The sequence below is a fragment of the Geodermatophilus sp. SYSU D00710 genome (assembly GCF_054050195.1).
In genome coordinates this window covers 1-47,020 of record NZ_JBJGYX010000034.1, presented here as the reverse complement: position 1 = coordinate 47,020, position 47,020 = coordinate 1, and the positions used below count along the sequence as shown (strand labels likewise).

Sequence of the window (47,020 nt, the reverse complement as noted above, 5' to 3'; positions counted from 1 at the left end):
GCCCCCGGCCCACGCCCCCCCGGCCCGCGACCCGCCGCGCGCCGGGGGGCGCGGCGGCCCCCCCCGCGGCCGCCCCCCCCCCCCCGCGGCGTGTCCGGAGGGAGGGTGGTCGCGCGGGGTGACCAGCCGTGCGCGGAGGGGACGTGGCGTCGGCCTGTCGCGCTCCGGTCGGCACCTCCGATTGTGACCATCCGGTCACGTCCTTAGCGTTTCGGCGTCCGGCCGGTCGTCTCGTCCCCGACCGGGGGCCCCTGCCGGATGCCGCCGAGTCGCGCCCACCCCCCGTGGGTGCGAGCCGGGGACCCACCTGCACCACCGGGGTGAGTCCCGCTCCCGGCCCTCCGGGAGCGGGTAGGGCACTCCCAGCCCGAACCCGTCAGCTCACCTGGTAGGCGGCCACGGGAGGACGGAGTACATCCGCGCCCTGGGGCCCCGAGCCCCCGCGCGCCCAGGTCCGGGACCGTCGCGCTCCCGCCTGCCCAGCCACTGCACGCAGCAGCCGTCGCACGCCCGCAGCCGGGCCTCCTGGTCCGGCCGGTGCCGCGCGCCCGGCTGCCGACCCCTGCCCTCACGGGCCTCGCGGCCCACCTCGTTGCCATCCACGCGGCGCCGTCCGGTGACGGCGTCCGGCGACCACGCCCTCCAGGAGGACGACCCGATGCACGCACCCACCGACCTCGAGCACACCGCTGCCCAGGACACCCCCGTCACCGCACCGCGCCGCCGCCGCGTCCTGCACCTGCTGACCGCCACAGGGGCGATGACCCTCGCCCTCACCTTCGGCGGGCAGGCGGTGGCCCAGGCCGACGACCACTGGGACTCCGGTGACCGCAACTCCAGTTCCCAGTGGGGCGGCTGGGACGGTGACCGCGACGGCGGCTGGGACCGCGACGGCGAGGCGGCGCCCGCCGCTCCCGCGGCGGCACCGGCTCCCGCGCCGGCCTCCGCACCCGCCCCGGCACCGGCTCCCGCGCCGGCCGCGGCACCCGCCGCCTCGGGCGAGGCGGCCTACAAGGACTACGCCCTGGCCCAGCTCGGCGGGAACGCCACCCAGTTCGGCTGCCTCGAGCAGCTCTGGGAGCGGGAGAGCGGCTGGAACCCGGACGCGCAGAACCCCAGCAGCACCGCCTACGGCATCGCCCAGTTCCTCGACTCCACCTGGGCGGGCACCGGCATCGCGAAGACGTCGGACCCGTACCGGCAGATCGACGCCGGGCTGGTCTACATCGAGAACCGGTACGGCAGCCCCTGCGCCGCCTGGAGCCACTTCCAGGCGAACAACTGGTACTGACCGACTGACCCGGGAGCCCCCTCCGGCCCGTCCGGAGGGGGCTCCCGGGGGGTCGCCGCGCGGCGTCTCAGCTGGCGCGCAGCGTGGGGTAGTCGGTGTAGCCCTCGGCACCCGACGCGTAGAACAGGTGCGACCGGATCTCGTTCTCCGGGTGCTCCCCGGCCCAGCGCTCGACCAGGTCGGGGTTGGCGATCACCGCCCGGCCCACGGCGACGACGTCGGCGTGCGCGGCCTCGATGAGCGCCACCGCCTCCTCGCGGGTGGTGACGGCGCCGAAGCCGCTGTTGGCCATCAGCGGCGCGCCGGAGCGGCGGCGCAGCTCCTGGACCAGGTCGCCGGCGGGCTCCCGGTGCAGCACCGAGAGGTAGGCCAGTCCCAGCGGACGCAGCCGGTCGAGCAGCGCGCCGTAGGTGGCGAGGACGTCGCCGCGGTCGGTCTCGAGGGCGTCCTGGATGTTGTGCTCGGGCGAGATGCGCAGCCCCACGCGGCCTGCGCCGATCGCCTCGGCGACCGCGGTGACGACCTCGACGACCAGGCGCGCGCGGTTCTCCGGGGAGCCGCCGTACTCGTCGTCGCGGACGTTGGACGACGGCGCCAGGAACTCGTGCAGCAGGTAGCCGTTGGCGCCGTGGATCTCCACGCCGTCCAGCCCGGCCTCCACGGCGCGCTCGGCGGCCCGCCGGAAGTCGCGGACGACGTCCCGGACCTCCTCGGTGGTCAGCGCGTGCGGCACCGGGTAGGGCTGCTTGCCCTTCTCCGTGTGGCCGGCGCCGTCGATGGCGATGGCGCTGGGGGCCACCACGCGGCGGCCGCCGTTGACGTCGGGGTGGGTGACCCGCCCGCCGTGCATGACCTGCAGGACGATCCGGCCGCCGCGGGCGTGCACCGCCTCGGCGACGCGGCGCCAGCCGGCCACCTGCTCGTCGGTGACGATGCCGGGCTGGCCGACGAAGGCCTGCGACTCGTGGTTCGGGTAGGTGCCCTCGGTGACGACCAGGCCGACGCCGGCGCGCTGCGCGTAGTGCTCGACGACGAGGTCGCCGGGCACGCCCGAGGAGCCGGACCGCATACGGGTCAGGGGCGCCATGGCCACGCGGTTGGCGAGGTCGAGGTCGCCGAGTTTCACGGTTGAGAAGAGGTCCACGCCGGTTCCGACACCCGCACGGCCCGCGCCATTCCGGGGTGCGGGCGGCGTCACAGGCGGCACGATGACGCCGTGTCCTCCCTGACCGACGCCGTCGCGGGTTGGTCCCCGGGCCCGCTGACCGGCACCGCGGTGGTCGCGCCCGGGCCCGCGGCCGCCTTCGCCGCGCTGCTCGACCAGCCCGCCCCGCCGCTGGCCGACGGCGACCCGTTGCCCCCGGGCTGGCACTGGTTCACCTTCCTCGACCGGCCGACCACCGCCGACCTCGGCGACGACGGCCACCCCCGCGCCGGGCACTTCCTCCCGCCGCTGCCGCACCGGCGCCGCATGATCGCGGGCGGGCGGCTCCAGGTCACCGCTCCGCTGCGGGTGGGGTCGGCGGTGGACCGGACGTCGTCGCTGGCCCGCTGCGAGGTCAAGACCGGCCGGAGCGGGGAGATGCTGCTGGTCACCGTGCGCAGCGAGTACCGGGAGGACGGCGCGCTGCTGGTCACCGAGGAGCAGGAGGTCGTCTACCGGTCGCAGGAGGCGGGCTCGTCCCCGGCCCCGGCGGGCGCCGGCTCCCCTGCCGACGTCGGCGACCACGTGGTCGAGGTGCTGCCCGACCCGCCGCTGCTGTTCCGGTTCAGCGCACTCACCTACAACGCGCACCGCATCCACTACGACCAGCCCTACGTGACGGAGGTGGAGGGTCACCCGGGTCTGGTCGTGCACGGGCCGCTGCTGGCGCTGCTGCTGCTGGAGGTCCCGCGCCGACACCTGCCGGACCGGTCCGTCACGTCGTTCACCCACCGCCTGGTCCGCCCGGCGTACGCGGGTCCGCCGGTGCGGGCGGGCGGGCGGCTCGACGGCGACCGGTTCGCGCTGTCCGCGGGGACGGTGGGCGCGCCCGCGTCGGTCACCGGGACCGCGGTGCTCGCCGAGGGCCCGCGGTGCTGAGCCCCGAGGAGCGCGACGTCGTCGCCACCGTGCGGGCCTTCGTCGACCGGGAGGTCCGCCCGGTCGTCCGCGAGCTCGAGCACGCCGACGAGTACCCCGCGGCACTGATCGAGCGGATGAAGGACCTCGGCGTCTTCGGTCTCGCCGTCCCCGAGCCGTGGGGCGAGGCCCCGGTGTCGATGCCCTGCTACGCGCTGGTCACCGCCGAGCTGGCCCGCGGGTGGATGTCGCTGGCTGGCGCGATGGGCGGGCACACCGTCGTCGCGAAGCTGCTGGCGGCCTTCGGCACCCGGGAGCAGCAGGACCGCTGGCTGCCGCGCATGGCGACCGGCGAGGTCCGGGCGACGATGGCGCTCACCGAGCCCGGCGGCGGGTCGGACCTGCAGGCGATGACCACGGTGGCGCGACGCGACGGCGAGGGGTACGTCGTCGACGGCGCCAAGACCTGGATCAGCAACGCGCGCCGCTCGCAGCTGATCGCACTGCTGTGCAAGACCGACCCGGCGGCGCGGCCGCGGCACCGCGGGGTGTCGGTGCTGCTGGTGGAGCACGGACCGGGTCTGACGGTGTCGCGCGACCTGCCCAAGCTCGGCTACAAGGGCGTGGAGAGCTGCGAGCTGGTGTTCGACGGGTACCGCGCGCCGGCCGCCGCCGTCCTGGGCGGGGTCGAGGGCCGCGGCTTCGCGCAGATGATGACCGGCCTGGAGACCGGGCGGATCCAGGTGGCGGCGCGGGCGGTGGGCGTGGGCACGGCGGCCTTCGACGACGCGCTGCGCTACGCCCAGCAGCGGGAGAGCTTCGGCAGGCCGATCTGGCAGCACCAGTCGGTGGGCAACCTGCTCGCGGACATGGCCACCTCGCTGACCGCCGCCCGCCAGCTCCTGCTCCACGCGGCCGAGCGCCACGAGTCGGGGCAGCGGTCGGACATGGAGGCCGGGATGGCCAAGCTGTTCGCCTCCGAGACGGCGATGAAGATCGCGCTGGACGCCATCCGGGTGCACGGCGGGCACGGCTACTCGACCGAGTTCGACGTCGAGCGCTACTTCCGCGACGCCCCGCTGATGATCGTCGGCGAGGGCACCAACGAGATCCAGCGCGACGTCATCGCCCGCCAGCTGGTGGCCCGCGGCGGACTCGAGTGAGCCCGGCGGCGTTCCCGCGGAACGCCGCACGCCGTCGACCGGCATTTCGACTGGACGAGTACCGTCCTGCCGCGGCGACGTGCGGCGCAGCGCGGGTGCCTGAATGGCACGTCGATCAGTCACACCCGGCACCGACTGAGACGCCGCGTGTGCGGTGAGATCACCAGCGCGAAGACCTCGGTAGCTCACCCGCCAGCTCCGTGCCGATCGGGTGAACGCGCGCCAGTTCCAGGGCGCGCTGCCTCACGGTCGGTCGCGTGACCAGGGGGACGACTGAGGACGGCAGCCTCTACTCGATGGAGAACTGCCTCCGCTGTGACAAGCCGGGACCGCACTTCCTTCGGGACCAACGCCGTGACGACGTGTTCCAGTGCGACCAGTGCTTCGCCATGTTCACGGACAGCTCACCAGCGCCGTCGACCTGGCTTCCGGACGGGCAGCCGTAGGGGAGGCGGTCCGCGCGGACCCGCGACCCTGGTCCTGCTCTGCGACGCCGACCACGGCCTGGCCCACGACCTCGACCTGGTCATGACGCGGCGTGCAGGTGGGTTGGTCGCCGTCACACCCGACGGCCGCCGGGTGTGGGGCCGGGGAGACGTCGCCTTCGCCGCCGGCGTGGAGGGAGCCGACGGCGGCGGCGACGGGACCGCGCCGACCGGTTCGGCGCTCGTGACCCGGCTCGTCCCGCACACCGGGAGTCCGACCTGCCCGGCTCGCTGGCCGTGGGTGGCGAGCGCATGGACCTCGGCTACGTCGTCGGCGTGCTGCTGGGCAACCGCAACCGCAACCGCGACCTCGAGCGCCGGCTGGCCGCCGAGCGGGCCGGTCGGCTCGACCCGGCGGCCTGATCCCGCCGTGCTGCGGCCGGGCATCCCGCCGGAGCGGTGGCCGGGCGTTCCCGCGGGAACGGGCGGACCCTCCCGGCCGCGGTGGGCCGGGAGGGTCCGGGGAGGCGGACGGTCAGGCGACCGCGCGCCGGCGGGTGAGGACGGTGCCGGCGACCAGGCTGACGACCACCCAGCCGGTCAGGACCAGCACCTGGGTGCGGCCGCCGTGCCCGAGGGCCAGGCCCAGCACGGCGTCGGCCGGGTCGAGCTTCCCGGCGAGGCCCGGCTGGGCCATCCGCAGGACCGGCATGACGCCCAGGACGGTCAGGTAGAGCCCGGTCAGCGCTGCAGGCGAGTTCGCCACGGCCGCGCCGACACCCGCGCCGACGACCGCGAAGGCCGCACCGGCCGCGACCACGACCCCGAACGCCTGCGGGACGCCGTCCCACGTCAGGTCCCCGACGGGCGCCACCGCCAGGACGCCGGCGGTCGCCGCGGTCGCGACGGCGGCCAGCGCGGCACCGAGGAGGGCCACGGCGACCGTCTTCGCGGCCACCACCCGCCCGCGCTGCGGCACCACCAGGAAGGTCGTCTGCACCGTCCGGTGGGTCCACTCGCCGGCGGTCGACAGCACCCCGAGCGCGAGCAGGACCAGCACGGTGACCAGACCGAGCGCGCCGACCGGCCCGGTGGCCGAGCCGAGGTCGTCGTCGCTGGTCGCGGCCATGACGGCCGCCGCGCCGGGTGCGAGCAGTGCCGACACCAGCGCGAGCGTCCGCCCCGACCGGGTGGACAGGGACTTGCGGATCTCCAGGCCGACCAGCGTGGCCGGCGACGCACCCCGCTCGCGGACGGCGGGACGCGCGGTGGACGAGGGTGCGGGGGTGAGGGTGGTCATGGCGAGCTCCGGGAGGAGGGACGGGGTGGGTCAGGAGGCGGAGGTGAGCTGGAAGAACAGGTCCTCGATGCCGCGCTGGACCGGGCGCAGGTCGGTCAGCACGTGGCCTCCGGCCGCCGCGACCGCCCCGACCGCGCCGGGCTCGGCGCCGGGGACGACCAGGACGCCGTCGGCGCCGTGTTGCACGTGGAACCCGGCGTCCTCCAGCGCGCGGGCGAGCGCGGCCGGGTCGGCGGCGCGGACGGTGGTGCCCTCGCCGCCGAGCAGCTCGGTCACCGGGCCGTCGGCGACCAGCCGGCCGGCGCCGATCACCAGCAGCCGGTCGACGGTGTGCTCGACCTCGCCGAGCAGGTGGCTGGACAGCAGCACCGTGCCGCCGCGCGCGGCGTGCCCGCGCAGCAGGTCGCGCATCCAGCGGATGCCCTCGGGGTCCAGGCCGTTGGCCGGCTCGTCGAACACGAGCACCGGCGGGTCGGCCAGCAGTGCCCCGGCGATGCCCAGCCGCTGCCGCATGCCGAGGGAGTAGCCGCCGATCCGCCGCCGCGCGGCTGCGGAGAGCCCGACCAGCTCCAGCACCTCGTCGACCCGCGGCCGCGGCACCCCGATCGCCGTGGCGAGCAGTTGCAGGTGCACCCGCCCGGTGCGGCCCGGGTGCACGGCCGAGGCGTCGAGCAGCGTCCCGACGACGGCGCCCGGGTTGGGCAGCTCGGGATAGGGCCGGCCGTCGACGAGCGCGGTCCCCGAGGTCGCCGGCACCAGGCCGGTCACCATCCGCATCGTCGTGGTCTTGCCGGCGCCGTTGGGACCGAGGAAGCCGGTCACCGTGCCGGGCTCGAGTGCGAAGGACACGTCGTCGACGACGGTCCGGGAGCCGTACTGCTTGGTCAGCCCGCTGACCTCGATCATGGGGACCTCCTCGGTCGCCGACCGGTCCGTCCGGTCACGACGACGAGAGTGGCCGCGGCCGGGGGCGCGCCGCGTCGGCCGCGGGGCTCGACCTGCGGCACCGGGAGTCGTACGCCCTGTCGCCCGATCGGAGACGTCGGACGTCGACCGTCGGGCGACCCGCGGGCACGGTGCGGCGTCCTACGCTCCGCGGCATGGGGCTGCGCGCTCGCCTGTGGCCGGGACTCGGGCCGCGCAGCATCGCGCTCGAGGTGGCCCTGGCACTGCTCGGCACGGTCGCCGTCGGCCTGTCGGCGGCGACCCCGGGCAGCGGTCCCCTGGCCGTCGTCGTCCCGGGGACCGTCCTCCTCGTCGTCACCCTCGCGCTGCTGCGCCGCCGCGCGCCGCTGGTCCCGTTCGGCATCGGCGCCGTCCTGTCGGCCCCCTCCCCCGCGGTCACCGTCGCGAGCCTGCTGACCGCCTACGCCGTGGGCCGGTACGAGCCGCGCTGGCCGGTGCGCTCGGCGGCGGCGGTCGTGGGGGTCGTCGCGGTCGCCCAGCCGTGGACGCTGACCTCGGTGGAGCAGTGGGTCGGCGCCATCGGCGGCGCCACGCTCGTCGTCCTGCTCCCCGGGGCGCTCGGCGCCTGGGCGCGCACGCGCGCCGAGCTGGTCGACGCGCTGACCGGCCGGGCCGAACGGGCCGAGGCCGAGCGGGAGCTGCTGGCCCGCGAGGCCGTCCTCACCGAGCGGACCCGGATCGCCCGGGAGATGCACGACGCGGTCGGCCACCGGGTGAGCCTCATGGTGCTGCAGGCGGGGGCCATCGAGGTGGCCGCCGGGGACCGGGACCGCGTGCAGCAGCTGGCCGGCCAGGTGCAGGAGGCCGGACGGCACGCTCTGGAGGAGCTGCGGCAGATGGTCGGGGTGCTGCGTGCCGGGGACGTCGACGAGGCGGCGCCGCTGGGCCCCCAGCCGGGGCCGGCCGACCTGCCCCGGCTGGTCCAGGCGGCCCGGGAGGCGGGGATGACGGTGCGCTGGAGCGGACCCGCGGAGGGGACCGCGCCGGTCGACCCCGTCGTCGGGCGGGCGGCGTACCGCATCGTGCAGGAGGCGCTGACCAACGCCGGCCGGCACGCCCCCGACGCACCGGTCGAGGTCACCGTCGAGCGGTGCCCGGGTGAGCTGCGCGTCCGGGTGGTCAACGGCCGCCCGTCGCACGTCCCGGATGCCGTCCCCGGCGGGGGCTTCGGCCTGGTCGGGCTGGCCGAGCGGGTGCGCACGCTCGGCGGCCGGCTGCGCGCCGAGCCGCGTCTGGACGGCGGCTTCGACGTCGAGGCGGTGCTGCCGGCATGAGCGGCTCCGCCGGGCAGCCGCGGATCCGGGTGGTCCTGGTCGACGACGAGGAGCTGGTCCGGTTCGGCCTGCGCACCGTCCTCGAGGCCGCCGGTGACATCGAGGTCGTCGGCGAGGCCGCGGACGGTGCCGCGGGGGTCGCCGCGGCCCGGGACCTGCGCCCCGACGTCGTCCTCACCGACATCCGGATGCCCCGCATGGACGGGCTGGCCGCCACCCGGGAGATCCTCGCGCTCCCCGACCCGCCGCAGGTCGCGGTGCTGACCACCTTCCACCTCGACGAGTACGTCTACGCGGCGCTGGCCGCCGGCGCGGCGGGCTTCCTCCTCAAGGACACCCCACCGCGGGAGATCGCCGCGGCGGTGCGGGCCGTGGCCGACGGGACGGCGACCCTGTCCCCCGCGGTCACCGCGACGCTCATCGAGTCCTACGTCGACCGGCGGGCCGCGCCGCGGCGCGCGCAGGCGCTGCGGCGGGTCGCGGCGCTGTCCGACCGCGAGCGCGAGGTGCTGGCCCTGCTCGGCAGCGGCGGGTCCAACGCCGAGCTCGCCGGGCGGCTGTTCGTCAGCGAGGCGACCGTGAAGACCTACGTCTCCCGGCTGCTGACCAAGCTGGACCTGGCCAACCGGACGCAGGCGGCGATCCTCGCCCACGAGGCCGGCCTGCTCGAGGGCTGATCCGGCTCACCGCGGCGTCAGCAGCCGCCGGGTCTGCCGCGCCCGGGCGACCAGCGAGCCGTCCTCGGCGCGCAGCTCGGCGTCGTCCACGGCCACGTCGTCGTCGACCCAGGTGGTCACCTGGTCGACCAGGACCCAGGCGCCCGGGGCCGGCGGCGGGCCGGCGAGGTGCGCGGTGAGCTCGACGGTCGGGACGGCGAGCGGCGTGGTGCGGACGGCGAACAGCGACGGCGGCAGTGCGTCGATCAGCACGCCGAGCTGGACCAGCGGCTCGAGGTCGCCGTCGATGCGCGCCCACGCGGTCAGCCGCGGCTCGTCGCCACCGGCCAGCGGCCGCGTCGTGCCCAGTGCGCGGACCGAGAGGTGCTCGGCGAAGGGCACCAGCTCGCGCGGCAGCGCGAACGGCACCCCGTCGGCCACGGCGGGGACGGGTGCGGGCGCCCCCGGCCGGACGGGCCGGGCCAGGGTGAGCACCTGCGCGACCGCGGCGACCCGCCCGCCCTGGTCCAGCGTGGCCCGCACGCTGCCGGTGGTGCCCGCCCGGTCGGCGACGGCCTCGACGTGCGCCTCCGTCGCGGGCTCGACCCCGGCCAGCAGGTGCGCGGCCACCGCCCGCGGCGCGGCGCCGGTCAGGTCCGCCGCCGCGGCCAACAGGTGCCCGACCACCAGCCCGCCCTGCACGTGGGTGAAGGACCGCCAGCTCGGGTCGAACGTCAGCACCCGCCCGGGCGCCGGACGGACGGTCGGGACGAGAGCGGCGGTCAGGCTCACGGTTCCTCCAGTCGCGCCGGTTGGACGATCCAACCGACTCGACGAGGAACCCTACCGCAGTCAGTATGGTCATCCAACCGACGCGGTGTCGTCCAGCGCGTACGAGCCGGTGGTCACCTCACCGACGCGCCGGTGGGCGGTCATGACCGCGCCGGTGGAGGTGGTCGCCGACGAGACCGTCTCCCACGTCCGGGGGGCCGCCCCGCCCTCGAACAGCCGCTTGCCCTGGCCCAGGACGACGGGGAAGACGATCGTGCGGAGCTCGTCGACGAGGTCCTCGGCGAGCAGGGTCTGCACCAGCCCCACCGAGCCGTGCACCTGCAGCTCCCCGCCGTCGGCGGCCTTGAGTTCCCGCACGGCGGCCGGGACGTCGTCGCCGAGGAGGCGGGCCGTCGACCACTCGAGCGAGGTGAGCGTCCGCGAGGCGACGTGCTTGGTCTTCGTCTGCAGCGCCTGGGCCACCGGGTCGCCCGTCGCGTCCACGTGCGGCCAGTGCGCCGCGAAGATCTCGTAGGTGCGGCGGCCGAGGAGGAAGTCCTCGGCGCCGGTGAACCAGGCGTCCATCTGCCGGCCGAAGGCCTCGTCAGCGTGCGGGACCAGCCAGCCACCGAACGGGAAGCCGCCGGAGGGGTCCTCCTCCGGGCCGCCGGGGGCCTGGGCGACCCCGTCGAGGGTCAGGAACGTGGTGACGACGAGCGGGCGCATCGGGTCCTCCTCGGTGCCGGGTGACGGTGTCGGGGTGCAGACGGCGCCCGGCGCCGGGACTCATCGGTCCGGGTGAGCCCGGGGGTGACCACTCCAGTCGTGCCCGCCCGGTGTCGATAGGAGGGGACTGGCCTTCCGGACGAGGAGCACCCATGGCACGACAGCGCACGGACGCGCAGCAGCAGATCGCCGACCTGCTGCGGACGGCGAGGAAGTCGCTGCACATGAGCGTGGCGTTCCTCAGCCGGCTCGACGGCACGACCCAGCACTTCGAGGTGGTCGACAGCCGGGTGCCGGCCCTGTTCCGGGACGGCGCCACGGCCGTCCAGGAGACGTCCTTCTGCCAGAAGATCCTCGACGGGGAGCTGCCCGCCGTCATCGACGACGTCACGCGGTACCCGCTCGCGATGTCGCTGCCCGCGGCCCGCATCCCGCGCATCCGCAGCTACGTCTCGGCGCCGGTGACGTTGTCCGACGGCACCCTGTACGGCACCTTCTGCGCGTTCGGCTTCACCTCCGACGAGGAGCTCACCCGCCGGGACGAGTCGCTCATGACGGTCCTGGCCTCGGCCGCGTCGGTGGTCATCGAGCCCGAGGTCCGCGAGCAGCAGCGCCGCGACGACATCGACGGCCGGCTCGGGCCGCTGGTGCAGGCGGGCGGCCCCAGCGTCGTCCTGCAGCCGATCGTCGACCTCGCCACCGGGCAGCGGGTGGGCGCCGAGGCGCTCAGCCGGTTCCCGCGCGAGTGGGGCAAGGGCCCCGACGTCGTCTTCGAGGAGGCGCACAGCGTCGGCCGCGGCCACGAGGTGGAGCTGCTCGCCCTGCGCGGCGCGGCCGCGCACCTGGACCGGGTCGGCGGCTACGTGGCCATGAACGTCTCCCCGCAGACCCTGCTGACGCCGGAGTTCGCCGGGCTGCTGGGGGAGCTGCCCCTCGACCGCGTCCTGCTGGAGCTCTCCGAGCACGACCCGGTCGAGGACTACGACGAGCTCACCCGCGTGCTGCTGCCCTTCCGCGCCGCCGGGATGCGGCTGGCCATCGACGACGTCGGCGCCGGCTTCTCCTCGCTGCGCCACATCGTCGTGACCGACCCCGACGTGATCAAGGTGGACCGCAGCATCGTCAGCGGCCTGGACACCGACCCGGTGCTCGCCCGGCTGGTCGCGTCCCTGGTGACCTTCGGGCACGGCTGCGGCGTGACGGTGGTCGCCGAGGGCATCGAGACCGCCGAGGAGGCCGACGCGCTGCGCGGGCTCGGCGTCGACCTCGGCCAGGGCTGGTTCTTCGGCCGCCCCGGGCCGCCGGAGGCCCTGGCCCCCGTCACGCCCGCGCGGGCCGAGCCCCAGCCGGTCTGATCCCTCCCGGCCGTCGGCGCCCGGGGCTAGCGTGCGCGCCGTGCCGCAGACCGCGTCCCGCGCCGACGTCTTGGCCTCCCGGGTCACCGCCCAGCAGCTGGACCGGGAGTCCGGCACGGCCGCCGACACCGCCGTCCTCGACCTCGGCGTGCAGGACACCGGTCCCGACGGCGGGCTGTGGGCCCTGGCCCTCCGCGGCGTCGACGTGGCGGCCCTGGACCCGGCCGAGCTGGCCACCGTCTGGACCGTCCGCGGCGCCCCGCACCTCCACCGCCGCGCCGACCTGCCCGCCGTCGCCGCCGCGACCGCCCCGTTCTCCGAGGACGACGCGGCCAAGCGGGTGTTCGACGCGGCGAGGCCGCTGAGGGCGGCGGGCATCCCCGTGCTCACCGCGCTGGACCGGATCGCCGAGCGGATGCGGGCGATCGTCACCGCGCCGACGGTCAAGGGCGAGATGTCGCGGGCGCTGTCGGACGCCCTCATGGAGGACGGCGGGCCCGGTCCCTACAACCGGTACTGCCGCCCCTGCGACGCGGTGCACCTCTACGAGCAGCCGTTCCGCCTCGCGGCACTGCGGGCCGGGCTCGAGCTGCAGCCGGGCACCTCGCCACCGGTGCTGCAGCCGGTGCCCGGGTTCGCGCCGGCGGACACGGTCCCCGACCGGCTCGACGTCGTCCGCGGGTACCTGCACCTGCTGGGCCCGGCCACGCCGCAGCACGTGGCCGGCTACCTCGACGCCCCGGTCGCGGACGTGAGGGCGCACTGGCCCGACGACGCCGTCGAGGTGACGGTGGACGGGCAGCGGCGCTGGCTGCTCGCCGGCGACGTCGAGCGGCTCGGGACGGCGCCGCCCGCGGTCACCCGGCTGCTCGGCCCGTTCGACCTGTTCCTGCAGGGCCGCGACCGCGAGACGCTGGTCGCCGACCCCGCCCGCCGGAAGGCGCTGTGGCCGGTGCTCGGCCGGCCCGGAGCGGTGCTGCACGACGGCGACCTCGCCGGACTGTGGCGGCCACGCAAGGCCGGCAGCGCGCTCACCGTCACCGTCGAGCCGTGGCGGCCGGTGACCGGGGCGCTCCGGGCGCGCATCGAGGAGCAGGCCGAGCGCCTGGCCGCCTTCCGCGGGATCCGGCTGAAGGCCGTCGAGGTGACCGGCTGAACCGTCCACCGGACGACGGACCCGCTCGGGGGCCCGCGGTGCCACGATGTGGCGCATGACCGAGCCGGTCCGCACCGCAGACCTCCGGGTGTCCGACGTCGAGCGCACCGCCGTCCAGGAACGGCTGCGCCGTGCGGTGGGCGACGGCCAGCTCGACCTGCACGAGTTCGACGAGCGGCTGCAGGCGGTGTGGGCCGCGCGCACCCGCGGCGAGCTGCAGCGGATCACCCTCGACCTGCCCGAGCCGCCGCCCCCGCCGCCGCCGGCTCCCCGGCACCGGGTCTTCTCCGACACCGCCGGCGGCACCACGATGCGGGTGCTCACCACGGTGTGGGCGTGCGTGGTGGCGGTCAACGTCGTCGTCTGGCTGCTGGTGTCGCTGGGCAACGGCGATGCCGTCTACCCGTGGCCGATCTGGTTCGTCCCGTCGGGCGCGGTGCTCGCCGTCCTCTACGCCACCGGGATCGGCCGCCGTCGGTAGCTCAGCGCTCCGAACGTCGTCGCTGCCGGGTCTTGGCTCCGTACATCGCCCGGTCGGCGCGGGCGACGACGTCGTCGGGGGTGTCGCCGGGCCGGCCGACGGCCCCGCCGATGCTCATCCCGACCCGCAGCGGCCCGGCCACGGTGGGCACCGGCGTGGTCACCCGCGCGGACACCAGCGCGGCCAGCTCGCCGACGTCGGACTCGTCGCAGTCGGGCGAGAGCACCACGAACTCGTCGCCGCCGAAGCGGGCGACGACGTCGCCGGGCCCGGCCGCAGCCTGCAGCCGGGCGGCGACCTCCACGAGCACCGAGTCGCCCACGCCGTGCCCGTGCACGTCGTTGACCCCCTTGAAGCCGTCGAGGTCGCAGAAGAGCACCCCGCAGGGGTCGGCCGACCGCGGGTCGAGCCGGCGGGTGAGCTCCTCGAAGAACGTGTGCCGGTTGGCGATGCCGGTCAGCCGGTCGGTGCGGGCCCGCTGCGCGAGCAGCTCCTCCCGCCGCCGCTGCTCGGTGACGTCGATGCCGATGCAGGCCACCGCGAAGGGCCGGCCGTCGGGACCGGTCAGGACGTTGTTGCGCATGGACACCAGCCGGCGGGCGCCGTCCCGGTCGAGCCAGTCCCCCTCCTGGGGGTGTGCCCGGCCGGTCCGCACCGCCTGCTCGACGGCGTCACGGGCCAGCTCCCGGTGCTCGGGGACGACCCACACCTCCCAGAAGGGCAGCCCGAGCAGCTCCTCGGCGCACCGCCCGGTGAAGCGCTGCAGCGCGGGGTTGGCCAGCAGGATCCGGCCGTCGGCGCCCACGACGGTGACGAGGGCGTCGGTGCCCTCGACGAACCCCTGCGCCAGCCGGTCGTCCACTCAGCCCCGCGCGTCGCGGACGGCGCGCACCCCGGCCCGGCCGCGGTCCTCGCGGCCGCCGTGCACCCGGACCATGTCGGCTCCTCCCCCGTCGGCGTCCGCCGACACACCGGATGAGACCACGGTGACCGTCCCACGTCGACGGGCCGGTCCGGGTTCCCGTACCGGCCGGTCCGGTCCCTGCGCCGGGACGCCGGGCCGGCTCAGCGGAGCACCCACGGACCCTCGGCGCGGCTCTTCCCGGACCCGATGTCTCAGCACTAAGGTATCCAGGCATGGCAGCGGCGCGCCGGGTGCGGATCGGCATCGACACCGGGGGCACGTTCACCGACGTGGTCGCCGTCGACGAGGAGACCGGGGCGACGACCACCACCAAGACGCCCTCCACCCCCGCCGACCCGGCCGAGGGCTTCCTCACCGGCGTCCGCAAGGTCCTCGGCCTGCTCGGCCTGCCCGGCGACGCGGTCACCGCGGTCAGCCACGGGACGACGGTGGCGACCAACCAGCTGCTCGAGGGCAGGCTCGACCGGATCGGCTTCGTCACCACCGAGGGCTACGAGTCGGTGCTGGAGATCGCCCGGCAGTCGGTGCCCGACGGGTACGGCAACAGCTACTTCTGGGTCAAGCCGCCGCGGATCGTGCCGGCCGACCTGGTGCGCACCGTCCGTGGCCGGCTCGACCACCACGGCGACGAGGTGCGCCCGTTCGACGAGGGCGACGCCCGCGCGGCCGCCCGCTTCTTCCGCGACGCCGGCATCACCACCATCGGCGTCTGCTTCCTGCACGCCTACGCGGACGACGCGCACGAGCGCCGGATGCTCGAGGTCCTCCGCGAGGAGCACCCCGACGCCGTGGTCAGCATCAGCTCCGAGGTGCTGCGCGAGTACCGGGAGTACGAGCGGTCGGTGACCACGCTGGTCGACGCCGCGGTCAAGCCGAGGGTCGGCGCGTACGTCACGAACATCCGCACCCGGCTCGACGAGATCGCCCCGGGCGTGCCGTTCTACGTGATGAAGAGCAACGGCGGCGTGCTCTCGGCCGGCGAGGTCGTGCACCAGCCGATCACCACGATGCTCTCCGGCCCGGCCGCCGGGGCCCTGGGCGCGGCGCTCATCGCGGGCACCGCCGGATTCGACCGGGTGCTCACCTGCGACGGCGGCGGCACCTCGACCGACGTCACCGTCGTCATCGACGGCGAGCCGACGCTCACCACCGAGGGCTCGGTGGGCGACTACCCGTCGAAGATCCCGATGATCGACGTCGTCACCGTCGGGGCGGGCGGCGGCTCGATCGCGTGGCTCTCCCCCGAGGGCACGCTCAAGGTGGGCCCGCGCTCGGCCGGCGCCGACCCCGGCCCGATGTGCTACCCCGGCGGCGGCGACCAGCCCACCGTCACCGACGCGCACGTCGTCCTCGGCCGGATCCCCCCGCACCTGCTCGGCGGGGAGATCCCGCTGTCGGTGGACGCCGCCCGCGCGGGGCTGACCGCGCTCGGGGAGCGGCTGGGGCTGTCGCTGGAGCGCACCGCCACCGGCATCCTCGAGATCTCCGCGTGGAACCAGGCCAACGCGCTGCGCCAGGTCACCGTGGCCCGCGGTCTCGACGTCCGCGACTTCACCCTCACCACCTTCGGCGGCTCCGGCTCGCTGCTGGCCTGCCGCCTGATGGACGTGCTCGGCCTGCCCCGCACGCTGGTGCCGCCGAACCCCGGCAACGTCAGCGCGTTCGGGCTGCTGACCGTCGACGTCCGCAACGACTACGTGCAGACCGTCGTCAGCCGGCACCTCGACCTCGACCTGGCGCGCGTGCGGTCGGTCTTCGGCGACCTCGAGGCCCAGGCGCGCACGGCGCTGGACGGCGAGGGCTTCGACCGCGCCGAGCAGCGGATGCAGCGGACGGCGGACCTGCGCTACGTGGGCCAGGCGTTCGAGGTGCGCGTCCCGGTGGCCGACGGCGAGCTCGACCGGGCCGCGGCGGAGGACGTCGCGCAGGCCTTCCACGCCGCCCACCGCCAGCTCTACGGCTACGACTTCGCCGACGACCCGCGCCAGGCCGTCGAGTGGGTCAACCTCCGGGTCAGCGGGATCGGGCCGATCCGCCGTCCCGACGTGGTGGAGCTGCCCGCCGGCGACGGCGGCGTCGAGCGCGCCGTCACCGGCTCGCGGCGGGTGTTCTTCGACGACTGGGTGGACACCCCGACCCACGACCGCACCCGGCTGGCCCCCGGCGACGTGGTGGCCGGGCCGGCGGTCGTCGAGGAGTTCGGCTCGACCGTCCCGGTGCACCCCGGTTTCGCGGCCACCGTCGACCGGTTCGGGAACCTGCTGCTGACGAAGGAGGCGGGCCAGTGAGCGAGCTCGCGAGCTCACCCGACCGGCAGGGCGCCTTCCCCACGGGCACCCTCACCGGGGGGAAGGCCGACGCCGACCCGGTGCTGGTCGAGATCGTCGCCGGCACGCTGGCCGCGATCGAGAAGGAGGTCGAGACCTCCATCGGCCGCACCTCGCGTTCGCCGATGATCCGCGACGCGCACGACTTCCGGGCCGGCATCCACGACCGGGAGCTGCGCAAGCTCACCGGACGGTCGTACTCGGCACTCGTGCACCCGGTGGTGCGCGACCACCCGATCGAGACCATGCACCCCGGTGACGTCTTCTTCCACAACGACGTCTACCTCTCCGAGGGCGGGATCGGGCACCTGCCCGACCTGTGCGTCACCGTGCCGGTGTTCGCCCACGTGGACGGCGCCGAGCGGGTCGTCGCCTTCGTCCAGGCCTTCGGGCACCACGACGACATCGGCGGCGCGGTGCCCGGGTCGATGCCCAGCGCGGCGACCAGCGTGTACGAGGAGGGGCTCATGGTCCCCCCGATCAAGCTGTGGGACCGCGGCGTGCCCAACCAGGCGGCGCTGGCGATCATGACCCGCAACTCGCGGATGCCCGACTCGCTGGCCGCCGACCTCGACGCCGAGTGCTCGGCCTGCCTGGCCGGCGCCCGCCGCCTCGGTGAGCTGTTCGACCGCTACGGGGTGGAGGCCGTCGAGGCGTGCTTCGACGCGATCCTGGCCAACTCCACCGAGGTCTACCGGCGCGAGATCCTGTCGCAGATCCCCGACGGCACCTACGTCTGGGAGGACTACGCCGAGCACGACGGCGTCGAGGAGCCCAAGCTCCACCGCCAGCGGATCACGCTGACCATGGACTCCACCCGGGAGACGCCGCTGGTCATCGACTTCACCGGCACCGGCCCGCAGGCCAAGGGCCCGATCAACCACTGCGGCGACTACGCCGACGGCAACTTCCTCAAGAAGTGGCTGGCGCCGATCCTGCGCAACCTCGCCGAGACGCCCGAGCGGATGGCCGAGCTCGACGTCAACGAGGGCGTCGTCCCGCTGATCGAGATGCGGTTCCCGGAGAAGGGCACGCTGCTCACGCCGGTCTTCCCGGCACCGACCAACGCGCGGACGTTCGTCATCCTGCGCCTGCTGGGCGTCCTCGCCGGCGTGCTGGCCAAGGCCACCGGCGGCCGGATGCCCGCCGACCAGGAGACGATCCGCTACACCGGCGTCTACGGCACCGACCTCGACGGCCGGCCCTACCTCATGCGCGAGGTGCTCGGCGGCGGGTCGGGCGGCCGGTACTACGCCGACGGCGAGGACACCATCCACGTCGTCCCGGACTCGCGGAACCTGCCGACCGAGTTCACCGAGGGCCGCTTCCCGCTGCGCGTCGAGCGGCTGGGCCTGGCGCTGGACTCCGGCGGTCCCGGCCGGTACCGCGGCGGCTGTGGCTACGAGAAGCACATCCGGGTGCTGCGCGACGCGCACTTCATGTCGATCGCCGACCGCTCGATCCTGTCCTGCTGGGGCGTCAAGGGCGGGAAGGCCGGGCGGCCGTTCCAGGTGACCGTCGACCCCGGCGGCCCGGACGAGCGCGAGGTCGACGCGCTCGCCGACGCCGAGCCGCTGCCGGCGGGCACGGTCGTGCGCATCCGGACGACGGGCGGCGGCGGCTGGGGGGACCCGCTCGACCGGCCGGTCGACGAGGTCCTGCGCGACATCGCCTGGCGCAAGGTGTCCGTGCGGGGTGCCCGCGACGACTACGGCGTCGTCGTCCGCGAGGACGGCACGGCCGACGTCGAGGCGACCGACGCCCTGCGGGCGCAGCTGCGCGCGGCCCGTACCGGCGACGAGCCGTTCTTCGACCGCGGCCCGGGCTACGCGCGGCTCTCGGGCGGGGCGGCTTCCAACGAGTTCGACGTCCTCTGACGAAGGACCCCGGTGCCCCCCACCGCTCGCACGCTCGCGGCGGGCCCCTGCGCCGGGGCCGACCTCCAGGTCAGTCGCTGTCGAGGTGCGTGCTGCCCGACGGCGGCTTCGCCTCGTCGCCGGTCTCGCCGTCGTCGCCGTGGTAGCTCGGGTGGTCGGTGGTGCGCGGGTCGTCGTCCCCCGCGGCCTCGACGTCCTCGGGGACCAGGGGCGTCTCGTGCAGCACGTTCTCCCGCGCCTGGTCGCGGTCGGTGCCCGGGACCTCGGTCATGGCTCCTCCTCGGGGTTCGGGTGCTGCGTGCCCTACCCCGTCACCGGGCGGGCAGGCGCGGGTTCGCCACCGGTGAACGGGCGCACCCGCAGCACCTCGGCGGTGCGCTCGTCGGCGGGCAGGAACGCCTCGACCGAGAGCTCGGCGGCGGTGAGGTCGACGGCGGTGCCGAAGGTGGTCACCGTGCTGAGGAAGGACAGCACCTCCTCGCCCGCGCGCAGCCGCAGCGGCACCGCGATCCCGTCCGGCGTCGAGCGGTCGGTGCCGCCGGGGAGCGCGGTCAGCTCGCGGTGCAGCGCGGCCAGCCCGGGATCGCCGGTCAGGTGCGCCTCGCGGCCCAGCCGGTGCAGCACGTGCGCCCGCCACTGCGGCAGGTTGGCGATCCGCGGCGCCAGCCCCTCCGGGTGCAGGCTCAGCCGCAGCACGTTGACCGGCGGCTCGAGCAGGTGCGCCGCCACGCCGTCGAGGAGCATCCCCACGCCGGCGTTGGCCGTCACCAGCGCCCAGGACCGGTCGACGGCGAGGGCCGGGAACGGCTCGTACGCGGTGAGCACCAGGTCGAGGGCCCGGGTGACGGCGGCCATGTCGGGCGAGCCGAGCGAGCGACGGCCGTAGGCGGGGGCGAACCCGGCGGCGAGCAGCAGGTCGTTGCGCTCGCGCAGCGGCACGTCGAGCCGCTCGGCCAGCCGCAGCAGCATCTCCCGGCTCGGCCGCGCCCGGCCGGTCTCGAGGAAGCTCAGGTGCCGGGCGGAGACCCCGGCGTCGACGGCCAGGTCCAGCTGGGAGAGCCGGCGGCGCTGCCGCCAGCCGCGCAGCAGCCGGCCGACCGGCGGCGCGGTGGCGGCGGTGGTCACGGCACGGACGCTAGCGACGGCGCCGCCGGGCGTCGCCTACCTCCGAGGTAATCGACGCGCCTCCCCGGCGGCTCCACGGTCGTCCCATGACAACGACCGCCACCCCCACCCGCCGCCCCCTCGACCTGCTCCGCGTAGCGCTGCGCCTGGACGCCGTGGTCACCGGCGTCAACGGCGCCGCCTACCTGGTCGCCGCCCCGCTGCTGACCGGCCTGCTCGGGATCCCCTCCGGGGCACTGCGCGGCCTGGGCGCCTTCCTGCTCGCCTTCGCCGCCGGGGTCGCGCTGGTCGCGGCGCGCCGTCCGGTGCCGGCCGGGGCGGTCGAGGCCGTCGTCGGCGCCAACCTGCTGTGGGCGGCCGGCAGCGTCGCCGCCGCCGTCACCGGCCGGTTCGACCTGACCGCCGCCGGCACCGGCTGGGTGCTGCTCCAGGCCGCCGTCGTCGCCGGCTTCGCCGCCCTGCAGCTCACCGCCCTCCGCCGCCGCTGACCCCACCCAGGACAGGAGAGACCCGCCATGGCCGCCACGACCGACCTCGCCGACCGCTACCTCGCCGCCTGGAACGAGGGCGACCCCACCGCGCGGCGGGCCCTCGTCGACGCGCTGTTCACCGAGGACGTGCGCTACACCGACCCGCTGGCCGACGTCGCCGGCCGTGACGGGCTGGACGGCCTCATCGCCGCCGTCCGGTCGCGGTTCCCCGGGTTCGTCTTCCGCCTCGCCGGGCCCGCCGACGCCCACCACGACCAGGTGCGGTTCAGGTGGCACCTCGGGCCCGACGGCGCCGAGCCGCCGGTGACCGGCTTCGACGTCGCGGTGACCGACGGGGACGGCCGCATCCGCACCGTGCTCGGTTTCCTCGACCGGGTGCCGTCCCCGGCCTGAAACGGTCACCTCCTGCGACGACCATGGTGCCGGGACCACCGACCGGGTGGTCCCGGCGCCGCGTCCGGGGAGAGGGAGGACCACCGTGGGCAGTGAGCTGGTGCAGCGGTACGCGGCGGCGCTGGGCGCCCGCGACCGGGACGCGTTCGACCACCGGCCCGAGCCCCACGAGCCGCCCGCCGGCCGGGAACACCTGACGGAGCGCTAGCGTCCGCGCCGCCGCTGCCACCAGCGGCGGCGGGGCGGCGCCTCGGCCCGGACCTCCTCCACCGGAGGCGGGGGCGGGCGGTCGCGCCGCCAGCCCGCCACCAGCGCCTCGACGTCGGCCAGGCCCGGAACCGGCGACCACCGGCTCTCCTGCGGCCGGCGCCAGAAGGCCTCGACGCGGGCGTTGTAGTCCTCGGCGACGGCGCGGACGGCGGCCTCCGACGGCAGCGGGGCGACGCGGGCGGGCAGGTCGTCGCGCTCGCGGCGCAGCGCCAGCCCGGGCGGCAGCATCTCGGCCGGCGTGATGCCCTCGCGGCGGGCCTTGGCCACCGCCCAGTCGTAGACGGTCTCGTCCGGGTCGAAGGCCGGCAGCGGGCGCCCGGCGCCGCGCAGTCCGCTGAAGTCCCCGCGCTCCTGGGCCTGGTGGATCTGCCGTTCCACCCAGGTCTCGAACGACACCCCGGCCGGCTTGCGCTCGGTCACCCGCTCACCTCCTGCCCCCATGGTCCGCCCCTGCGATGCTCGGCTGCATGCGGACGACGGGCAGCCGGGAGATCTACCGCAACCCCTGGATCCGGGTGCGCGAGGACACCGTGGAACGGGCCGACGGGTCGACCGGCGTCTACTCCGTCGTCGAGAAGCCGCACTTCGCCATCGTCCTGGCCGCCGAGCAGGACGGGTTCTGGCTGGTCGAGCAGTTCCGCCACCCGGTGGGCCGCCGGGCCTGGGAGTTCCCGCAGGGCACCTGGTCCGCCGAGGCACTGACCGCGGGCAGCGGCGGGACGCCCGAGGAGCTGGCCCGCGCCGAGCTGGCCGAGGAGACCGGGCTGCGGGCCGAGCGGCTCGAGCACCTGGGCCACCTCGACCTCGCGCCGGGCCTGTCGACGCAGGAGTTCGACGCCTGGCTGGCCACCGGCCTCACCCCGGGCCCGACCGCCCGGGAGGTCACCGAGGCCGACATGGTGACGGCGTTCGTGCCCGAGACCGAGCTGCGGGCGATGGTCGCCGAGGGCCGCTTCACCGACGGCCCCTCGCTCGCCGCCTACGCGCTGTACCTCCTACGGTGCCATCAGCGCTACAAAGGCACTCTGCACCCGGGGTGACCCCCTCCGGGTCCCCGTGACCTGATCGTGCCTCGACAGCGGGCTTCCGCTCGTGCCTGCCTCCGCCGCCGTCGCGGAGCGTCGCGACCTGCCCTGAACGGGTGATCCGGCAGCTCAGGAGCCTGCGCGGGCGGCGGGCAGGCCCGACGCTGACCGGGTGCCGCTCTCCGTCCCCGGGTTGCCGGGCCTGCCGCCCGACCTGGCCGGCCCGGTCGCGGTGGAGCTGGCCAAGCCCGTCCGGGACCTGCCGACGGCGGACGCCCTGCCCGGCGGCTGCCGCTACGAGCCCAAGTGGGACGGCTACCGGCTGGTCGTCGTCCGCGGCGCCACCGGCACCCGGCTGTGGTCCAAGCAGGGCCGCGACCTCACCGACCGGTTCCCCGACCTCGCCGCGGCCGCGCTCGCCCAGGTCCCGGCCGGCACCGTGCTCGACGGCGAGGTCGTCGTCTGGGGCGGCGACCGGCTGGACTTCGGCCTGCTGCAGCGGCGCCTGGTCACCCCGTCGGCGCGGATGGCCGCCCTGGCCGCCGCCCACCCGGCCTCCTACGTCGCCTTCGACCTGCTCGCCTCCGGTGGCGCCGACCAGCGCCGCCGCCCGCTGCGTGCCCGCCGCGCCGCGCTCGAGGAGCTGGCGCAGCGGTGGGCGCCCCCGATGCAGCTCTCCCCGGTGACCGCCGACCCCGCCGAGGCCCGCCGGTGGGCCGAGGACCTGCGCCCGCTGGGCATCGAGGGCCTGGTGGCCAAGGGTGCGGCCACCCGCTACGCCGGCGGCCGCCGCGAGTGGCTGAAGGTCAAGTCCTGGGAGACCACCGAGGTCGTCGCCGGCGGCGTCATCGGCACGCTCGAGCGCCCCGGCCAGCTCGTCGCCGGGCGCTACCGCGACGGCGAACTGGTCGTCGTCGGCCGGACCGGCCCGCTCTCCCCCGCGCAGGCCGAGGAGCTGGCCGCCGTCCTCACCCCCGCCGGCCCCGACCACCCGTGGCCCGACCGGATCGGCACCGGCCGCTTCGGCGGCGGGCGGCTGTCGGTCGCCCTCACCCGGGTCGAGCCGGTCGCCGTCGTGGAGGTCAGCGCCGACGCGGCCCTGACCGCCGGGGTGTTCCGGCACCCGCTGCGCTTCGTGCGGGTGCGCCCGGACCTCACCGTCGACGACGTGCCGCCCGCCGGCTAGGGACGCTGGGGCAGCCGTCCCAGCGTCACGAGGAAGCGGCGCAGCAGCCCGGCCAGCTGCGTGAGCTCGTCGTCGCTGAGGCCGGCGAGCAGGCCTCGTTCGGTCTCCAGGTGGTCGGGCAGCGCGGCGTCCAGCGCCTCCCGGCCGGCCGGGGTGAGCGTGACGACGACGGCCCGCCCGTCGGCGTCGCTGCGCGTGCGGGTGATCAGCTCCCGCTCCTCCAGGCGGTCCAGCCGCTGGGTGATGGCGCCGGAGGTGACCAGGGCGGTCCGCATGAGCGCCGTGGGGGTCAGCTGGTAGGGCTCACCGGCCCGGCGCAGGGCGGCGAGGACGTCGAACGACGGCGCGTCGAGGCCGTGCCGGGCGAAGGTGGCGCGCTGGGCCAGGTGCACCTCGCGCTGCAGCTGGGTGATCCGGCCGATGACCCCCATCGGCGAGCAGTCGAGATCGGGACGCTCCCGCGCCCACTGCTCGAGGATGAGGTCGACGGCATCCTCCACGCCGGTACCTCAGCAGTGAGAGATCGCGGGCGTCAAGCCGCGCCGCGCCCCGCCCGCGTGTCGTGCAGCGTGGTGGCCAGCCGCACGGTGAACCCCCCGGTGGTCCCGGGCAGCAGGTCCACCGAGTCCCACAGCTTGCGCGCCAGCCACAGCCCCATGCCGCCGGCGGCGAGGTCGTCGCCGTGCGCGGGGAGGAAGCCGGCGAGGGGGTCCGCGACCCCGGGGCCGGAGTCGGTGATCGTGCAGACGACGGCGGTGTCGTCGGCCCACACCCGCGCCGAGACCGGCGGCCGGCCGTGGCGGAAGGCGTTGGCGGCCACCTCGCTGGCGGCCAGGTGCAGGTCGGCGCGCTGGTCGGCGTCGGGGACGACCGCGGCCAGCACCTGCCGCAGGTCAGCGCGCAGCCGGGGCAGCGTGGGGACGGCGTCGACGGCGTAGACCGGCTCCCCGGCCTCGACCGGCTCCCGGACGACGGCGAGATCGCGCAGGCACGACCCGGGCCGGCGGTAGTCGGAGCTGGTGACACGCACCCCGCCCATGAACAGCTCCGGGTGCGTCAGCCGGGCCGTCTCGAGCGCCTGGGCGGGCAACCGCTGCCGGTCGTAGAGGCACAGCAGGGTGAGCGGGAGGGTCGCGGCCAGGGCGTTGGCCGCGGCCTCGTACCGGCGCACCTCGCGCCAACGCCGCGGGTCGGCCTCGTACTGGGGCTCGGTGACGACCCGGAGCCGCCCGGACCGGGACCCGGCGGCGCGCTCGACCAGCCGCCGGGCGGCGGCCATCGCGTCGGGGGCGCGGACGCCGAGCATGCAGATGCGGGGGTCCTCCTCGACCGCGCCGACCACGACGCCGAGCGCGCGGCGGACCGCGCCGGCGGTGTCGGGTGAGCAGGCGAGGACCGGCAGGTCCCCGGCGCGCAGGCCCTCCTCGAGGAAGGCCGTGGCGACCTCGACCGCCTCGACCGCCGAGTGCACCAGCGCGGCGGTGTGCAGGAGCCCCCCGGGAGCGACGGGCGGGGAGGGGCGGCGTGCGGGCGCACCGCGCGGCACCCCCGCCCGCGTGGCGGAGGTTCCTGCAGGTCGGTCCACTGGCCCCTCGACAGCGTCCGGGCCGCGTCTGCCCGGCCGTTCCCGTCGATTGTGGGACACGCACCAGGTGCACTGCTCGGTGGGTGCCCGCGGCCTCCTCCCTCCGGTGGAGACCGGTGGGGGCCCGGGCGCCGGGTGCGCCGGTCAGCCCGCCCCGACGGCGACCCCGCCCAGGGCCAGCACCCGGGCCGGTGCGCTGCGCTCGCGGGTCCGGACGTCGACCTCGCCGTGCCGGGCGGTCACCGCGGCGCACAGCTCGAGCACCAGCCCGACGCCCGCGCTGGCCAGGTAGGTCACCGGCCGCAGGTCGAGCACCACCCGCGCACCGTCCGGGAGGTCCTCGAGCGCCTGCAGGGCCTGCGCGCGCAGCCCCGCCGCGACGTCGAGGTCGACCTCCCCGGAGAACTCCAGCCGCAGGCCGGAGGGTTCCCGGTGCACGGTCACCAGCGGGGGTTCCTCTGGGACGACGGCGGGCCGCGTGCGGACCGGCGGGTCGTCGGGCCCCGGACCGGCCGGGACGAACCGGAAGCGCACCGTCGTCCCGGACCCCGCGGTCCCCCGGTCGTCGGTGGTGCGCGCGACCTCCACCTCGGTGGCCAGGGCCGAGATCAGCTCCAGGCCCCGGCCACGGTGGCCCCGGTCGGCCGGTGCCGGGCGCCAGACGCCCTCGTCGCGGACGCAGACGTCGACGCTGCCGTCGGCGGTCCGCTCGAGGCGGTACTCGCACCGGCCCTCCCCGCCGTTGCCGGCATAGGCGTGCTCGACGGCGTTGGCCAGCGCCTCGCCGAGGGCCAGCTGCAGGTCGTCGACAGCGTCCTCGGACAGGCCCGCGGCGGCCGCCCACGCCGCGACCGCACGGCGCACGCCGCGCAGGCGCGCGGGGTCGGCGGGAAATCGCTCCTGCAGCGGCGGCGGGGTCACCCGGACGGCGATCACCGCGACGTCGTCGGGCAGCGCGTCCTCGTCGAGCACCTCCGCGAGCAGGTCGCGGGTCAGCCGGTCCGGTGCGGCCGCGGCCAGCCGCACGGCGGCGTCGGCCACCCGCTGCAGGCCGGTGTCCAGCAGCTCGCCCCGGCGCTCGACGAGGCCGTCGGTGTAGAGCAGCAGCGTCGTCCCGGGCGCGACGCGGGCCCGCCCCTCGGTGTAGGGCGGCCGGCCGGGGACGCCGAGGACCGCGCCGCCGGCGTCGTCGAGGACGGTGGCGCCGGTGTCGTCGAGCAGCAGCGGCGGCGGGTGCCCGGCGCGGGCGTACTCGACGGTGCCGGCCTCCCAGTCGAGGACGAGGCAGGCCGCCGTCGAGGCCAGCGCCCCGGGCAGCCGGGTCGCGAACCGGTCGAGCAGCTCCAGCGCCTGCGCGGGCGGGCAGCCCTGCAGCAGCGCGGCCGACAGCGCGCTGCGCAGCTGCCCCATGACGGCGGCGGCCGACGGCCCCTGGCCGACGACGTCGCCGACGGCGATCCCGACCCGGCCCTCGCCGAGCTCCACCACGTCGTACCAGTCGCCGCCGGCCGAGGTGCCCGCGGCGCCGGGCAGGTACTGCGCGGCCAGCGCGAGCCGCTCGAGCCGGGGCAGGCGCTGGGGCAGCAGGCTCAGCTGCAGCGTCTGCGCGATGTCCTGCTCGGCGCGGTAGAGCCGGGCCCGGTCCAGCGCCTGGGCGCTCTGCTCGACGATCGCGAGCAGCATGCCGCGCTCGGCCGGACCGAAGGACCGCGGGTGCGGGAACCCGGCGCCGACCACGCCCACCACGCGGCCGGCCACCAGCAGGGGCAGCGCCACGGTGGAGGCCAGCCCGAACCGGGTCAGCGTCTCGACCTGCCCGCCGTCGAGGCCACCGTCGCGGCCGGGCCAGTCCTCGAGCCGCTCGACCCACAGCGCCCGCCGCTCGGCGACCGCGCGGGTCACCGCCAGCGGCGCCGACAGCGGCAGCTCGGCGAAGTGGCGGCGCGCCTCGCCGTCGTCGCCGGTGAGGGCCAGCAGGCGCAGCCCGCGGGCGGTCTCGTCGAGCTCGTAGACGCCGGCCCGGCAGTCGTCCCCGACCTGGGCGACGAGGTGGCCGGCGGTGGCGCGGGCGACCTCCTCGGGCGTCGTGGCCGCCGAGAGCTCCGCGGTCACCCGCTGCAGCAGCCCCAGCCGGCGGGCGGTGGCCCGCGCGTCGGCGAGCAGCATCGCGTTGTCCAGTGCCAGGGCGGCGCGGGCGGCGATCTGCTCGGCCAGGACGCGGTCGTCCTCGTGGAACGGCGGGGCGTCGTCCTGCCGACCCATGGCCAGCACCGCGCGCACCCGGCCGCGGACCGACAGCGGGACCAGCAGCGCCGAGCGCAGGTCCAGCCGGACACCGCCGTCGCCGGGCCCCGCCAGGTGCGGCCGCAGCACCGACTCGCCGCTGGTGAGCACCGTCAGGCCCAGCCCGCCGTGGGCGTCGAGGCCCTCGAGCGCCCGGCGGACGCCGTCGTCGGCCCCCGCCCGGCCGGCGTAGCGCAGCCGGCCGTCCTCGCCCACCACGCGGACCGTGCACACCTCGGCCAGCCGCCGGTCGACCACCAGCCGGGCCAGCACGGCGAGCTGGGCGCCGATCTCGGTCTCCCGGTCCAGCGCCGTGCCGACCTCGGCGAGCAGGGTCTGCCGCTCGGTCTCCTGGTAGCGGGCGTTGATGTCGGTGCAGCTGCCGACCCAGCCGCCCGGACCGCCGCCGCCCCCGATCGGCACGGCCCGCTCGAGCAGCCAGTGGAAGGCGCCGTCGGCCCGGCGGAGCCGGAACTCGACCTCCCACCCCTCCCCGCGCGCCGTCGCCTCGGCGACGGCCGCGTCGTAGCGCTCCCGGTCCTGCGGGTGCAGCCCGTCCCGCCAGCCGTCGCCGCGCTCGGCGGAGACGGGCCGGCCGGTGAAACCGGTCCAGGCGGCGTTGAGGAACACCCGCCGGCCCTCGGCGTCGGCGACCCAGATGAGCGCCGGGGCGAGGTCGGCCATGGTGGTGAACCGCTCCTCGGCCTCCCGGCGGGCCCGGCCGAGCTGGAGGTGGGCGTCGACGCGGGCCAGCAGCTCCTGCGCGGAGAACGGCTTGACCAGGTAGTCGTCGGCGCCGGCGGCCAGGCCCTCGACGGCGGCCTCCTGGCCGGCCCGCGCCGAGAGCAGCAGCACCGGCACCCGGGAGGTGCGGGCGTCGGCGCGCAGGGCGGCGAGCAGCTGCAGGCCGTCGAGGCCGGGCATCATCACGTCGCTGACCACGAGGTCCGGCGGGTCGGCCTGTGCCGCCTCCAGCGCCACGCGGCCGTCGGACACCGCCCGCACCTCGTGCACCGGGGCGAGCAGCCGGCTGACGTAGTCGCGCATGTCGGCGTTGTCGTCGGCGACCAGGACCCGGCCGGCGCGGACGCCGGACGCGGGCGGCGGGAGCTCCTCGGCGGCGTCGTCGGGCAGCCAGCGCACCGCCTCGGTGACGAACGGGGTCACCGCGGCCGACAGGGCCGGCGCCTCCGGCGCCGGCGGCACGAGCCGGTCGGCGGGCAGGTGCGCGGTGCCCAGCGGCAGGGTGACGGTGAACGTGGTGCCGAGGTCGGGCGTGCTGTCGACGTCGACCTCCCCACCGTGCAGCCCGACCAGCTCGCGGACCATCGCCAGGCCGATGCCGCTGCCCTCGCCGGAGCGGGCGCGGGCACCGGACACGCGGGTGAACCGCTCGAACAGCCGCGGCAGCTCCGCGGCGGGGATGCCGGTGCCGGTGTCGGTGACGGTGAGCACCGCGGCGCCGCCGTCCGCGCGCAGCCGCACGGTGATGCCGCCGGTGAAGGTGAACTTCAGCGCGTTGGACAGCAGGTTGAGGACGACCTTCTCCCACATGTCCCGGTCGACGTGCACCGGCTCGGGCAGCGGCGGGCAGTCGACGGTGAGCGTCAGGCCGGCCCGCTCGACCGCCGACCGGAAGACGCTGGCCAGCTCGGCGGTGACCGCGGCGAGGTCGACCGGCTCGAAGCGGGCGTCGATGCGGCCGGCCTGCAGCCGGGAGAAGTCCAGCAGGGTGTTGACCAGCTTCTGCAGCCGCAGGGCGTTGCGCTCCACCACCTCGAGCTCCTGCGCCACCCGGGCGTCGGTCTCTGCCACCGGGGAGGACCTCAGCTCCGCGACCGGGCCCATGATCAGCGTGAGCGGCGTCCGGAACTCGTGGCTGACGTTGCTGAAGAAGTCGGTCTTGGCGCGGTCGAGCTCGGCGAGGGCCTCGGCGCGGCGCCGCTCGGCGAGGTAGGCCTGGGCGTCGCTGACGGCGGTGGACACGTGCCCGGCGACGAGGTCGGCGAAGCCCCGGTAGTCGGCGTCGAAGGCCCGATAGGGGTTGACGCCCAGCACGAGGACGCCGGTGGGCACGTCGGCCGCCGCGGTGCTGATCGGCAGGACGACGGCCTGGTCGGGGCGGGCGTCACCGACCGGCGAGGGCAGGAGCGCCTCCCCGGCGCGCGCCCGCAGCCCCGCGACCACCTCGGCGGCGCCGCCGGCGGCCACCCGCTCGACGACCTCCCGGAGGGGGCCGCCCAGGAGCACCGCGGGGTCGGTCAGCCCGGCGGCCCCGGCCGGCTCGAGGGCGCCCTCGGCGGTGCGCAGGACGGCGAGGGCGACGGGCACCTCCGCGCGGTGCCGGGCGAGGACGTCGACGACGGCCCGGCAGGCGTCGGCCTCGCTGCCCACGGACGCGGTGGACAGCTCACCGAGGTCGTGCAGCGCGCGCAGGCGGCGGTCGGCGAGGACCCGCCGGGTGTTCTCGGTGACGACGCAGAGCATCCCCGCGGTGGCGCCGGAGTCGTCGTCGACCGGGCTGTAGGAGAAGGTGTGGTAGGTCTCCTCCGGGTACCCGCTGCGCTCGAGGAACAGCAGCAGGTCCTCGTCCCAGGTGGCGACGCCGCTGGTCAGGACCGACTCGATCCGCGGCCCGATGTCCTCCCAGATCTCCGACCACATCTCGCGCGCCGGCCGGCCCAGCGCCCACGGGTGCTTGTCCTGCAGGGTGTCCCGCTGGTAGGCGTCGTTGTAGAAGGCGGTCAGCTCGGGGCCGTAGGCGGCCCACATGGAGAACCGCGACGTCAGCACGATCCGGACCAGGTTGCGCAGCGCCGCGGGCCACTCCTCCGGCGGGCCGACGGGCGTGGCCGACCAGTCCCGGGCGGCCATCTCCCGGCCCACCTCCCCACCCCCGGAGAAGAGGGAGCCGAGCGCGTCCCGTGTCACCGCGCCACCACGTCCGGCAGCCTAGGCGCTGGAGGGGGACACTGCTCCGCTCCGCCCGGCCAGGCCGTCGAGGGTCACCCGGTCGAGTCCGGTGGCCGCGGCCACCTCGGCGTCGTCGAGGGCGCCGCAGTCCAGTCCCCGCAGCACCACACCGGCGAGGGCGCGCGCGGTGGCCGGCTCGTCGAGCACCCCGGCGTCGGCCCGCTCGACGTAGGCCGACAGCCGCCCGGCCGCGGCCGGCAGCGCGCCGCGGAAGAAGGCGTACGTGGCCAGGTACCGGGTGACCAGCTGCGCGGGGTGCAGGTCCCAGCCCTGGTACAGGCCGCGCTCCAGCGCCCGGCGGACCAGGCCGGCGTGCACCCGCCAGCCGGCGTGCACCTGCTCGCGGGAGCCGACGGGGAGCACGTTGGTGGAGCCGTCGACCGCCCGGGCGCCGGTGCCGGCGACGGCGACCTGCATGAGCTGCTTGGCGAGGTCGAGCGCCGGGTGGTCGGAGGACTGGTGGGCCGCCGCGATGCCCAGCGCGGCGCTGTAGTCGTAGGTGCCGTGGTGCAGACCGGTCAGCCGCGGGCCGGCCGCGTGCACCATCCGCGCCAGGGTCACCGCGCCGTCGTCGCCGAGGACCGCCTGCGGGGTCTCCACCTGCAGCTCGAGGTCGAGCGCGACGCCGTGCGCGGCCTCCAGGGCGTCGAGGACGGGCAGGAAGGCGCGCACCTGCTCGACGGCGGTGACCTTGGGGAGGGTGACCGTGGCCTTTGTAGCGCTAGTGGCACCCAGGAAGAGGTCGAGGGAGCGCACGCCGCGGCGGCGGGTCGGTCCCTCCAGCGACTTCGCCCGGATCCCGACCGACGGCGGCGCGGTGCCGGCGGCGCGGTCGGCGGCCACCGCCTCGGCCGCGCGCACGACGTCGCCGTCCTCGTCCTCCGGCCGGCCGCGGTAGCCGTCCTCGGCGTCGACCCGCAGGTCCTCGACCGGCTCGGCGGCGAGCTTGACCCGCACCCGCGGCAGCACCTCCGCGAGCAGGCCGGCGTCGTACCCGAGGTCGGGCAGGCCGTGCTCGTCGAGGGCGGCCAGCGCCGCGGCGCCCCAGCCGGCGGCCAGGCCGGGGACGACGGCGTCGGCGGGCACGTAGCAGGTGTGCACCGGCTGCCGGCCGGGCCGCTCCCCGGGGTAGGCGGCCGCCCGCGCGGTGTCGACGGGGGCGAGGCGGCGGTCGAGCTCGGCGTAGACGGCGTCGTCCAGCACTAGTCCACCAGCTGGTAGGCGGGCAGGGTCAGGAAGTCGGGGAAGTCGTCGGCCAGCGCCACCTGCTCGAACAGCCGCCGGGCCTCGTCCAGGCGGGGCAGCTCACCGATGCCGGCGACCTCCTCGGCCACGACCCGGCGCACCAGCTCCTCCGTCACCGTCTCCCCGGTGTCGAGCTCCACGCCGGCGTGCACCCACTGCCACACCTGCGAGCGGCTGATCTCGGCGGTGGCGGCGTCCTCCATCAGCCCGTGGATGCCGACCGCGCCGTTGCCGCCCAGCCACGCCGCCAGGTAGCGGATCGCGATCTCGACGTTGGCCCGGAGGCCGGTCATCGTGCGGCCACCCGGGACGCCGGCGACGTCGAGCAGCCGGGCCGCGGTCACCGACACCTCGGGGCGCTGCCGGTCGAGCTGGTTGGGCCGGTCGCCCAGCACGGCGTCGAAGGCCTCCCGGCAGATCGGCACCAGGTCGGGGTGGGCCACCCAGGAGCCGTCGAAGCCGTCACCGGCCTCGCGGGTCTTGTCCTCCCGGACCTTCGCCAGCGCCCGCTCGTTGGCCTCGGGGTCCTTCCGGCTCGGGATGGCCGCGGCCATGCCGCCGATGGCCATCGCGCCGCGGCGGTGGCAGACGGCGACCAGCTGGTCGGTGTAGGCCCGCATCATCGGCGCGGTCATCGTCACCGCGGCGCGGTCGGGCAGCACGAAGTCCGGGCCGGCCTCGCGGAAGACCTTGATCACGCTGAACAGGTAGTCCCAGCGGCCGGCGTTCAGGCCGGTGGCGTGGCTGCCCAGCGCGTGCAGCATCTCCTCCATCTCGAACGCCGCCGGGATGGTCTCGATGAGCATGGTGGCGCGGATCGACCCCTCGGGGATCCCGAGCACCTGCTCGGCGTGGTCGAACACCAGCTTCCACAGCCCGGCCTCGAGCCGGCCCTCCAGCTTCGGGAGGTAGAGGTACGGCCCGCTGCCGCGGGACAACTGGTCGGCGGCGTTGTGGAACAGGTACAGCCCGGCGTCGACCAGCGCCCCCACCGCGGGCTCGCCGTCGACGAGCAGGTGCCGCTCGGGCAGGTGCCAGCCGCGCGGGCGCGGCACGATCGTGGGCAGCTCGCCGTCCTCGCGCAGCCGGTACTCCCGCCCCTCGGGGCTGGTGAACGCGAGCTGCCGGCGGACGGCGTCGCGCAGCACCACCTGCCCGGTGACGACGTTGCGCCAGTGCGGGGTGTTGGCGTCCTCCAGGTCGGCCAGCCAGACGTCGGCACCACAGTTGAGCGCGTTGACCGCCATCTTCGGCTCGGTCGGACCGGTGATCTCGACCCGGCGGTCGACCAGGCCCGGCGGCGGCGGGGGCACCTGCCAGTCGCCCTCGCGGACGTCGGCGGTGTCCGGGCGGAAGTCCAGCCACCGGGCGGCGGCGATCTCGGCGCGGCGGGTGGCGCGGGCGGCGAGCAGGGCGTCGCGCTGCGGGCCGAACCGGCGCTGCAGGTCGGCGACGAACTCCAGCGCCTCGGGGGTCAGCACCTCCCCGGCCCGCTCGACGTCGGGGCCCTCCACGCGCACGTCGCTCATCCGCTGCACCCTCTTCTCGGCCGGCCGGGCTGCCATCCTGTCACCGTGTCCCGCCTCGACGAGTTCAACAGCGAGCCCGCCGACGCCGCCGTCGAGCAGCTGCGCGGCTGCAACGCCGCCCCGCGCTTCGCCGCCGAGCTCGTCGCCGGCCGCCCGTTCCCCGACACCGACACCCTGGTCCGGCGGGCCGGGGAGGTGGCGCGGGCGCTGCCGTGGGACGAGGTCTCCCTGGCGCTGGCGACGCACCCCCGCATCGGCGACCGGGTGGAGGGCTCCTCGGCCGAGGCGGCGGCCTCCCGCCGGGAGCAGGGCTCGATGGGCGGGGCCGACGACGACACCCGCGCCGCGATCGTCGAGGGCAACCGCGCCTACGAGGAGCGCTTCGGGCACGTCTACCTGATCCGGGCGGCGGGCCGCTCCCCGGAGGAGATGCTCGCCGAGCTGCGCCGCCGCCTGGACAACGACGCCGACGCCGAGCGCGCCGAGGTGGTCGAGCAGCTGGCGCAGATCACCGAGCTGCGGGTGCGCGGGCTGGTGGAGGCGTGAGCGTGTCGACGCACGTCCTCGACGCCGTCGCCGGGCGGCCGGCGGCCGGGATCGCCGTCCAGCTGCACGCGGGCGACGAGCTGCTCGCCGTGGGCATCACCGACGACGACGGCCGCTGCCGGCTGACCGAGGAGGCGACCGTCGCCGGCCCGCACCGGCTGGTGTTCGCCACGGGCGCCTGGTTCGAGGTCCGCGGCGCGACGGCGTTCTGGCCGGAGGTGACGCTGACCTTCACCGTCACCGAGCCCGCCGCCCACCACCACGTGCCGCTGCTGCTCTCGCCGTTCGCGTACTCGACCTACCGGGGCTCCTGAGGTTCCACGTGCAACAGTGCGCGGCATGGCGATCGTCCTGGGCCCGAACCAGTACGGGAAGGCGGAGGTCCGCGTCGTCGCGGTCGACCGCCGCTCCCCCCGGCACGAGCTGGTCGACCTCAACGTCAGCACCGCCCTGCGCGGCGACTTCGCCGCGGCGCACACCACCGGCGACAACGCGCACGTCCTGACCACCGACGCGCAGAAGAACACCGTGTTCGCCTTCGCCCGCGACGGCGTCGGCTCGCCGGAGGCGTTCGGCCTGCGGCTGGCCCGCCACCTCGCCGGCTCCTACGACTGGATCACCGGCGCGCGGGTGGCGGTGGACTCCTACGGCTGGGAGCGGATCGCCGTGGGCGGGCAGCCGCACGACCACGCCTTCCGGCGGCCGGGCGGGGAGGTGCGGACGGCGGTGGTGACCGCGGACGGCGACGACGTCCACGTGCTCGCGGGCCTGACCGACCTCGTCGTCCTCAAGACCACCGGCTCGGAGTTCTGGGGTTTCCCGCGTGACCGCTACACGACGCTGGCCGAGACCCGCGACCGGATCCTGGCCACCGCGGTGACCGCCCGCTGGCGGTACACGTCGGCGGAGCTCGACTGGGACGCTCTGTTCGCGGGCGTCCGGACCACCCTGCTGGAGACCTTCGCCGCCACCCACTCGCTGGCCCTGCAGCAGACGCTGTACCGCATGGGCGAGGTGGTGCTCGAGGCGTTCCCCGAGGTGGCCGAGGTGCGCATGTCGATGCCCAACCGGCACCACTTCCTGCAGGACCTGTCCGCCTACGGCCTGGACAACACCCCCGGCCCCGACCCGGTCGTCTACCACGCCGACGACCGGCCCTACGGCCTCATCGAGGGGTCCGTGCTGCGCGACGACGTCCCGCCGGCCGACGTCGCGTGGTCGGGGACGCCCGGCTTCTGCTGACGCCCGGCCGGAGGGGACCCGCGGAGCCCGTCGCCGGCGACGGGGTACGAGCAGCGGGTCGCGCCCGGCCGGGATCGAGATGCGGGTCGTCGCCGCCCGCCGCGGCGTGTCGTCGCGTGTCGGCGGCAACGACCCGACGGTCGACGGGACACCGCCCTTCCGCCAGGTCGGTGGACCGGCTGCAGCGGAAGGGGGCGCCGGTCAGCGGCGGGTCGACACCGTGACGGTGAACCGGCGGTCGGCGGCGGCCACCCGGGTCGGGCCGACCAGGCGCCGCAGCGCCGCCCGGTGCGGCAGCCGGTTGTTCCACACCGCCCAGAGCTCCCCGCCCGGGCGCAGCACCCGCGCCGCGGCGGCGAAGAGCCGGTCGGCCGCGGCGGTGACCACGGCGGTCCCGAGGTGGAAGGGCGGGTTGCAGACGACGAGGTCGGCGCTGCCGTCGGGCAGGTCACCGGCGGCGTCGTCGCGGGTGACCCGGACCCGGCCGAGCCCCGCCCGCTCCAGCGTCGCCCGCGCCGAGGCGACGGCGGCGGCCGACTGGTCGGTGGCGGTGACGGCCAGCGCCGGCCGGGACCGGGCGAGGACCGCGGCCAGCACCCCCGTGCCGCAGCCGAGGTCGACCGCGGTCCGCGCGTCGGGGGCGGCGCCGGCGAGGGCGGTGAGCAGCAGCCGGGTGCCGTCGTCGACGCGGGTGCCGGCGAAGGCGGCGCCGTGCGCGCAGACGTCGAGGTCGAGGGCGTCGTCGTGCCGGCAGCGGGGGAAGGTGGGCCGGGTCCCGGGACGCGGGCCGCGGGCGACGAGCACGCGGGACTTCTGCCGGGCCAGCGTCGCCGAGACGTCGGAGAACCCGGCGCGCAGCACGTCGTTCATGCCGAGCGTCATGTGCTTGACCCGCCCGCCGACCAGCACGACGACCCCGGGCGCGGCCGCGGCGGCGGCCAGCTCGGTGAGCTCGCGCAGCGCGTCGAGTGCCCGGGGCGCCTTGGCCAGCACCAGGGTCGCGCCGTCGAGGAGCTCCGCCGTCAGCGGCAGTGACCGGTAGGCGCCGGCCAGGCCGGTGCGCGCGGCGTTGGCGGCCAGGGCCCGCTCGGCGACCAGCAGGTCCTGGGACACCCGGACGTCGGTGGCGCCGGCCGTGAGGGCACCGAGGGTCAGCGCGCCGTACGCGTCGTCGACGACCACCACCCGCCCGGGCCCGGCCAGCGCCTCGCCCGCGGTGTCGAGCAGCAGCCGGTCGGTGGCGTCGACGGCGACCAGGTCGGGCGCCTCGACGTCGGGCTCGCGCCGCAGCCGGGCCAGGACCGCTGCGACCTCGCCGGGCCCGACCGTCGTCACCGCCGCGGCGTGGCCGCGACGAAGGCGGCCACCACCCGGCCGAGCTCGGGGCCGACGTCCTCCTGCAGGAAGTGCCCGCCGCCGGGCAGCGTGGTGTGCGGCATCCCCCGCGCGCCGGGCACGACCTGCTGGAACACCCGGTCGGCTCCGGCGGTGATCGGGTCGGAGTCGGAGAACGCGGTGAGGAAGGGCCGGTCCCAGCGGGCGAGGACCTCCCAGGCGGCCCGGTTGGCGGGCGCCGCGGGGTCGTCGGGCGTCGTCGGCACCAGGCTCGGGAACACCCGGGCGCCGGCCTTGGACGCCTCGTCGGGGAACGGCGCGTCGTAGGCGGCGACGACCTCGGGCGGCAGGTCGGTGACCGTGCCGTTGACGACGACGCGGCCGACCTCGAACTCCTCCGCCGTCGCGGCGAACCGCTGCCAGGCGAGGAACGCCTCGCTCATCGGGGTGTCCCCGGTGGGCAGGCCGGTGTTGGCGACGACGACCCGGGCGAACCGGTCGGGGTGCTCGGCCACCAGCCGCAGCCCGACCAGCCCGCCCCAGTCCTGCCCGACGAGGGTGACGTCGACCAGGCCGAGGCCCTCGAAGAGCGTCCGGCGCATCCACTCGACGTGCGCGGCGTAGGAGTAGGCGGCCGGGTCGGTGGGCTTGTCGGAGCGGCCGAAGCCGACCAGGTCGGGCGCGACGACGCGCAGCCCCGCGGCGGTCAGCTCGGCGATCACGTGCCGCCAGAGGAACGACCACGACGGCTCGCCGTGCAGCAGCACCACGACCTCGCCGTCGGCCGGCCCGACGTCGACCACCGCGACCCGCAGCATCGTGCCGTCGCCGCCGTCGAAGGTGACGTAGGTGGGCGGGTACGGGAACCCGGGCAGCGCGGCGAACCGCTCGTCGGGCGTGCGGACGACGTCCATGTGGCCCCTCCAGGCATAGGAAGCTCTGCGCACGTCCAGCGGCGCGATACGTGCGTAGAGCTTCCTATGCCCTGCGGGTCCCCGTGCGGGACACGGCAGGATCGCGGTGCACCCGACCTCCGACGACCCAGGGAGCCCACCGTGCCGATCCCCGCCCGCGAGTGGCACCTGGCCGCCCGTCCCCACGGCGAGCCCACCCCCGAGGACTTCCGGCTGGTCGAGGTCGAGCACCCCGACCCCGCCGAGGGGCAGGTGGTGGTGCGCATGGTCGCCATGTCCGTCGACCCCTACATGCGCGGCCGGATGCGCCTGGGGCCCTCCTACGCCGCGCCGTGGGAGGTCGGCGAGGTGATGCGGGGCGGTGCGGTCGGCGTCGTCGTCGGGTCCCGCTCCCCCGACGTCCCCGAGGGAGCGCTGGTGCTCACCGACGCCGCCTGGCGCGACGTCGCCGTCCTCGACGCCCGGCACGTCCGGCAGCTCCCCGCCACCGAGGACCTCCCGCTCACCTACTCGCTGGGCATCCTGGGGATGCCCGGGCTGACCGCGTACTCCGGACTGTTCCGGGTGGCCGCGTTCCGCGAGGGCGACGCCGTGTTCGTCTCCGGTGCGGCCGGGGCGGTGGGCAGCGCGGTCGGCCAGTTCGCGCGGCTGCGCGGCGCCTCGGCGGTGGTGGGCAGCGCCGGCAGCCCGGACAAGGTGGCCTGGCTGCGCGAGATCGGCTTCACCGCCGCCTTCGACTACCACGACGGGCGCGTGCGCGACCTGCTCGGGCAGGCCGCGCCCGACGGCATCGACGTCTTCTTCGACAACGTCGGCGGTGAGCACCTCGACGCCGCGCTGGGCGCGCTGCACGTGCACGGCCGGGCGGTGATCTGCGGCGCGATCTCGAACTACAACGCCACCGAGACGGTGCTGGGACCGAAGAACTTCAGCTCGCTGATGATCGCCAAGCGGCTCGCGGTCACCGGCCTGCTGGTGAGCGACCACTCCGACCTGCACCGCGAGTTCACCGAGACGGTGTCCGGCTGGATCCGGTCGGGTGAGCTGGTGGTCCGGGAGACCGTGTACGAGGGCCTGGAGAGCGCCGTCCCCGCCTTCCTCGACCTCCTCAAGGGCGCGAACACCGGGAAGATGGTCGTCCGCCTGGCGCCCGACCCGGATTGAGGCGGGACGGCACCGGGAAGGGCGCAGGCATGTGGTTGCTCCTCACCCGACGCCTGCGCATCTGGCTGATCCTGACCGTGCTCGTGCCGCTGGCCACCGGGCTGCTGCGCCGGGTCGGCCGGGCGCTCGAGCGGCGCAACGGCCCGACCCGGGCCAGCCGCGCACTGCTGCAGGCCGGCGACCTCGGCGACCGGGCCCGCGCCCGGCTGCGCGGCGGCCGCCGTCGCTGACCGCGTGACCACCGCCGAACGGGTCCCGGCCCTCGACCACACCCCGGCGACCGCGCCCACCCGCGCGGTCGCCGTCTTCGCGCACGGCGGCACCGTGGCCAGCGTGGAGCCGCCGCGGGAGCGGGCGCTGTCGCTGGTGCGGATGCGGGCGATCCAGGAGGCCGTGTCGGCCGCCGCGGCCGGCCGCGGGGTGGAGAGCTACCTGGTCCGCTACCGGGTGGCCGGGTGGAACGGCGCCGCCGCCGACGCGCACGCCGACGTCCGCTGGGCGCTGGACCGGGTGCGCGAGCGGCACGGCGACGTCCCGGTCGTGCTGGTCGGGCACTCGATGGGCGGCCGCGCGGTGCTGCGCGCCGGCGACGACCCGTCGGTGACCGCCGTCTGCGGCCTGGCGCCGTGGACGCCGCCCGGCGAGCCGGTCGACCACCTGCGCGGGCGCACCGTCGTCCTCGCGCACGGCCGCGGCGACCGCTGGGTGCCCGCCCGGCTCTCGGCCGACTTCGCCGAGCGCGCCCACCGCGCCGGCGTGCGGATCGCCCGGTTCACCCTGCCCGGCGGTCACGGCATGCTGCGCCGTGTCGGCGCCTGGCACGGGCTGGTCCGCGACGTCGTCCTGGCCGGGTCGGGCCTCGTGCCGTGGCGCGCCGGCCTGGGGGACGCTCTGGGCGCCCCGGACGGGGAGGGGCTCGCCGTACCGCTGTGAGGCGACGCCCGGGAGGGAGCCCACGTGGAGGAGGTCCTCGCCGAGGTCGTCGGCGTCATGGTCACCGTCGTCGAGGCGTGCGGGGCCGTGGTCATCGTCGTCGGTGCGCTGTGGGCGTTCGCCCGCTTCCTGTGGGTGGGGCTGCGCCGCGGCGGGACCTCGGCCTTCGTGCCGATCCGGCTCACCCTCGGCCGCTTCCTCGCGCTGGGCCTGGAGTTCCAGCTCGCCAGCGACGTGCTGCGGACAGCGGTGGCACCGAGCTTCCGCGAGCTCGGCCAGCTCGCCGCCGTGGCCACGATCCGGACGGCGCTGAACTACTTCCTGTCGAAGGAGATCGCCGAGGAGCGGCGGCAGGTGGCCGAGGAGAGCGGCGCACCGGCACCGGACCCGGCGTCCGCCGAGCGCCGGGGACGGGCCGTGTGACCTCGCTCGGCCCCGTCCCCGGGCTGCTCGCCCTGGGCGTCGGCGGGCTGGCCCTGGTCGCCGGGGTGGTGGCCCTGGTGAGCACCCGGCAGCCGCGGCTCGCGCTGGCGGTGTTCCTGGACCTGCTGCTCGCGGCCGGTCTGCTCCGCCTGGCCGCCGAGCCGACGTGGACCGCGGTGGGCACCGCGGCGGCCGTCGTCGCGCTGCGCCGGGTGATCGGGGCGGGTCTGCGGGCCGGAGGCCGGGCGCTGTCCCCGCCGGTCCCCGGCCCGGGGCCCGGCGGGCACCAGGGTCAGGAGAACAGCGCGCTGTAGCCGTTGAGCGCCGGCTGGCCGCCCAGGTGGGCGTAGAGCACGGTCGACGACGGGTCGATCTCCCGGCGGCCGACCAGGTCGATCGTCGCGGCCATCGACTTCCCCTCGTACACCGGGTCGGTGACCATCCCCTCGGTGCGGGCGGCGGTCTCCATCGCGCGGATCGTGGTCGCGTCGGGGATGCCGTAGACCCCGGCGTGGTAGCGCTCGTCGAGCTCGACGTCGTCGAGGGTGAGCTCGCGCCGCACGCCGATGGCCCGCGCGGTCCGCTGGGCGATGCGCAGCACCTGGTCGCGGGTCTCGGCGGGCTTGGCGGAGGCGTCGACGCCGAGCACCCGCCGCGGCCGGCCGCCCTGCTCCTCGAGCAGCGCGAACCCGGCGACCATCCCGGCCTGCGTCGAGCCGGTCACCGAGCAGACGACGACGGTGTCGAAGAAGACGCCCAGCTCGGCCTCCTGCTGCGCCACCTCCAGCGCCCAGTTGGCGAACCCGTGCCCGCCGAGCGGGTGGTCGCTGGCCCCGGCCGGGATGGCGTAGGGCTTCCCGCCGCGCGCCTCGATCTCGGCCAGCGCGGCCTCCCAGCTCTCCTTGAACCCGATGCCGAAGCCGGCCTTGACCAGCCGCACGTCGGCGCCGGCCAGCCGGCTGACCAGGATGTTGCCGACCTTGTCGTAGACGGCGTCGGGCCAGTCGACCCAGCTCTCCTGCACCAGCACGCACGACAGGCCCACCGCCGCGGCAACCCCGGCCACCTGGCGGGTGTGGTTGCTCTGCACGCCGCCGATGGAGACGAGCGTGTCGCAGCCCTGCGCGAGCGCATCGGCGACCAGGTACTCGAGCTTGCGGGTCTTGTTGCCGCCGTAGGCGATGCCGGAGTTGCAGTCCTCCCGCTTGGCCCAGACCTCCGCGCCGCCGAGGGACGCGGTGAGCCGGTCCAGCCGGTGCACCGGCGAGGGACCGAACAGCAGCGGGTGGCGGGGGAAGTCAGCCAGGGTCGACATCGGTGTCCTCCAGCTCGGACAGCAGCGCGGTCCAGATCTCGGTGGTGGTGGCGACGGCGGCGTCGACGTCCCGGGCCGCGCAGGCGGCGATCAGGCGGTCGTGCAGGACGACGGACTCCCGCCCGTGCGCCGCGGCGAACCGCGCCCGCTCCAGCCGGCGGACCGCGGGGGTGAAGCGCTCGACGGTCGCGGTCAGCGCGGTGTTGCCCGCGCGCGCGAGCAGGACGGCGTGCAGGTCGTCGTCGGCGCCCAGCGCGGCGTCGACGTCGCCATCGCGGACCGCCGCGGCGAACCGCTCGTTGGCCGCGCGCATCGCCGCGACGTCGTCGTCGGTCACCCGGCCGGTGGCCTCGCGGGCGGCCAGCTCGTGCATCGCCCGAACGACGACGGCGGCGTCGTGCACCTGCCGGGGGCGCAGCGGCGTGACCCGGGTGTGGCTCTGCGGCTTGGCCTCGACCAGCCCCTCGTCGACCAGCCGGGCCAGCGCGGCGCGCACCGGGGCGACCGAGAGACCCAGCCGGGCAGCGAGGTCGGCGTCCTTGACGACGGTGCCGGGCGCGAGCTCGCCGGTGACGATCGCCGTCCGGATGCGGGCCAGCGCCTCGTCGCGCAGGAGCACCCGGCCGACGGGGACGAGCGGCGCGGCCACGACTGACATCTCAGATGTCAGAGGCCCTCCCGTCAAGTGCCTTTGTCCCGACAAAGGCACTTCTCGTGCGACAGCTGGCAGCCGGGAGCCTCGTCCGGCCCGCGCGGGGCCCGCACGATCACCGCCATGGACTGGAGCACGGACCCCGCCGATGCCGCCGCGCACTTCGCCCGCCGGCTCGCCGTCGAGACCGACGTCAGCGACGTCCACGCCGCCCTGCAGTCCGGCGCCCCCGGCTTCGTGCTCCTCGACAGCCGCAGCCAGGAGGCGTGGGACCAGGGCCACGTGCCCGGCGCGCGGCACCTGCCCGGCCGCGAGATCGCCGCCCGCGCGATGGCCGAGCTGGACCGGTCGGTGCCGGTGGTCACCTACTGCTGGGGTCCGGGCTGCAACGGCGCCACCCGCGCCGCCCTGGCACTGGCGCTGCTCGGCTACCGGGTGCGGGAGATGCTCGGCGGCTTCGAGTACTGGGCGCGCGAGGGGCTGCCGGTGGCCACCGCCGTCGGCCTGACCCGCGCCGACGTCGACCCGCTGACGGCGCCCCGGGCGGTCAGCTGCGGGTGCTGAGGTCGGGGACGTCGTCGTCGGAGAGCCGGGCCCACAGCAGCTCGTCGCGCTTGACGCCGTCGGCGTAGCGGTACGAACGGCGCAGCCGGCCCTCGAAGGTGAACCCGGCCTTCTCGGCCACCCGGCCGGAGGCGGGGTTCTCCACGGCGTGCACCAGCTCCACCCGGTCGACCGGCAGGGCGGCGAAGCCCCAGCGGACGGCGGCGTCGACGGCGCGCGCGGCCACCCCGCGGCCCCGGGCGGCGGGCACCGTCCAGTAGCCGACCTCGGCGTCGCCCTGCTCGCGGTCGATGGCGTGCAGGGCGACCGAGCCGGCCAGCTCCCCCGTCGCGGCGTCGACGACGGCCCAGGCGGCCATCGTCTCGCTGCGGCCGGCCCGGCGGTCCACCCAGAACTCGGCGTCCTCCAGCGTGCAGACCCGCCCCGGGTTGCTCCAGGTGTCGGTGGCCCGGTCGGTCAGCGCGGCCCGGACGGCCGGGGCGTCGCCGGGCCGCCACGGGCGCAGCAGGAGCGGGCCGGCGGAGATCTCGGGGAGGGCGTCGGGCACGACGGGCATCGTGCCCGACGCACCGCTCACTCCTGGGGAGCGGACCCGGGCTCGGCCATCTTCCGGTTCAGCTTCGCGGCCACGTTGCCCGGCGTCACCGCCGACAGCCGGCCCATCGCCTTGCTGGCCAGCGACCCGGCGAAGACCGACGCCTCGCCCTGCACCAGCCCCTCGTAGCCCTGGCGCGCCACCTGGGCCGGGTCGTCCTTGGAGTCGGAGGCGCCGAGCCGGGTGTCGGTGAGGTCGCCGCGGTCGAAGAACTCGGTCTCGGTGGGCCCGGGCAGCAGCGCGGTGACGCTGACGCCGCGGTCGGAGAGCTCCTCGCGCAGCGCCAGGGCCAGGTGCTGGACGAAGGCCTTCGTCGCGCCGTACACGGCCTGGAACGGCTGTGGCGCCTGCGAGGCCACCGACGAGGTGAACAGGATCCGACCCTGCCCACGGGCGGCCATGTCCTGCGCGACGCGCTTGGCGACGTGCACCGTCGAGGCGCAGTTGAGCGCCACCATGGCCAGCTCGGCGTCGAGGTCGGTGTCGACGAACGCGCCGCCGACGCCCACGCCGGCGTTGATCGCCGCGGCGTCCAGCGGGCGGCCGGCGCCGCGGACGGCGGCCACCAGCAGCTCGCGGTCGTCGTGGCGGGTGAGGTCCCCGCGCACCGGCGAGACCGCGGCGCCCATCCCCCGCAGCGTCTCGGCGGCGGCGTCGAGCTCGTCGTCCTCGGCGGCGACCACCAGGTCGTAGCCGTGCTCGGCGAACTGCTTGGCCAGCTCCAGGCCGATGCCGCTGGAGGCTCCGGTGACGAGGGCGAGGGGGCGGTCGGTGGGGACGGTCACGGGGTCTCCCGGAGGTCGCGGGTGCGGTCCCCGGTGCATGCCCCGTCGCCCGCGGGCCGACGCCTCAGGCCGGGACGGAGACGCCGATCCCGCCGCGGGTCCGTGCGCCGTAGCGGGCGATCTCGGCGTCGAGGTCCAGCCGCCGGGTGCTCATGGCCTGCGCGCGGACGTCGTCGGTGACGAGGTCGGCCGGCAGCAGCCAGGAGACCTCGAACTCCAGGCCGTCGGGGTCCTGCGCGTACAGGGCCTTGGTGGTGGCGTGGTCGGAGGCGCCGACCAGCGCGCCGGCCTCGGTCAGCGCGTCACGGACCCGCGCCAGCTCGGCGAGGGTGTCGACCTCCCAGGCCAGGTGGTAGAGGCCGACGGTGCCCCGGCCGGCCTCCGAGGGGGCCGCGCCCGGGCCGGCGGCGAACAGGCCCAGGTCGTGGTCGTTGGTCGAGCCCTCGGCCTGCAGGAACACCGCCCGGCCGGGGATCTCGGCCTTCACCCGGAAGCCGAGGACGTCGCGGTAGAAGGCGGTGCTGCGGGCGACGTCGCGGACGTAGAGGACGGCGTGGTTGAGACGCTGGACCGGCATGACCTCAGTGTGCGCCGGTGTGGATGAACGTTCAAGTAGTTGCCCGGGGCCGGTCGGGTACCCGGTCCCCCATGCCCGCATCCGTCGTCGTCGAGGTCGACGACGTGCTGCGGCCGCTCCTGCCGGCGCGGGACCGGGCGGCCGGCCGGCGGGTGCTGGCCGCCGACCCCGACGCGACCGCCGGCCACCTGGTCCAGGCCGCTGGCGTCCCGCTCACCGAGGTCGGCGAGCTGCTCGTCGACGGCGACGCCGTCCCGCGGGCCGCGCGGCCGCCGCCCGGCGCGACCGTCGTGGTCCGTGCCGCCCCGCGGCCCCAGCCGGTGCCGCCGGGCGGGTTCCTGCTCGACGTCGGCCTGGCGCGCTGGCCCGGCGGATGCGGCTGCTCGGCCTGGACACCGCGTGGTCGCCCGAGGCCCGCGCGCCCGATGCCGACGACGCCGAGCTGGTCGCCGCCGCCGTCGCCGGGGACCGGGTGCTGCTCACCCAGGACCGCGGCCTGCTCATGCGCCGCGCCCTGCCGGCCGGGGCCTGGGTGCGCGGCGCGACGCCGGACGAGCAGCTCGACGACGTCCTCGACCGCTTCCGCCCGCCGCTGGCCCCGCTCACCCGCTGCCCGGCCTGCAACGGCGTGCCGGTGCCCGTGCCGCTGGCCGAGGTCGCCGCCCGGCTCGAGCCCGGCACCCGGCGCACCGCGACGGACTTCTCCCGCTGCCCGGGGTGCGGGCGGGTCTACTGGCGCGGCGCGCACGCCCGGCGGATCGACGCGCTGGTGGCCCGCGCGCGCCGCCTCACCGGCAGCCGACAGCGGGACGACGGCCCGTAGGGGCCACGGGTCGGCCCCGCCGTGTCAGCCGGGCCGGGCAGGACGAGGGCGTCCACCCAGCCGACGGAGGGAACCCCATGCCCGAGTACGTGCTCCCCGACCTGCCCTACGACTACGGGGCACTGGAGCCGCACATCTCCGGCGAGATCATGCAACTGCACCACGACAAGCACCACCAGACCTACGTGACCGGGGCGAACACCGCCCTGGAGAAGCTCGCCGAGGCGCGTGAGAACGACGGGCTGGGAACGGCCAACCTGCACGAGAAGAACCTGGCGTTCAACCTGGCCGGGCACGTCAACCACTCGGTGTTCTGGCCGAACCTGAGCCCCGACGGCGGCGAGCGACCCGACGGCGAGCTCGCCGCGGCGATCGACGAGCACTTCGGCTCCTTCGAGGGGTTCCGGGCGCACTTCGCCGCCGTCGCCAACGGGGTGCAGGGCTCGGGCTGGTCGATCCTGGCGTGGGACCCCGTGGGCCAGAAGCTGCTGATCTGCCAGCTCTACGACCACCAGGGCAACCTCGCCGTCGGCCTGGTGCCGCTGCTGCTGCTCGACATGTGGGAGCACGCCTTCTACCTGCAGTACCGCAACGTGAAGGCCGACTACGTGACGGCGTGGTGGAACGTCGTCAACTGGGCCGACGTGACCACTCGCTTCACCGCGGCGCGCACCGCCACGGCCGGGCTCATCGTCCCGGCGGCCTGAGCGACCCCGGGGCCGCGGGACCGCCCGCGGCCCCGGCCGGCTCAGGCCAGCCTCACCTCGGCCCGCCCGGGCCACACCCTGGCCCCACCGTGTCACCCCCGGCGGGCAGGACCACCGACGACCACACCCCACCCCGCACCGCCCGTCCCCTGCGAGGCCCGCCGTGTACCTGTCGAAGACCGAGGCCGCCGTCCTGCCGACGACGCTGGTCGGCACCCCGAGGACGCCACCGCCGCCGGCGACCGGCCGACGCCGGCTGTGGCCGCTGCTGGGCCCGGCGTTCGTCGCCGCCGTCGCCTACGTCGACCCCGGCAACTTCGCCACCAACTTCTCCGGCGGCGCCTCGTTCGGCTACACGCTGCTGTGGGTGATCGTCGCGGCCAACCTCATGGCGATGCTCATCCAGACGCTGACCGCCAAGCTGGGCCTCGCGACCGGGCGCGACCTGGCCACCAACTGTCGCGAGCAGCTGCCCCGGCCGGTCACCTGGGGGCTGTGGGTGCAGGCCGAGGCGGTCGCCATCGCCACCGACCTGGCCGAGATCGTCGGCGGAGCGGTCGCGCTGTACCTGCTGTTCGGGGTGCCGCTGCCGGTCGGCGGGGTCATCACCGCCGTCGTCGCCTTCGCGCTGCTGGCCGCCCAGTCCCGCGGGCACCGGCCCTTCGAGCGGGTGATCACCGGGCTGCTGCTGGTCATCGGCCTGGGCTTCGGTTACACGCTGGTCGGTTCGGGCGTCGACGTCGGCGGGCTGGCCGGCGGGCTGGTGCCCTCCTTCGCCGGTCCCGACAGCCTGGTGCTGGCCGCCGGCATCCTCGGCGCCACGGTGATGCCGCACGTGATCTACGTGCACTCCGCGCTGACGCCGGGGCGCTACGGCGACGTCGTCACCGCCGGCCGCACCCACGAGGGACGGCGCCGGCTGCTGCGCGCGCAGCGGATCGACGTGCTGCTGGCCATGGGCCTGGCCGGGCTGGTCAACGCCTCGATGCTGGTCATCGCCGCGCAGCTGTTCACCGGCGACGAGGGCCAGGCCGCCTCGCTCGAGGGCGTGCACGCCGGCCTCGGCGAGCAGCTGGGCGCCGGCGCCTCGCTCGCCTTCGCCCTGGCGCTGCTGGCCTCGGGCTTCGCCTCCTCCTCGGTCGGCACCCACGCCGGGCAGGTCGTCATGGCCGGGTTCCTCAAGCGGCACGTGCCCGTGATGACGCGGCGGCTGATCACCCTCGCCCCGGCGCTGCTGGTGCTCGTCCTCGGCGGTGACCCGACGACGGCACTGGTCTGGTCGCAGGTCGTGCTCAGCTTCGGCATCCCGTTCGCGCTGGTGCCGCTGCTGTGGCTGACCAGCCGCCGCGACCTCATGGGCGGGTGGGTCAACCGGCGGGTGACCACGGTGGCCGGGTCGGTGGTGGCCGCCCTGATCATCGGCCTCAACGCCCACCTGCTGCTGGGCTTCGTGCTCGGCTAGCCGCGCCACGCCCTCCCGCCTCGGGGGGGCCGGGGTGCCCGTCGGCCTGCGGTGGCCGCAGCGTGCACCCGGCGGCCTCTACGTGATCACCAGGGACCCTGCCCAGCGGACCCGCTCCAACCG

The 47,020-nt window shown here is 76.2% G+C and carries 50 protein-coding genes, 1 pseudogene and 1 riboswitch; of the genes and pseudogenes, 29 read left to right on the top strand and 22 right to left on the bottom strand.

Going from position 1 to position 47,020, the window contains the following annotated elements; all coding sequences use genetic code 11:
• Positions 1-252: 252 nt before the first annotated feature.
• Positions 253-410, top strand: a riboswitch (cyclic di-AMP (ydaO/yuaA leader).
• A gap of 248 nt (positions 411-658) precedes the next feature.
• Entirely contained in the window at positions 659-1,291 is a 633-nt protein-coding gene (locus tag ACI78U_RS15880) for an aggregation-promoting factor C-terminal-like domain-containing protein (RefSeq protein ID WP_456876302.1), read from the top strand.
• Positions 1,292-1,358: 67 nt separating this feature from the next.
• Here the strand turns inward: ACI78U_RS15880 and ACI78U_RS15875 are convergent, their stop codons facing one another.
• Positions 1,359-2,435 (bottom strand): alkene reductase, encoded by a 1,077-nt coding sequence (locus ACI78U_RS15875; RefSeq protein ID WP_456876301.1) that lies wholly within the window; start codon positions 2,433-2,435, stop codon positions 1,359-1,361.
• A 72-nt stretch (positions 2,436-2,507) separates the two neighbouring features.
• Here ACI78U_RS15875 and ACI78U_RS15870 point away from each other — a divergent pair, with 72 nt between their 5' ends.
• The 3 genes from ACI78U_RS15870 (at position 2,508) to ACI78U_RS15860 (ending at position 5,364) form a co-directional block, all read left to right on the top strand.
• The gene (locus ACI78U_RS15870) at positions 2,508-3,374 is read left to right on the top strand and encodes a hypothetical protein (protein ID WP_456876300.1); all 867 of its coding nucleotides are present in this window, start codon (positions 2,508-2,510) and stop codon (positions 3,372-3,374) included.
• Positions 3,368-4,516 carry an acyl-CoA dehydrogenase family protein gene (locus tag ACI78U_RS15865; protein ID WP_456876299.1) on the top strand — a complete coding sequence of 383 codons (1,149 nt, stop codon included), beginning with the start codon at positions 3,368-3,370 and terminating at the stop codon, positions 4,514-4,516. Before ACI78U_RS15870 ends, ACI78U_RS15865 begins: the two co-directional genes overlap by 7 nt.
• Before the next feature lie 722 nt (positions 4,517-5,238).
• Entirely contained in the window at positions 5,239-5,364 is a 126-nt protein-coding gene (locus ACI78U_RS15860; RefSeq protein WP_456876298.1) for a hypothetical protein, read from the top strand.
• A gap of 112 nt (positions 5,365-5,476) precedes the next feature.
• On the opposite strand, the gene ACI78U_RS15855 is transcribed toward ACI78U_RS15860, so the two are convergent.
• Together ACI78U_RS15855 and ACI78U_RS15850 are read right to left on the bottom strand one after the other, a co-directional pair.
• Positions 5,477-6,241 (bottom strand): hypothetical protein, encoded by a 765-nt coding sequence (locus tag ACI78U_RS15855; RefSeq protein WP_456876297.1) that lies wholly within the window; start codon positions 6,239-6,241, stop codon positions 5,477-5,479.
• Between the two features lie 30 nt (positions 6,242-6,271).
• The gene (locus ACI78U_RS15850) at positions 6,272-7,147 is read right to left on the bottom strand and encodes an ABC transporter ATP-binding protein (RefSeq protein WP_456876296.1); all 876 of its coding nucleotides are present in this window, start codon (positions 7,145-7,147) and stop codon (positions 6,272-6,274) included.
• 194 nt (positions 7,148-7,341) lie between these two features.
• Here ACI78U_RS15850 and ACI78U_RS15845 point away from each other — a divergent pair, with 194 nt between their 5' ends.
• Both ACI78U_RS15845 and ACI78U_RS15840 read left to right on the top strand, forming a co-directional pair.
• Positions 7,342-8,481: a sensor histidine kinase gene (locus ACI78U_RS15845; RefSeq protein WP_456876295.1), complete on the top strand. Its 1,140-nt coding sequence runs from the start codon at positions 7,342-7,344 to the stop codon at positions 8,479-8,481.
• Positions 8,478-9,158, top strand: a complete 681-nt coding sequence (locus ACI78U_RS15840) for a response regulator transcription factor (RefSeq protein ID WP_456876294.1) — start codon at positions 8,478-8,480, stop codon at positions 9,156-9,158. The genes ACI78U_RS15845 and ACI78U_RS15840 overlap by 4 nt, the downstream gene beginning before the upstream one ends.
• A 6-nt stretch (positions 9,159-9,164) precedes the next feature.
• On the opposite strand, the gene ACI78U_RS15835 is transcribed toward ACI78U_RS15840, so the two are convergent.
• Together ACI78U_RS15835 and ACI78U_RS15830 are read right to left on the bottom strand one after the other, a co-directional pair.
• Entirely contained in the window at positions 9,165-9,929 is a 765-nt protein-coding gene (locus ACI78U_RS15835) for a hypothetical protein (RefSeq protein ID WP_456876293.1), read from the bottom strand.
• A gap of 69 nt (positions 9,930-9,998) precedes the next feature.
• Positions 9,999-10,634 carry a dihydrofolate reductase family protein gene (locus ACI78U_RS15830; protein WP_456876292.1) on the bottom strand — a complete coding sequence of 212 codons (636 nt, stop codon included), beginning with the start codon at positions 10,632-10,634 and terminating at the stop codon, positions 9,999-10,001.
• Positions 10,635-10,786: 152 nt separating this feature from the next.
• Between ACI78U_RS15830 and ACI78U_RS15825 the strand changes: the two genes are divergently transcribed.
• The 3 genes from ACI78U_RS15825 to ACI78U_RS15815 are packed head-to-tail and all read left to right on the top strand — an operon-like array spanning position 10,787 to position 13,626.
• A complete protein-coding gene (locus ACI78U_RS15825; protein WP_456876291.1) occupies positions 10,787-11,989 on the top strand; it encodes an EAL domain-containing protein in 1,203 nt (400 codons plus the stop codon).
• A gap of 40 nt (positions 11,990-12,029) precedes the next feature.
• The gene (locus tag ACI78U_RS15820; protein ID WP_456876290.1) at positions 12,030-13,145 is read left to right on the top strand and encodes a winged helix DNA-binding domain-containing protein; all 1,116 of its coding nucleotides are present in this window, start codon (positions 12,030-12,032) and stop codon (positions 13,143-13,145) included.
• A 55-nt stretch (positions 13,146-13,200) separates the two neighbouring features.
• Positions 13,201-13,626: a DUF1707 SHOCT-like domain-containing protein gene (locus ACI78U_RS15815; protein WP_456876289.1), complete on the top strand. Its 426-nt coding sequence runs from the start codon at positions 13,201-13,203 to the stop codon at positions 13,624-13,626.
• A 1-nt stretch (position 13,627) separates the two neighbouring features.
• On the opposite strand, the gene ACI78U_RS15810 is transcribed toward ACI78U_RS15815, so the two are convergent.
• Positions 13,628-14,488: a GGDEF domain-containing protein gene (locus tag ACI78U_RS15810; protein ID WP_456876288.1), complete on the bottom strand. Its 861-nt coding sequence runs from the start codon at positions 14,486-14,488 to the stop codon at positions 13,628-13,630.
• A complete protein-coding gene (locus ACI78U_RS15805) occupies positions 14,489-14,611 on the bottom strand; it encodes a hypothetical protein (protein ID WP_456876287.1) in 123 nt (40 codons plus the stop codon). It abuts the gene before it with no gap.
• A 152-nt stretch (positions 14,612-14,763) separates the two neighbouring features.
• On the opposite strand from ACI78U_RS15805, the gene ACI78U_RS15800 reads away from it, so the two are divergent.
• Positions 14,764-16,839 (top strand): hydantoinase/oxoprolinase family protein, encoded by a 2,076-nt coding sequence (locus ACI78U_RS15800; protein ID WP_456876286.1) that lies wholly within the window; start codon positions 14,764-14,766, stop codon positions 16,837-16,839.
• Complete coding sequence (locus ACI78U_RS15795) at positions 16,836-18,755, top strand: hydantoinase B/oxoprolinase family protein (protein WP_456876285.1); 1,920 nt, start codon at positions 16,836-16,838, stop codon at positions 18,753-18,755. The genes ACI78U_RS15800 and ACI78U_RS15795 overlap by 4 nt, the downstream gene beginning before the upstream one ends.
• 70 nt (positions 18,756-18,825) lie before the next feature.
• Here ACI78U_RS15795 and ACI78U_RS15790 read toward each other — a convergent pair whose 3' ends face one another.
• Together ACI78U_RS15790 and ACI78U_RS15785 are read right to left on the bottom strand one after the other, a co-directional pair.
• Positions 18,826-19,026 (bottom strand): hypothetical protein, encoded by a 201-nt coding sequence (locus ACI78U_RS15790; protein ID WP_456876284.1) that lies wholly within the window; start codon positions 19,024-19,026, stop codon positions 18,826-18,828.
• Positions 19,027-19,058: 32 nt separating this feature from the next.
• Complete coding sequence (locus ACI78U_RS15785; RefSeq protein WP_456876283.1) at positions 19,059-19,880, bottom strand: helix-turn-helix domain-containing protein; 822 nt, start codon at positions 19,878-19,880, stop codon at positions 19,059-19,061.
• A gap of 86 nt (positions 19,881-19,966) precedes the next feature.
• On the opposite strand from ACI78U_RS15785, the gene ACI78U_RS15780 reads away from it, so the two are divergent.
• The 3 genes from ACI78U_RS15780 to ACI78U_RS15770 all read left to right on the top strand — a co-directional run bounded on the left by ACI78U_RS15780 (position 19,967) and on the right by ACI78U_RS15770 (position 20,972).
• Positions 19,967-20,368 (top strand): hypothetical protein, encoded by a 402-nt coding sequence (locus ACI78U_RS15780; RefSeq protein ID WP_456876282.1) that lies wholly within the window; start codon positions 19,967-19,969, stop codon positions 20,366-20,368.
• A 27-nt stretch (positions 20,369-20,395) separates the two neighbouring features.
• Positions 20,396-20,764 carry a nuclear transport factor 2 family protein gene (locus ACI78U_RS15775; RefSeq protein WP_456876281.1) on the top strand — a complete coding sequence of 123 codons (369 nt, stop codon included), beginning with the start codon at positions 20,396-20,398 and terminating at the stop codon, positions 20,762-20,764.
• 85 nt (positions 20,765-20,849) lie between these two features.
• Positions 20,850-20,972 (top strand): hypothetical protein, encoded by a 123-nt coding sequence (locus ACI78U_RS15770; protein ID WP_456876280.1) that lies wholly within the window; start codon positions 20,850-20,852, stop codon positions 20,970-20,972.
• Here ACI78U_RS15770 and ACI78U_RS15765 read toward each other — a convergent pair.
• Positions 20,969-21,454, bottom strand: coding sequence for a DnaJ family domain-containing protein (locus tag ACI78U_RS15765; protein ID WP_456876279.1), 486 nt, complete (start codon positions 21,452-21,454; stop codon positions 20,969-20,971). The genes ACI78U_RS15770 and ACI78U_RS15765 overlap by 4 nt on opposite strands.
• Positions 21,455-21,501: 47 nt before the next feature.
• Here ACI78U_RS15765 and ACI78U_RS15760 point away from each other — a divergent pair, with 47 nt between their 5' ends.
• The gene (locus ACI78U_RS15760; RefSeq protein WP_456876278.1) at positions 21,502-22,074 is read left to right on the top strand and encodes an NUDIX domain-containing protein; all 573 of its coding nucleotides are present in this window, start codon (positions 21,502-21,504) and stop codon (positions 22,072-22,074) included.
• A 157-nt stretch (positions 22,075-22,231) separates the two neighbouring features.
• A complete protein-coding gene (locus ACI78U_RS15755; RefSeq protein ID WP_456876277.1) occupies positions 22,232-23,245 on the top strand; it encodes an ATP-dependent DNA ligase in 1,014 nt (337 codons plus the stop codon).
• Here the strand turns inward: ACI78U_RS15755 and ACI78U_RS15750 are convergent.
• The 5 genes from ACI78U_RS15750 to aceB all read right to left on the bottom strand — a co-directional run bounded on the left by ACI78U_RS15750 (position 23,242) and on the right by aceB (position 32,896).
• Positions 23,242-23,745 (bottom strand): MarR family winged helix-turn-helix transcriptional regulator, encoded by a 504-nt coding sequence (locus ACI78U_RS15750; protein ID WP_456876276.1) that lies wholly within the window; start codon positions 23,743-23,745, stop codon positions 23,242-23,244. The genes ACI78U_RS15755 and ACI78U_RS15750 overlap by 4 nt on opposite strands.
• Before the next feature lie 32 nt (positions 23,746-23,777).
• A complete protein-coding gene (locus ACI78U_RS15745) occupies positions 23,778-24,791 on the bottom strand; it encodes an anti-sigma factor RsbA family regulatory protein (protein ID WP_456876275.1) in 1,014 nt (337 codons plus the stop codon).
• Positions 24,792-24,974: 183 nt separating this feature from the next.
• A complete protein-coding gene (locus tag ACI78U_RS15740; RefSeq protein WP_456876274.1) occupies positions 24,975-30,044 on the bottom strand; it encodes a SpoIIE family protein phosphatase in 5,070 nt (1,689 codons plus the stop codon).
• Positions 30,045-30,065: 21 nt separating this feature from the next.
• Positions 30,066-31,289 (bottom strand): DUF6986 family protein, encoded by a 1,224-nt coding sequence (locus tag ACI78U_RS15735; protein WP_456876273.1) that lies wholly within the window; start codon positions 31,287-31,289, stop codon positions 30,066-30,068.
• Positions 31,289-32,896 carry a malate synthase A gene (gene aceB, locus ACI78U_RS15730; RefSeq protein WP_456876272.1) on the bottom strand — a complete coding sequence of 536 codons (1,608 nt, stop codon included), beginning with the start codon at positions 32,894-32,896 and terminating at the stop codon, positions 31,289-31,291. Before aceB ends, ACI78U_RS15735 begins: the two co-directional genes overlap by 1 nt.
• A gap of 9 nt (positions 32,897-32,905) precedes the next feature.
• On the opposite strand from aceB, the gene uraD reads away from it, so the two are divergent.
• Genes uraD through pucL form a run of 3 tightly spaced genes read left to right on the top strand, consistent with a single transcriptional unit; the run spans position 32,906 to position 34,648 of the window.
• Positions 32,906-33,406, top strand: coding sequence for a 2-oxo-4-hydroxy-4-carboxy-5-ureidoimidazoline decarboxylase (gene uraD / locus ACI78U_RS15725; RefSeq protein WP_456876271.1), 501 nt, complete (start codon positions 32,906-32,908; stop codon positions 33,404-33,406).
• A complete protein-coding gene (gene uraH, locus ACI78U_RS15720; protein ID WP_456876270.1) occupies positions 33,403-33,720 on the top strand; it encodes a hydroxyisourate hydrolase in 318 nt (105 codons plus the stop codon). The genes uraD and uraH overlap by 4 nt, the downstream gene beginning before the upstream one ends.
• Positions 33,721-33,745: 25 nt before the next feature.
• The gene (gene pucL, locus ACI78U_RS15715) at positions 33,746-34,648 is read left to right on the top strand and encodes a factor-independent urate hydroxylase (RefSeq protein ID WP_456876269.1); all 903 of its coding nucleotides are present in this window, start codon (positions 33,746-33,748) and stop codon (positions 34,646-34,648) included.
• Between the two features lie 201 nt (positions 34,649-34,849).
• Here the strand turns inward: pucL and ACI78U_RS15710 are convergent, their stop codons facing one another.
• Both ACI78U_RS15710 and ACI78U_RS15705 read right to left on the bottom strand, forming a co-directional pair.
• Positions 34,850-35,983 (bottom strand): class I SAM-dependent methyltransferase, encoded by a 1,134-nt coding sequence (locus ACI78U_RS15710; RefSeq protein ID WP_456876268.1) that lies wholly within the window; start codon positions 35,981-35,983, stop codon positions 34,850-34,852.
• Positions 35,980-36,897: a haloalkane dehalogenase gene (locus ACI78U_RS15705; protein ID WP_456876267.1), complete on the bottom strand. Its 918-nt coding sequence runs from the start codon at positions 36,895-36,897 to the stop codon at positions 35,980-35,982. Before ACI78U_RS15705 ends, ACI78U_RS15710 begins: the two co-directional genes overlap by 4 nt.
• A 141-nt stretch (positions 36,898-37,038) precedes the next feature.
• On the opposite strand from ACI78U_RS15705, the gene ACI78U_RS15700 reads away from it, so the two are divergent.
• From ACI78U_RS15700 to ACI78U_RS15680, 5 genes are read left to right on the top strand one after another with little or no spacing between them, the layout of a single operon-like run.
• Positions 37,039-38,061 carry an NADP-dependent oxidoreductase gene (locus ACI78U_RS15700; protein ID WP_456876266.1) on the top strand — a complete coding sequence of 341 codons (1,023 nt, stop codon included), beginning with the start codon at positions 37,039-37,041 and terminating at the stop codon, positions 38,059-38,061.
• A gap of 29 nt (positions 38,062-38,090) precedes the next feature.
• On the top strand, positions 38,091-38,291 hold the full coding sequence (locus tag ACI78U_RS15695) for a hypothetical protein (RefSeq protein WP_456876265.1): 201 nt from the start codon (positions 38,091-38,093) through the stop codon (positions 38,289-38,291).
• Between the two features lie 4 nt (positions 38,292-38,295).
• Positions 38,296-38,994 carry a serine aminopeptidase domain-containing protein gene (locus ACI78U_RS15690; protein WP_456876264.1) on the top strand — a complete coding sequence of 233 codons (699 nt, stop codon included), beginning with the start codon at positions 38,296-38,298 and terminating at the stop codon, positions 38,992-38,994.
• A gap of 24 nt (positions 38,995-39,018) precedes the next feature.
• On the top strand, positions 39,019-39,417 hold the full coding sequence (locus tag ACI78U_RS15685) for a DUF1622 domain-containing protein (RefSeq protein WP_456876263.1): 399 nt from the start codon (positions 39,019-39,021) through the stop codon (positions 39,415-39,417).
• Positions 39,414-39,731, top strand: coding sequence for a hypothetical protein (locus ACI78U_RS15680; RefSeq protein ID WP_456876262.1), 318 nt, complete (start codon positions 39,414-39,416; stop codon positions 39,729-39,731). The genes ACI78U_RS15685 and ACI78U_RS15680 overlap by 4 nt, the downstream gene beginning before the upstream one ends.
• On the opposite strand, the gene ACI78U_RS15675 is transcribed toward ACI78U_RS15680, so the two are convergent.
• Together ACI78U_RS15675 and ACI78U_RS15670 are read right to left on the bottom strand one after the other, a co-directional pair.
• Positions 39,710-40,732: a 1-aminocyclopropane-1-carboxylate deaminase gene (locus tag ACI78U_RS15675; RefSeq protein ID WP_456876261.1), complete on the bottom strand. Its 1,023-nt coding sequence runs from the start codon at positions 40,730-40,732 to the stop codon at positions 39,710-39,712. The genes ACI78U_RS15680 and ACI78U_RS15675 overlap by 22 nt on opposite strands.
• A complete protein-coding gene (locus ACI78U_RS15670) occupies positions 40,716-41,381 on the bottom strand; it encodes a GntR family transcriptional regulator (protein ID WP_456876260.1) in 666 nt (221 codons plus the stop codon). Before ACI78U_RS15670 ends, ACI78U_RS15675 begins: the two co-directional genes overlap by 17 nt.
• Before the next feature lie 126 nt (positions 41,382-41,507).
• Between ACI78U_RS15670 and ACI78U_RS15665 the strand changes: the two genes are divergently transcribed.
• On the top strand, positions 41,508-41,948 hold the full coding sequence (locus ACI78U_RS15665; RefSeq protein WP_456876259.1) for a rhodanese-like domain-containing protein: 441 nt from the start codon (positions 41,508-41,510) through the stop codon (positions 41,946-41,948).
• Here the strand turns inward: ACI78U_RS15665 and ACI78U_RS15660 are convergent.
• From ACI78U_RS15660 to ACI78U_RS15650, 3 genes are all read right to left on the bottom strand, one after another.
• Positions 41,932-42,495: a GNAT family N-acetyltransferase gene (locus tag ACI78U_RS15660; RefSeq protein ID WP_456876258.1), complete on the bottom strand. Its 564-nt coding sequence runs from the start codon at positions 42,493-42,495 to the stop codon at positions 41,932-41,934. The genes ACI78U_RS15665 and ACI78U_RS15660 overlap by 17 nt on opposite strands.
• Positions 42,496-42,521: 26 nt before the next feature.
• On the bottom strand, positions 42,522-43,328 hold the full coding sequence (locus tag ACI78U_RS15655; protein WP_456876257.1) for an SDR family NAD(P)-dependent oxidoreductase: 807 nt from the start codon (positions 43,326-43,328) through the stop codon (positions 42,522-42,524).
• 64 nt (positions 43,329-43,392) lie between these two features.
• The gene (locus ACI78U_RS15650) at positions 43,393-43,905 is read right to left on the bottom strand and encodes a VOC family protein (protein ID WP_456876256.1); all 513 of its coding nucleotides are present in this window, start codon (positions 43,903-43,905) and stop codon (positions 43,393-43,395) included.
• Between the two features lie 23 nt (positions 43,906-43,928).
• On the opposite strand from ACI78U_RS15650, the pseudogene ACI78U_RS15645 reads away from it, so the two are divergent.
• The 4 genes and pseudogenes from ACI78U_RS15645 to ACI78U_RS15630 form a co-directional block, all read left to right on the top strand.
• Positions 43,929-44,147: pseudogene (locus tag ACI78U_RS15645) on the top strand (hypothetical protein); the annotation flags it as partial.
• Between the two features lie 131 nt (positions 44,148-44,278).
• Positions 44,279-44,728 (top strand): Mut7-C RNAse domain-containing protein, encoded by a 450-nt coding sequence (locus tag ACI78U_RS15640; RefSeq protein ID WP_456876255.1) that lies wholly within the window; start codon positions 44,279-44,281, stop codon positions 44,726-44,728.
• A 77-nt stretch (positions 44,729-44,805) separates the two neighbouring features.
• A complete protein-coding gene (locus ACI78U_RS15635) occupies positions 44,806-45,435 on the top strand; it encodes a superoxide dismutase (protein ID WP_456876254.1) in 630 nt (209 codons plus the stop codon).
• Positions 45,436-45,598: 163 nt separating this feature from the next.
• Positions 45,599-46,897, top strand: coding sequence for an Nramp family divalent metal transporter (locus ACI78U_RS15630; protein WP_456876253.1), 1,299 nt, complete (start codon positions 45,599-45,601; stop codon positions 46,895-46,897).
• Positions 46,898-47,020 lie beyond the last annotated feature (123 nt).

Excerpts from the sequence above, each read along its gene's own strand:
- ACI78U_RS15880 (WP_456876302.1), top strand. The coding sequence starts at position 659 with ATGCACGCACCCACCGACCTCGAGCACACCGCTGCCCAGGACACCCCC.
- ACI78U_RS15855 (WP_456876297.1), bottom strand. The coding sequence starts at position 6,241 with ATGACCACCCTCACCCCCGCACCCTCGTCCACCGCGCGTCCCGCCGTC.
- ACI78U_RS15850 (WP_456876296.1), bottom strand. The coding sequence starts at position 7,147 with ATGATCGAGGTCAGCGGGCTGACCAAGCAGTACGGCTCCCGGACCGTC.
- ACI78U_RS15845 (WP_456876295.1), top strand. The coding sequence starts at position 7,342 with ATGGGGCTGCGCGCTCGCCTGTGGCCGGGACTCGGGCCGCGCAGCATC.
- ACI78U_RS15840 (WP_456876294.1), top strand. The coding sequence starts at position 8,478 with ATGAGCGGCTCCGCCGGGCAGCCGCGGATCCGGGTGGTCCTGGTCGAC.
- ACI78U_RS15830 (WP_456876292.1), bottom strand. The coding sequence starts at position 10,634 with ATGCGCCCGCTCGTCGTCACCACGTTCCTGACCCTCGACGGGGTCGCC.
- ACI78U_RS15825 (WP_456876291.1), top strand. The coding sequence starts at position 10,787 with ATGGCACGACAGCGCACGGACGCGCAGCAGCAGATCGCCGACCTGCTG.
- ACI78U_RS15815 (WP_456876289.1), top strand. The coding sequence starts at position 13,201 with ATGACCGAGCCGGTCCGCACCGCAGACCTCCGGGTGTCCGACGTCGAG.
- ACI78U_RS15800 (WP_456876286.1), top strand. The coding sequence starts at position 14,764 with ATGGCAGCGGCGCGCCGGGTGCGGATCGGCATCGACACCGGGGGCACG.
- ACI78U_RS15790 (WP_456876284.1), bottom strand. The coding sequence starts at position 19,026 with ATGACCGAGGTCCCGGGCACCGACCGCGACCAGGCGCGGGAGAACGTG.
- ACI78U_RS15780 (WP_456876282.1), top strand. The coding sequence starts at position 19,967 with ATGACAACGACCGCCACCCCCACCCGCCGCCCCCTCGACCTGCTCCGC.
- ACI78U_RS15775 (WP_456876281.1), top strand. The coding sequence starts at position 20,396 with ATGGCCGCCACGACCGACCTCGCCGACCGCTACCTCGCCGCCTGGAAC.
- ACI78U_RS15760 (WP_456876278.1), top strand. The coding sequence starts at position 21,502 with ATGCGGACGACGGGCAGCCGGGAGATCTACCGCAACCCCTGGATCCGG.
- aceB (WP_456876272.1), bottom strand. The coding sequence starts at position 32,896 with ATGGCAGCCCGGCCGGCCGAGAAGAGGGTGCAGCGGATGAGCGACGTG.
- pucL (WP_456876269.1), top strand. The coding sequence starts at position 33,746 with ATGGCGATCGTCCTGGGCCCGAACCAGTACGGGAAGGCGGAGGTCCGC.
- ACI78U_RS15705 (WP_456876267.1), bottom strand. The coding sequence starts at position 36,897 with ATGGACGTCGTCCGCACGCCCGACGAGCGGTTCGCCGCGCTGCCCGGG.
- ACI78U_RS15695 (WP_456876265.1), top strand. The coding sequence starts at position 38,091 with ATGTGGTTGCTCCTCACCCGACGCCTGCGCATCTGGCTGATCCTGACC.
- ACI78U_RS15675 (WP_456876261.1), bottom strand. The coding sequence starts at position 40,732 with ATGTCGACCCTGGCTGACTTCCCCCGCCACCCGCTGCTGTTCGGTCCC.
- ACI78U_RS15665 (WP_456876259.1), top strand. The coding sequence starts at position 41,508 with ATGGACTGGAGCACGGACCCCGCCGATGCCGCCGCGCACTTCGCCCGC.
- ACI78U_RS15650 (WP_456876256.1), bottom strand. The coding sequence starts at position 43,905 with ATGCCGGTCCAGCGTCTCAACCACGCCGTCCTCTACGTCCGCGACGTC.
- ACI78U_RS15640 (WP_456876255.1), top strand. The coding sequence starts at position 44,279 with ATGCGGCTGCTCGGCCTGGACACCGCGTGGTCGCCCGAGGCCCGCGCG.
- ACI78U_RS15635 (WP_456876254.1), top strand. The coding sequence starts at position 44,806 with ATGCCCGAGTACGTGCTCCCCGACCTGCCCTACGACTACGGGGCACTG.